The organism is Paenibacillus sp. UMB7766-LJ446, from assembly GCF_030226665.1.
GTDB lineage: Bacteria > Bacillota > Bacilli > Paenibacillales > Paenibacillaceae > Paenibacillus > Paenibacillus vandeheii.
Map to the genome: position 1 here is coordinate 288,358 of NZ_JASOYM010000001.1, position 57,007 is coordinate 345,364.

A 57,007-nucleotide genomic window follows, 5' to 3' on the forward strand; every position below is an offset into this window, starting at 1 on the left:
TGGCCGAACAGGTTACATCATTAGGAATAAGAGCGTGTCGCAGATTCATGGGCAAAGCCGAAAATACATCACTTGCAGGACAACCTCTTATTTAATTTTGACCGTTCCCTCGCCCAGCATTTGCTCCATTTCGGAGAACAAAGTGGGCGAAGGTTTAATGCGATAGGCATCACTCAATGCGAGCAGCTTCTGCTGCTGCTCATAGAAGAGCACCGTCGCCACCGGACCTGAATGCTGCTGAAGCAGCTGCTTGAGTCGGGCCAGAAGCTCTGGCTTCTCCGCCTGCGGGGTGATCTTCACGAACACCCGCTGCTCTACAACCCGAGGGCCACGGCTCTGCTCCGTGCCGCCAGCGGCCTCAGCGGGCCGACGAGCCACGGAAGCGGCCCCATTGGCATGGGCCGCCGCCCCTGGCCCAACCGCAGCGCTGTGCGTCGCTGCCGGGCCCTGGCTTCCGCTGCTGTGCGCAGCTCCAGCATTCACGCCTGCGCTGCTGCGCTGTGCTCCGGCCCCCGCGCCGGCCGCCTGCCGAGGCAAAGCCGCCGGGCGCGAAGCACTGCCGCTGCCGGGCTTACCGCGCCGTTCGCGGCTGCGCAGCTGCTGTTCCAGTGCCGCCGGTGACAGCGGCGCCACTTCCTCAGCCAGCAGCTTAAACCCTTCGTCCTGCTGCTGCACCTTGGCACGCACGACGAGCAGTTCACCTTTCCCGACATGCTGCTGGCTGCGCCGCCATACTTCGGGAAAGAGAACCACTTCACAGCGTTCGATCTGGTCTTCCAGCTCCATGAACGCCATAGCCTTGCCCTGTTTCGTCGTAATCGACTTCACAGACACAACCATCCCGGCTGCGACGGCCATCGTATCGTCAGCCGCTTCCGTCAGCTCCATAATGCGATCTGCGCCGCTGGATTCGAGCACATCTTCGTAGTCATCCAATGGGTGACCAGATAGATACAAACCTAACAACTCACGCTCCAGTTCCAACTGCTGACTCCCTGAATAAGGCGGGATTTCAGGATATTCAATCTCCCAGTTCGGCGTCTCGACAAAATCAAATAACTGAATTTGCAGATCCTCACGTTCCTTGCGCCATTTCAGAGCCGCTTCCACGGTCTCATCCAGCATCGCTAGTAACTGCGCACGGTGTCCGGGTAATGTGTCAAAGGCTCCAGCCTGAATAAGCGATTCAATCACACGTTTGTTGCATACACGCAAATCGACACGTCGACAAAAATCGAGCAAACTGTCGAACGGTCTTTCCTGCCGTACAATCATGATACTCTCCATCGCCTGGGTACCTACATTTTTTACCGCAGCCAGACCGAAACGTATCGCCCCGGTTGCTTTACCTGCATCCGAATTTTGATCCGTTGACCCATCTTGCGCCTGTACAGCAGACATTCCACGCTCTTCAGTGAGCGATGACTCCTCTTCCCCAGTCCCATGCAGACGTTCTGCTGTAGAAACCGTCATCACACCCGAACCTGTTCGATCCTCGGAATGCTCTGGCATAGCCGTCTCTGCCTGCCACCCATATGCACCACCGTCTTCATCGGGTACGGGACCCGGATCATCCGGCAAAGGTGCTTCACCGTATTCTGCATGTCCCGAATAATGATCATCATCATGTACGGCATGTTCGATAGTCGGACCTGCTGTACCGTCCTCACCATGTTCTTCTCCTACATGTTGGGTTTCCGCTGCTTGCCCAGCCTCCGTGCTGCTGGATGATGCAAGCACAGGTGTAAACAGAATGCCACTTTCATTCACATCCGGCGGAAGCACATTAATGTCCATACGCCGACATTCCACAACGTACTCTGCCACTTTGCGGTGACTGCCCATAACGGCTGTTAACATGGAGGCCATAAAATGAACAGGATAATGCGCCTTCAGATAAGCCGTCTGGAAAGCCAGCACCCCATACGCCGCGGCATGGGCACGAGGGAAACCATAATTGGCAAACTTGACGATCATGTCATAGACCAGATCTGCCTCCGCTTCGCTGTATCCTTGCTTGAGACTGCCCTGAACAAAATGTCCTCGTTCGAGATCCAGTACTTCCCGCTTCTTCTTGGAAACCGCTCTGCGGAGCAAATCCGCTTCACCGAGAGAGAAGCCCGCCATCCGGGAAGCAATCTGCATAATTTGTTCCTGATATACAATGATGCCGTACGTATCCTTAAGGATGGACTCCAGATCCGCATGGGGGTAATCCACTTCGATCTGTCCATGTTTGCCCTGAATATATTTGGATATGAATTCCATCGGGCCCGGGCGATACAAGGCCAGTACGGAAATAATATCTTCAAATACACTTGGCTTCAGCTCCTTCAGGACTCGACGCACCCCTGCGGATTCCAACTGGAATATCCCCATCGTGTCGCCTCGACCAAGCATCTCATACGTGAGTGCATCGTCGTCCGCAATATGACGAAAATCCGGAATCTCGCCATGTTCACCAATCCAGCGCAGACAGCGCTCAATAATTGAAAGGGTGCGTAGACCAAGGAAGTCCATTTTGAGCAGTCCAATGGACTCCAGGTTTTCCATGGAATACTGCGTTAAGGCCGTTCCCTCACTGCCCTCCTGAAGCGGAACGGCATCCGTCAGCGGATCACGGGAGATGACGACCCCCGCCGCATGCGTGGAGGCATGACGCGGCATGCCTTCCACCTTCATCGCCATATCGAGCAATTCACGTGTTTTGGGCTTGGTCTCATATAGAGCCTTCAGTTCAGGTGTGCCTTCCATGGCCCGCTGAATGTTAATGCCGAGCTGTGCAGGAATCAGCTTCGCTGCCTTGTCCACCTCGCCGTAAGGCACATTTAGTGCACGTCCGACGTCCCGAACGGCTGCACGGGCAGCCATCGTACCAAAAGTGATAATTTGGGCGACATGGGCTTTGCCGTATTTTTTTGCAACATATTCAATGACTTCATCCCGCCGTTCATCACTGAAGTCAATATCAATATCCGGCATGGATATCCGTTCCGGATTCAGAAACCGCTCGAAGAGCAGGTTATATTTCATCGGATCAACGTCTGTAATACGCAAAGTATAGGCAACCAGACTACCTGCAGAGGAGCCACGACCCGGCCCGGTGACAATTCCCTGCTGGTGAGAATAAGCGATAAAATCCCATACGATCAGGAAATAATCCGAGAATCCCATACTGTCTATAACCTGGAGCTCATAATCCAGCCGCTGTTCAAGTTCGGCTCTGAGCTCCGTGTCCGTCCAGCGCGATGTTTCAGTATAGCGCTTCTCCATTCCCTCTTCGCACAACTGGCGCAGATATGCAGAAGGGCTTTTCCCTTCTGGAAGCGGTCTGTACTCCGGCAAAATCGATTTGCCGAATTCCAGCTGCAATTCACACGACTCCGCGATGCGAACCGTATTCTCCAATGCTTCGGGCACATGGGGGAACAAACGCGCCATTTCTTGTTCACTCTTGAGATAAAGCTGATTGGTTCCGATGCGCAGTCGAGTCTCATCATCTACCGTTTTTCCTGTTCCGATACAGATCAACACATCCTGAAGCTCGGCGTCCTCTTCCGACAGATAGTGCGCATCATTGGTTGCCACCAATGGAATATCAAGCTCTGCTGCCAGACGAATCAGCTGGGGGTTGACTCTTTTTTGTTCAGATAGCCCGTGATCCTGCAGCTCCAGATAGAAATCGGCACCAAAAATGTTTTTGTAACGGAGAGCCGCACGTTTTGCCTCTTCCTCTCGGCCATGCAGCAGATGCTGGGGAACTTCTCCTCCCAGACAAGCACTTAGACAGATGATCCCCTCATGATGGGCGGCCAGACTCTCCATATCAATACGTGGCTTGTAATGGAAGCCTTCCAAATGTCCGATGGAGCATAGTTTCATCAGATTGCGATAACCCGTCATATTTTTGGCCAATAAAATCAGATGATGGATCGGCTGATCCTTGCGGCTTCCCCGCTCTTTGCGAGACCCGGCGGTCATATAAGCCTCACATCCAATGATCGGCTTAATTCCCCGCTCAATGCAGGCTTTATAGAAAGGGATGGCACCATACATTACACCGTGGTCGGTCAATGCCAGCGTAGTCATTCCGAGATCCGCGGCCTTATTCACGAGATCCGGTATACGCGCAGCGCCGTCCAGCAAACTATATTCACTGTGAACGTGCAAATGCACAAAAGAACTCATGTTTTTTCTTCCTTTCGCCATGGACAGTCGCAGCAAATGCCTTGCAACAGGTGGTTGCTGTACTATCTTCTTCTATCCGTATTTTTCATCCTTCGGGTTCAAACCGAAAGTCGATTTCTGTATTGATGCAAAATGCTGTTATAAATGAAATGAATGAAATATAAGTATTCATTCTAATGAAGAGTGTTTTATTATTCTATTTTATCATAACGTTCGGGGGCACGCCCATACAATAGAAGTACAAGCCGCTCCCCCTGTTCCGGACCGAAGACAGGAGGTGTGCTGCTGGGTCTGAAAGGGGTGTTGCCGGATGAGCACATTTTTGTCCAAAGCTATTCTTGATTTCTTCATTGCGTTTGGGATCGTGCTGGGCGGCGCGATGATTGGAGGTATAGGAGCGGTGGTCTCTCTCCAGCCTCCGACACAGACGATGCTTGATGTCGCCGGGAAAATTAAAATTTGGGCGCTCGCAGCGGCCGTCGGCGGTACAATCGATCCGATGCGGGTGATCGAAAGCAACGTGCTGGACGGCAATCTGTCTCCGGCAGTCAAACAAATTCTGTACTTGATATCCGCATTTATGGGCGCCCACATGGGTACTGAGCTGGTGAAATGGGTTTGCGGTGGAGGACGGGGTTAACATGACTCCAGGACAGCGCCCATGAGAATCCCGCCTTTTGAACGTTACCGCCCGCTTATGCGCATGACTGCTGTCTTTGTTCTGGGAATGATCGCCGGTTGTGTCGTGTACAACGGTGTATTTCACCTGAGTTACAACGAGTTGTGGCTCAACAATCAGGAGTTGCAGCTTCAGTTGCATCAGAATGAGGAGGATATTAAAACGCTGAAAAAATATAGTAAACGCCAAACCGTCATTAAGGAAATCAAGGTGCGCGCAGAAGATTCTGACAAGGGACCGGACGAGGCCTCCCTGAAAGTGATGCTGCAGAAACTGGGGGATGAACTTGAAGTTCTTCGCGGCCGCGACGTCTTCAACATCGACGAGTACAGTAAAATGACACGCATTATGCTGAACCAAAAAGTGTACGAGGTCAGAGAAAAAGAGTATACCGTTCAGGTGAAAACGATGCTGGTGATGGAAGGTGTGCTGCAAGTTTGGGTTCAGATTCGGATGCACGTTCCTGCATAGAAAGCAGATGACAGCTCCAGAAAAAAACTGCCCTTGCCCTCTGCCTGCATGGTACAATAAGGGCAGTAAATGCTTTCCAGAAAAGGAGCTGCGTCTTTGTGTTCATCGATGTACTCAAATATGCCCTGATCGCCATCTTTGCCCTTGCTATGGTCTGCTCAGCTCTGAACAGCATTCGTTCACGCAGGACCACAGATCCCATCGCTACAGGTCTTTATCGTTCATGGACCAACATCTGGATGGGCAGCATGCTGGTTATTCTTGCCCTGATCCTGATGTTTGTCTTTACCGGTTCTACGTTATCTGTCGTTGTGGAAGCGCTATTTCTGATTATGGGGGCGTACAATCTATTCGCTGGGTTACGCAACCGCAGTTACTACGCCCGCATGCAGCAACGTTCAGACAATGGAACTGGCAAAACATCCGGACAATCTGCCTAATACATTTAGCGGGATGTCGTCGCATCAAAAAGAGAGTATTCCTCATCAATCGAACAAGCCTGAGCCACATTCATTTCGGGGTTCAGTGCGCTGATTCGATCAGGGGATACTCTCTTTTTTCTGAACTCATGATATTTTCCGAACTCTGGATCACTCGCCTTACTATGCATGGTCAATGGATTGCAGCGTCATCACCGCTTTGCATACCACATTCCCATCACGGGTGATGACAATATCCATTTTACAAGTCCGACGACTCGTCTCCAAAATAATGGGACGAACGAGAATCTGATCTTCAATCTGTACCGGCCGAACAAAATACGTTGTTACATTATCCACCACATGATCATTTCCTGTGACATCCCAGGCTGCGCGCCGTCCCGCCTGTGTCATCACATTCAGCAGAACGCCTTCCGAGATGGTTCCGAGGTCTGTCGCCATCTGAGGAATGATAAATCCGTGGAAAAATAATTCGTTCTGCTCTCCGCGTTCCTCGGCGAACCCGTTCCAGATCAGATGATCAAACGTCTCTCCAAGCTGAGGCTGCTTCTGTGCATCACGCATCGCCTGCAGTACTTCCTTACGTGTGACGGATGCAATCAGTTTACGGTTCCGATCCACAATCGGCAGGAAGTCAATGCCCTCCCACGTCATGATCTGTGCTGCCGAAGCCAGTGAGGTTTGCAGCGAAGCTGTGATCGGGCGGCGTACAACACACTTCTCAATACTCTGATCCTCTCTTAACTCGCTTACATCTTTCAGGCTCACAATGCCGATTACCCGGTTCCATTCATCTACTACCGGGAAGCGATGTTCTCCCGTCTCAGAAACCAGCAGGTGAAAATCCGCGGCTGAACTGGTTACCTTAAGCACCTGAAGGCGGGGTTTCTGACCAATAATGTCCTCAACCAGCATGATTTTTTTCTTAATCAGTCGATCGAAGATCGCACGGTTAATCATTGAAGCCACCGTAAACGTATCATGTCTGGAGGAAATAATGGGCAGACCCAGCTCATCCGCCATCACTCTCACTTCACGGCTTGTACCAAAGCCGCCTGTAATTAACACACCGGCGCCCTGTTCAAGGGCAAGGGAATGTGCGTTGTCCCGGTTCCCGACAATCAACAGACTTCCCGCGTCAATGTACCGGGCCATGGCCTGCTCTTTCATTGCACCGATCACATACTTGTGAAGCGGCTTGGACAGACCGTCACTTCCACCCAGCACATGACCTTCGACAATGGTTACCACATCGGCAAAAGTCAGCTGCTCGGTCATGCCGCGAGGTCTTTTCTCGATCCGCACCGTTCCAATTCGTTCCTTGGTCACGACCAGGCCGAAGTTCTCTGCCTCTTTTACCGCACGATATGCCGTTCCTTCGCTTACACCCAGCTCCCGTGCCAGTCCGCGCACCGATATTTTACTGCCTACCTTCAGTTGTTCAATATGTTGAAGCAGCTGCTCGTGCTTCGTCACGTTTTCTTCCTGTCCGTCCATCTGTACCACCCCCGAAGATGCATCTGTACTATTCTGTATCTATTATAACACGACCTTAGGAAAATAACCCCACTCCTCGCGCCTTTCTCCTAAAGCACCACACTAAATAGATCACAATAATCGGAATATCGAATTAAAGGTATACAAAAAAAGACCGGCCCCTTCATACAAAAGGGAATCCGGCCTTACTTCAACAGATAAAACCATCTCTATCACCATGTCACATGTGATTCAAACCTTATACAGACTTGCTCTGCTCCTGCTTGTCCACCAATTTCATCTCCCACTGCCGCAGCTTTGCCCGTCGAACAGCTTCCAGTGCACGCTTCTTCTCTTCATCTACACCAAGAATAAAATGCAGATGTGCACCAACGATTAATAACGAGAACAGCACCCATACGATGCCAAAAATATTAACCCAGTCCATTCCACCAGCAAAGGAAATCCGCGGCAACGCAATGACCAGCATCGACAACGCGATAAGCAGATAGATCACATGTTTTGCTTTCTTCAACCTTTTCACCATTCACAGCTCCTTCGTTCTTGATCGACTCTATATGTCTAGTCTATGAACGATAAGGAGCCAATATGAAAGGTTCAGGCAAAAAAACGGGACAAGGTTTAAGTTTAGGCTTCAGCGCCACCGTAAAGATGACCCAGACTGTCTGCAATAATTTTGTTCACGTCTTCAATAATGACACTCAGGCGACGTTCAGCGTCAAACAGACGACGGATGTTCAGGTTCAGGCTTAGTACTTCAAACAGCTTCTCCATTTTCTCCATCTCGTCCGGAGCAGGCATATCCCCACTCATCATACGCTGTTGCAATTCCATCTGTTGATCACGGAAGTTATCCAGCATGGCCTTTGCTTCCGGGTCTACTTCAATCAGCTTCATCGCAGAAGTAATTTCTTCTACCTCGCTGCTTTCTCTCAGTGCTTTGGCCAAATCATTGGCTTTGTCATAAATGTTCACTATAATTCCTCCTCATATTTGGTTGTCCTTCTGTTGTTCATTCATATTCATTCACATTCTCATCGCATCGTTCACCCGTGTTCATACACGTATTTCACTTCCGTCAAACAAAGATTGCGGAAACATGCCATCCATTACTTGCGAGCATCAAATGCATTTAATCCAAATAGGTCAATCACCAAGGGTTATATGTCCTCATATGATGAAGCACATGCCATGTTTAGATGCCGTTCAACTTCGAGATCAGACATCAAGTTGCCGCCCGGAAGGAGATCCGTGATGTCCACTAAAAAAGTAACGATTCAGGTTACCGGCTCGGGCATCCTGCAGGACGACGTCATCATGCTGGGCGAAGGGGTGCTCAAGGCACTTAAAATCCCTTCTGGCCGACCGCTTCAGCTGCAATTCGGCTCTTTCCGCCGTGAAGTCACTGTCATTCCTGTTCCTAGATATGACGGTCTGCGCATCAATCAGACGGTAGCCAGCAAGACCGGCCTTGTTCCCCGTTCGGTCCTGAGGATATCCTATCGTTCAGCCAGCAGTACGCTGCGCATTGGACCCTACATCAGTGTATTGGTTAGCCGGGATTACCCTGATCAGCCCGATCGGCCCTTTGGCTCCATCACGATGTTCTGTCAGGAACTGGTGAACGCCTGCCGGAAGCAGGGCGCCTATGTATCCTTTTTCACACCGGAGGATATTAGAGCGGTAACGGGTTATATGAAAGGCTGGGTGTATGATGACGGCTGGAAAAAGACCGTTCTGCCTATAGCAGACGTCGTCAATAACCGGCTGACGTCCCGTAAGCTTGAGAACAAACCTAGCGTACAGCATTTTATGAAAGAAGTAAAATCGCTCTACGGCACACAAACTTTCAACGAAAAGTTTCTGGACAAAAATGAAGTATTCGATGCCTTGAAGTCCATTTCAACATTGAAGAGGGTGCTGCCCGAATCCCATTTACTTAAAACCTCAGCCATCCTCAAAACCATGTGCAACCGATATCCGGTTGTCTTTCTGAAGCCCGTTCGCGGGTCGCTTGGCAAAGGCATCATCCGGGTCTCTCGTCAAAGTGACGGCAGCTTTCTCACCCTTGCCACTGGCGTTGGAGGCACCCGAAAACAAACGTATACGTCTCTGGATAAACTGTATGCCAGTATTTCCGGGAAAATGAAAACAACGCGTTACCAGATTCAACAGGGTCTTACCCTTATTGATAACAGCGGCAGACCCGTAGATTTCCGTGCGCTTGTGCAAAAAAACCGTACGGGCAAATGGAGTGTCACTTCCATCGTCGCACGTATTGCAGGTGGCAGTCACTATGTATCCAACCTGGCACGGGGTGGAAGCCTCAGTACCGTCAAGGAAGCTGTAGCCAAAACCCAATTGTCCGGATCAGCCAAAGCTTCTGCTTATGCAGGATTGCATACGGCGGCGCTGGATATCGCCAAAGGCATTGAAGGTGCCATCCCCGCCCATTTTGGTGAACTCGGCATCGACCTTGCCTTGGACACCAGCGGGAGGGTCTGGCTACTCGAAGTGAATTCCAAACCGTCCAAGAACGATAATACACCACTTAGCGAGAGCAAAATCCGGCCTTCGGTCAAAGCGATGCTGGAATACTCCACCTATCTGGCCGGATTCTGAAGAGTCATCCATTAGAGGAGGTGCAGCGGAATGTTCCTGCAACAGCAGACCAACACAGTAGCCATCCTGGTTCGGGCAACAAAAGGCTCGCCTCCTTTCGTGGATGAACTCTTCTGCCGTCGTCTCAGTTTGGATAGTCACCGTTATGGCCTGAATATCATTGTGCTGGCCGTATCGAATAAACCCAGCGTATCCAGGCTCACACAGGGCTATGCATTCGACAGGGGCAAATGGAACATCGTGCCTCTCCCAGCAGTGGATTTGATCATGAATCGCTGTCTGCTCCCGCTCCCTGGAATATTCAAACAGCAGCTTCAGACACTTGTTTCCTCAAGCAACGGACACCATGTCCGTTACTGGTCTGCTTCCTTGCCTGGTAAATGGAAGGTACACCGCGCCATGTCTTCTGATCCAAAACTGCGTACCCTTCTGGCGCCTACGACGCTGTTTCAGTCGGATACTTTATGGGAGCAGTGGCTGGAGCGCTGGCCGAAAGGTATTTTCTTCAAACCTGTATCGGGCACCCATGGTAAAGATACGTTTCGCCTTTATCACGACGAGCATCACACCTCCTGGATCATGGAGGGAAGAAATACTCGCAATGAATTGATTCACCGTACATTTGAGCATCGCCAGGATGTCTCTGCCTGGCTGGATTCATACAAGGCCGGTAAAAAGATGATCTTACAGCCGTATCTGGAACTGAGTCATCACGGACGACCGTTCGACATTAGGGCCTTGGTGCAAAAAAATGGGCAAGGACGCTGGTCTCTAACCGGATGTATGGTACGGGAAGGACCGGCTGGCTCACTCACTTCCAACTTGCATGGAGGGGGAAAGGCGTACCCCGTGCATCCTTATCTGTTAGAACGATACGGGAGCAAGCAATCCGATACTCTGCTGGAGTCCATCAGGCAGGCCGCTGCCTGCATTCCCACCCTGTTAGAAAGCCGCTTTGGCAGACTGGCCGAACTGGGTCTTGATTTCGGAGCAGATGTTCAGGGTCGCCTCTGGCTGCTCGAAGTGAATTCGAGACCGGGACGTTCCTCATTCGCAGAGGCGAGTGACCAACGTATGCACAGTCTGACCTACACCCGGCCGCTTGCCTATGCCCGTTATTTGCTGCAACAACATGTTCTCACGGACGTGAAGCGTCTAATGAAAATGCCGAATACATCCAGCACAGCTGGCCTGAAACCCATCCCGATTCACGGCGGTTGAGGCACGCAGCGCCCTGCTTGCCATGGAGCCGAAGGATCTTTTCAGGATAGGAGGATAAATCATGAGTTTGACCTTTTGCAACCTGCATTTCACACAACAGCCGGATAAAGTGGTTTATGTATCCAACGCATTAATGAAAAGTCTAAATCTATCCGGCAAAAAAACGATTCATCTGCGGTTTGGTCGTGACCGGGTGCCCGCAACCATCAAACCGATCAAAAAGGCTGGCAAACATATTTATCTCGCTTCGGGCATACGCAACCTGATGAACGTTCCGAAACGGGGCAGCATCTACCTCCGCAACCTGCAGAACGATGAAGTTCAGTTGGGTCCACTGATCGGCGTGTTGTCTGACGGACCTTCGTCTGGCTCCAATCCGTTTGGTTCACGTACCGGCTTTATCAAACAACTGCTCCGCGAAGGCAGCCGTAAATCCTATATCTATGCGTTCACCCCAAGAGATATTAACTGGCAGAATGAAACGGTATCTGGTTTTTTCCTTAACGACAACGGAAGCTTTAGTCGCAAAACGGTACCTCTGCCAGACGTCGTGTATAACCGGTTACCCAGCCGCCGCTCTGACTTCTCACCAGCAATCAACCAGCTGCGGGAGCGATTTGTCCGGCGCAAGATCCCTTTCTTCAACTGGAGTTTCTTTAACAAGTCGGATATCTATAAGCTGCTGGAGAACGAACCGGCTGCCGGACGTTATATTCCAGAATCCATCACCAATCCGACGGTAGAACAGATGAAAGAAATGCTGGAACGCCATCAGTTTGTCTACTATAAACCAACAGCAGGAAGTCTGGGCAACGGGATCTATCGACTGACCTATTCGCCCAAACGTGGATATTTCGCCCGTTATCGCAAAAAAAGCGGCAATGCCCTGCTGCGTTTCGGTTCATTCAACAGCCTGATGCGCATGCTTCAGGGCAGACACGGCAAACAGCTCCGCGGTTATGTCGTTCAACAGGGTATCCGGCTCATTGAGATCGACGAATGTCCGATTGATTTCCGCTTTCACATGCATAAAAACGGAAACAATCATTGGGTGGTCGTCGGCATTGGCGCCAAAAAGGCTGGCCGAGGCAGCGTAACCACACATATCAAAAATGGTGGTTCCCTGATGACCCCTGAGCAGGCGCTCAGCCGCAATTTTGGCGACCGAGCAGGAGAAGTGCTCCAGCATGCCAAATCCGTCGCTATTACACTGGCCCAGGCGATTGAAACCCAGCACCAGCATCTGATTGGTGAGATTGGCTTTGATCTGGGCATTGATCAGGAGGAACATGTATGGATGTTCGAAGCGAACGCCAAACCCGGCCGCTCCATTTTCCGTCACCCTTCGCTCCGGCTGGAAGGAAAATCATCGGTGGAGCACATCCTGGAACATTGCCTGTATTTGAGCAAATTCCGGAAGAGAGACGGCATTTGATGAGCCTCCAGGATGATTTTAGACCCGTCATTGCCATCCTGACCATGCATGATGATCAACGGATGTTCAGAGGAAATCATCAAAACTTCCTGGATATTGTGCAGACGGGCGAAAGTATGGGATATGTGGTGTACGTCGTGACTGTGCGAGATTTGAACGTGAGCGACCCCACCGTGAAAGGATACACGTACAACAATGGAAGTGGGAGATGGACTTCACAGTCCTTTCCTCTTCCCCATGTACTATACAATCGGATACCCAACCGGGAAGATGAACGCAAACCTTCAGTACAGCGAAAAATTGAAGAATGCATGCATTCAGGCATCGAACTGTATAACCCGTTTTTCTTCAACAAATGGAATTTGTTCGAATGGCTTAAGAAATCCAAATCCACCCAGCACCTGATCCCATATACTCGCCGGATGCGAACCGCAATCGCTTTGGGGACCGTGCTGAGGTCACATCCCTACCTGTATCTGAAACCAGAGAGTGGTAAGGCAGGCAAAGGAATCATGATGCTCAAATTCCAGGAAAAAGAACGCCTTCCTTATCGGCTTAAAATACAGAGCACCCGAAAGAGCACCACGTACAAAGCAGCAACTCTTTCCAAGCTATGGGCAAGGATCCGCAAGGAAACCGGACACACGCCCTACATTATGCAACAGGGTATTGAGCTGGCGTTGTCCCGCAAGCGTCCATTCGATCTACGGGTACTTGTGCAGAAAAACGGAAAAGGACAGTGGAGTATAACGGGAATTGGGGCCCGGCTCGCTGGCTCTCGTAGTATAACCACCCATGTGCCGCGCGGAGGCACCGTGGAGGACCCGGAGAAGCTGCTCACCGATCTCTTTGGAGAAGAAATGTCGAATACACTGATGAGGCGGGTGAAGTCTACTTCATTGTTGATCGCCAGACAAGTGGAACGAGGCTCCGGGCATACGCTTGGTGAAATGTCCATGGATCTCGGCATTGACGATATGGGCGAGATCTGGTTTTTCGAAGCAAATGCAAAGCCGATGAAGTTCGATGAACCGCAGATTCGGCGGAAGTCATTGGAACGTATTTTTCAATACAGCGCCTACCTTGCCCGTCAGTCCAAACGATGATGAACAGGAATAACAGCTAAAGAAGGTGATTGTTTGTGTCCTCACCTGTTCTGGGCATTATGACGTTGTACTTAAATGAACATCGCGCTCTGGAAGAACGGAGCATATACCGCAGAATGATCCTTGAAGGGCGCAAGCGGGGACTCGATGTTTATGTGTTCACACCTGCCGATGTACATTCAGGGGGCAAACAGATTGAGGCAATGGTCTTTCATTCGGAAAAAGGCTGGTCCCGGGAATGGCGTTCATTCCCGGATATCATCTTCGACCGCTGCCGCATACAGCGTAATCGCAGATTTCAGCAATTGCTTGCCTTTCGGCAAAAGTATGGTCACTTGCTCTTTCTCAACCGTCCATTGCGTAACAAGTGGACCATTCATCAGACACTCTCCGCAAGGCCAGCCTTTCGCGAGCATTTGCCAGACACCCTTCTGTTCCAGGATATGTCCGATGTCAATCGAATGCTGAAAGCCTCCTCCCTCATCTATCTGAAGCCCATTAATGGAACGGGAGGACGGGGTATACTCCGCATCGAGCGGAGCGGCAGCGAGGCCAATACGGTTCTTGTGCAGGGACGGGATCAGAAGCGTCGGATCATCACCCCGCGCAAGGTCCATTTGTCACGCCTGGGCTCACTTCTTCAGAACTGGAATATGAAGGACAAATACCTGGTTCAACAGGGAATTCAGCTCCAGCTCCCGAATGGCCGTGTTCATGATTATCGAATGCTGGTTCAGAAGAACGGTGAAGGACAGTGGGAATTGACGGGATGCGCTGGGCGGATGGGTGCAGAGAAAAGTGTGACCTCCAATCTTCATGGCGGTGGTCAGGCTATATCGATGCACAAACTGATGAAACAATGGATTACGGATGAGCAGCAGCGAGCAGAAATTAACGCAACGGCCGAGAAATTCGGGATTGATGTAGCCACGTTTCTGGAAAACACCTATGGCAACTTGTGTGAATTGGCTCTGGATTTGGCGATTGACAAGAGTGGACACATCTATCTGCTTGAAGTGAATCCGAAACCAGCGCGTGAGGTGTTCGCCCGCATTAGAGAGAAAGACACCTATCTCAAAGCGATCACCCAACCATTGGAGTATGCCTTGTGGGTGTACCACAACCATCCAAATTCAAGCCCTCCCCCTCGTGGCGTGAAGGTAACCAAACCAGTCAAACGTCGCGTAAAAGGTAAATATCCCACACTCAAAAGGACCAGAAGATCCCAGTTATGACTCGTTAGACTTCATTTGGTAGTGAACCGAATTTTCTTCGAACAAAAAAACTGACCACACCAATATCCAAATGGATTTGGGTGGTCAGTTTTATTCTACTCGGCTTCCCGATACAAACGAAGCAGTTCCGTAAAATCAGAGATCAGTACATCTGATCCTGCAAGTTCTTCGTCCCGACCGAATCCTGCGTAGGCACAGCCGATGACGGTCTGATTGTTCATTTTGCCTGCCTCCACATCAGAAGAGCGGTCCCCTACCATCCATGCATCCTGAATGCGATGCTTCTCAAGCAGGATCTGAACCAGATTAACTTTGGAAGGGGTCTTGTACTGGCCTGCACTATACACGCCTTCAAAGAGCGGCATGATCTCATGAGCAAAAGCCACGCCTTTCACATAGTCCTCCAGCCCGTTACTGGCAACAAATAAGCGCACACCTTGCTCTTTCAATGCTTCAAGCGTCTCTTTTACTTGCGGGTACAGGACAGAGCTTCCTCCATCGAGTCCCTCAATCTCCAGCTGAAGCAGCAGTTCATCTGCACGACGATGCGCCGCAACGGAAGCTTCAGGCATAACCACTTTCCATATATCCTCTAGCAACATCCCCAGGCTCCCAAGCATTCGTTCTTCAGGAGGAGTCTCTCCCTCAAAATGCCCTTCTGCCCGCAATGTATCAAACAGCTGATGATAGGCTGGCAACAACAGGGTTTCCGTCTGAAATAACGTACCATCCATATCAAAAATCATCGCTTCCGGTTTACGCAATACCGTCTCTCTTGTCATGTCCAATGTTCCTTTCGGATTGGGATATGTATTCGGAATCGTTCCCCTTCCATGATAAACATAAACGTTTGGCAGTGTAAACCGCGCAATGTAAAACATCTGTGTCATCAACGTTATACAGCATCTACAAACATTATACTTGAATTAAACAAACTATATACAATCATACTTCATTAAAGTATAATACTGAAAATATAGTACTTTAGACACTCAACCTAAAGAACCATTACAGCTATCATCCAGGTTTTTTCGACAAATACATATACCCCAAGGAGAGGAATAACAAACATGAAAACGCACAGGACCTTCAAAATTTTTTATAAGATTGGTTTGGGCTATTTGCTCGTACTCGCTGTGTTGGCGGGCTGCATCCTTTTGATCCAGAACAGTACCAGCAAGCTTCAAAGCGAATTGGATTTTCTCGTAGATCATGATATGAAGGTACACGCTCTGACATATGAAATCGAAAAGAGCATGGTGGATATGGAAACAGGCCAGCGGGGCTACGTTATCACAGGGCAGGAAAATTATCTTGACCCGTACACAAACGGAAAAGAACAGCTGACCGTTCTCAAGGAGCAGCTGGCTACATTAATCTCGGACAACCCCTCACAGCTGAAGCTGCTTGAAGAAATACATAGTTATATGGAAAACTGGATTCAAGTCGCGGGAGAACCGGTTGTTGTGTGGCGACAGGCCAATGATCTGCCTTCCATCCGACAATTTTTCACGACAGATCCCGGTAAAAAAGACATGGATCAAATTCGGCAATCCCTGAATACGTTCCGAACCAATGAACTTGCGCTAACCGAAGCACGTACAGAAGCATTGAAACAGAAAAACAAAATACTGAATTGGGAGTTGTACGGTGCACTGATCCTTGTTGCCATAATCTCGGTCATCGCTGCCTTAGTTTTGTCACGTTCCATTGTAAGAAACATTCGCACAGTGACACATGCACTGAATGATATCGGCTCCTCCAATGGTGATCTGACCCTGCGAATCGCCACTCCGATGAAAGATGAAACACGAGAATTGGCTGAGGCTGCCAACACCATGCTCTTTGGATTGCAGCAAATGATGCTAGACATTCAAAGCAATGCCACTATTCTGAGCACAGCCTCCGATCGACTGGATAAAGGCGTGTCTGACAATCACATCGCAGGAAAAGAGGTCGCCACGGCCATGGAGCGTGTCGCTGAAGGTGCTGATGAACAGGTTGCCCTTACTCAAACCATGGTCGCTGCGATGGAACAATCGCTCATGGGGCTTAATCGGGTCGCCGCTTCAACAGCCGACGTGGCTGAACGTGCTGTACGCACTGAATCCATTGCCGTTGACGGACAACAGCGCATCGATAATGCCGTTGGGAAAATAACGTTCATTGAGCAATCATTCCTGTCTGTGCAGGAAGCCATTAACGAAATTTCCAAAATGTCTGATCAAGTGATCAACATTGCTGATTCCATGTCAGGGATCGCAAGGCAAACCAACCTGCTTGCACTCAATGCTGGAATTGAAGCTGCCCGTGCGGGGGAACATGGACGTGGTTTTGCCGTCGTTGCCTCAGAAATTCGCAATCTCGCAGATCAAAGTGCCACGTCAGCGAAGGAAATTACAAGCATATTGGAAACCGTTGTAACCGGAGTTCAAAACACGGCCCATGTTGTGGACGAGAGTACACTCCATGTCAACGAAGGATTACGGACGATTAAAGATGCAGGGCATGCCTTCACAAATATTACCCAGCACATTCATGATCTCAGCGGTGAGTTTCAGGACGTATCCGCGGTTGTGGAACAACTGACAACCGGCAGTGAAACGGTAATGAAGTCCATTAACGAAGTATCCGCCGTAGTTGAGGACACCGCATCAGCCACGGAAGAGGTATCGGCTATGACCGAAGAACAACTTGCTTCCCTGCAGGAAATGACCGACACCTCCAAGCAGTTAAACGAAATGTCAGATGCGCTTGATCAACTGGTTAACCGATTCAAGCTTTCTTGACCTTATGGATTATATCTAAACAAACCAAAGAAGCAGATCCTACTCCACTCAGGATCTGCTTCTTTGGTTTGTCAAAAGGATGGAAATTGAACACGATTCCGTTTCTAACCCGGCACCATTGTGGATTAGGATTGATCTGGATTTTCTGGATTACGCAGCGCTTCAAGGACAAGCTGTGCATGATAGCCATCGTTGAAATCGTATATTCTGGCAGGTTGACCCTGAATACGGGCAATAACGTGTTTTAATACAGGTAGCTGGCTTAAGGATTCTTCTACTTGGACGGGAACAAGTGACTTTCCGTTGCGTCCACTCCATAGTTGATCCCAATTCTCCAAAGCAATCGTTCCTTCTGTGCCGTAAACCACCATGGATACACGCTCTTCACCTGCAAAATGTGCAATCCCGTTTAACTGGATTCGTGTTCCATCCTCCAGCTCCATCGCGGCTTGAACTTCATGTTCACATTCCCCTGTATTTGGAGGAAATCGAACCTGACTGTTAATCACGCGTATAGAACCAAACACCTTTTGGATCATATGAATCCAATGAATTCCCACTTCAAGAATAAATCCGCCCTGCTCCCGACTCGTAATCCAGGCATTTTGCTGCCACGCTCGAGGCCACTGGGGGAATTGCAGGATCAGATCGATTTTGCGAATCTCACCAATTGTTTCCTGCTGAATCAACTCTTGCAGTTTCACTACTGACGGTTCATGCGGCATGGAGAAATGGATTGCGTGTACTACACCGGCCTTCTCGGCTGCCTCCATCATCCCTCTCGCTTCCTCCACACTGTTCGCCAGTGGTTTCTCACAGAACACATGAATCTTGCGCTCTAACGCGTCCATAACGACGGGATAATGATATTTAGGCGGAACTGCAATGTACAGCAGATCAACCGCATGTGTGTCGAGCAATTGCTTAAAATCCGTATACCTCTTCGTCTCAGGATGAGAGGAAGCAAGCGATGCCAAATTTTCCTCATTGGAATCGCACACCGCTACAATCTCTACTTTTCCGGATAGTTCTGTCTGTGTCGCCTGATGTATCATATGTAATCCCATTTTGCCCAAACCAATTACAGCCATTTTTATCGTTGTCATCCAACTCACTCCAATCGAATTTCAGTATAAACAGAAAGCGTAACATTGCCAATCCTTTACACGGATACGAAATGGGAAGTGCACGATTCTCAATGGATATACACAATTTGAATCTATCACATTTTATAGTATTTTACATTTTATTCTATATTCATCGTTTCTAGTTCATTTGTTGCAGGAATATATAACCAATTTATTTTTTCTTATAGGATATAGCATTAAGCGTTTCCAACCTAAGAATCAGGAACTTATACTCATAAAAGCAGTTGACAAAAAACCACAAAAAAAGCTACTCTTCCTATAAACAAGGATTGATTTCCTTTCACAACCTTAGACGACGACATACACTCCAAAAATGGAACTTGACCTGTGGGTCCAAAAACCTATTTTGTGAAGCGAGGTGTCCCGCATGAGAACAGTTGCGGACTATTTGGCAGAAGCTCTGCGTAATTTAGGCGTTACTCATGTCTTTGGTATTATCGGAAAATCCATATGCCCTGCTGTCCTGAAAATGGTTGATTACGGCTTGGAGTTCATTCCAGGTCGCCATGAATCCAGTTCAGGCTTTGCCGCTTCGGGCTATGCCCTCCAAACCGGGAAACTGGGTGTGGCCTTTGCCACTTCAGGTCCCGGCGGAACCAACTTGCTCACCGCCGCAGCACATGCCAAGGCCAATAACTTGCCTGTCCTGTTTATTACAGGTCATCAGTCCATCCAGGAACTGGGGCTTCCACAATGTCAGGACTCCTCTTCCTACTTGGCCGATCTGGCCGAGATGTTCCGTCCTGCCACGTTGTTCAGCAAGCTGGTAGAGCGTGGCGATCATTTCAGCACCATATTGAATCATGCCCTTTCCATTGCACTCGGTCCCAACAAAGGTCCGGTCCATCTCTGTCTTCCGTTTGATGTACAAACCGAACAGCTCGCTGACTTCCGGGTTGTAATCCCGGAGCCTGAACCCCTGATTAGCGTATCCAACCTGAATCATGTCCTCCCCTTGCTTCAACAGTCCAGTCATCCTTTAATTATTGCAGGTAAAGGCGTCAGTCGCGCCAGAGCCCATGATGAATTGCTCCATTTGGCCGAACATTTCAATATTCCTGTCATTACTTCTCCCGGAGGAAAAGGTGCCATTGCTTGGGATCATCCCCTTTACCACGGCCCTTGCGGTGTTGGCGGCTTCCCTCATGCAGATGAGCTGCTGAATCAAAGTGATCTCTATATCGTACTCGGTTCACGTCTGAGTGATATGACGATCTGTAATTTGAAGCCGGAAAACCACCCTGCACATTTAATCCAATTCGACACCGATCCTGCATTCGTTGGTAAAATACTTCATGCATCAACCTTACATATCACTGGCGACTTGAAGGACAACCTGCAGTTTTTGCTCAGTACACTGACAGAACAACCTGTTCTCCCAAAAGAAACGACAACGGTTAATTACACCGTACCTCTCCCGGATCTGCCGAACCTCTCTCTAGCTTCCGTACTGGAAGAAATGAGTGAATTGCTTCCCTATGATCATAAGCTGTTTGTGGATGATGGCAGTCATGGTTTTCATGCGGTTCAACGATATAAAGTCAAGAAACCTGGCAGCTTTGTGTTTGACGCCTATTTTGCCTGTATGGGCAATGCCATCGGCATGGCTATTGGAGCCAAAACCGCCGCACCGGAAGAAACCATTGTATGCATTACGGGTGACGGATGCTTCATGATGCTTGGAACCGAGATTAACACTGCTGTATGCAACAATCTGCCAGTCATCTTCATCGTAGTAAACAATAAACAGCTGGATATGGCACTAAAAGGCATGGAGAAAACAACAGGTCGAATCGATGGCACCTTATACGAGGTACCGTTGGATGCAGCAAAGTTTGCTAAGTCCCTCGGTGCTGTAGCTTATCGTGCGGAAACACGAGACGAATTTGCCTTTGCTCTCCAGGCGGCACAGCAGCTGAACCAGGTTACCGTAATTGAGCTTCTTACTGATCGCGACGAGATTCCACCCACGGCTCACCGTACCGTGACTTTGAATTAGGAGGAACATAGCATGAGTGAACAAGTGACTCAAGGATTGGAGCGTTTTGCAAAGCTTTCCGGTGAATATGGTGCAAAAGCACTGGCACCGATTAAAGATCAGTTCCCTGAGCTCGCTGAGTTTATTATGGGGACGGCTTACGGGGATATTTTTCAGCGCACAACCATTACCGATCAATGGAAGGAAGTCGCCATTATCTCTTCACTGATCTCCCAGGGACAGTATGAGCAGTTGGGGGTTCATTATACGATGGCACTAAGTGTCGGTGTAACCGTGGATCAGCTGAAAGGAATTCTGTTGCATCTGGCACCATGTGTTGGTGCTCCGCGGATCATCAGTGCTTTTAATATATTGCTGGCTACACTGGATGAAATCCAATAATTCACTCTTCTACATTTTTATACATGATTCGACTTTTTTATTGATCTTTTTACATCCCTACCTTTATAATATGGTTAAATTATCCTTCGAATCCGTCACATCTCAGAAGCAGTCAGCTCAGGCCTCTAGGCCTATGTCTTGGTTAGCAGGATAGCCTTAACTCATTTAAAGGAGAGAGAACAATCATGGGAAGTTTTATACTGAAAACTGACGTTCCGAACAAGGTGTTAAACATTGAACTGGAGGGATCTTTCTCTCAAGAAGACGGTTTACGTTCCATCTCGGCATACCAGGACACGATCGCTCCGATTAACCCCAAGGAATATGACCTGAATATCGATTGCAAAAAGTTGAATGTTACCGCTCCGGAAATTGTGCCTCTTCTTGAGGGCTGCCTGCAGTTGTTCAAAAAAGATGAATATAAAAAAGTGGTGCTGACGCTTGAGAATAATGCCATTCTGAAAATGCAGCTGGCCCGTCTTGGACGGTCTGTCGGACTGGACAACCTTGAGATCATCTCCACGGTTACGACCTAATAAACCAGGCGGACAAGCTGAGGGTTCACCCATCCGCTCAGGAGGAGAATGAAGATGGCTGGAATTCGTATTGTAGATATCGATATCTATCATCCAACCCATAAGGTGGGCAATGACTTTTACATTGAACATTTTGATGCAAGAGGTGTAGATATTCGGGGACTGTTAAAGGCACTTGGGCGTGATACACGTTACAAAATTGACAACGATGATGAAAACTCACTAAGCATGGCCTTTGAGGCCGCCAGTAATCTGCTCGAAAAGACCGGACTTACCGGTGCTGATATTGATCTGATTGCTTATGCAAGTCAAACGCCGGAATACATCTTTCCTACGAATTCCTTAATGATTCATCGCCTGATTAACGGGGCATCCCATACGATTTGTATTGACAGCAATGCCAACTGTGCTGGCATGACCGCAGCCTTTGAACAAGTTAGCCGTCAGATGCTGGGCAATCCCAGAATTCGCCGTGCTTTGATAATTGGCTCGGATTACGTCGCTCCTCACGCAAGTCCCGACGATCCTGTATACTTCGCGAACTTCGGGGATGCAGCAGCAGCTGTCATTGTTGAACGGGACGAGCAGGCTGTCGGTTTTATTGACTCGATCTATCAGACCGATACCTGCGTATACGGCAATTCACTCTTCCCGGCACAAGGTCTTGCAAAACTGGGCCAAACCGGTGTTGATGCAGGTGCCTTCCATGTAAAATTCATACCGTTTGATGATTCCATCTGTGTAGGGGCTGCCTCTGAATCGATTCGCACGCTGTTAAGTCGTAACGAGATCGGAGCAGACGAGATCAAAGCCGCTTGTTTCTCCCAATTATCCATTGGCAATATACGTGCTGTATCCGAGAACATTGGCATCGGTGAAGATATTGCCGTCTACATCGGAGACGAGTTCGGGTACACCTCAACCAGCAGTCCATTTATTGCATTTCATCGAGCCATTACATCCGGCCAAATTCAGCGTGGTGATAAAGTTCTGTTCTGGACGGTAGGCGCCGGGTGGCAAAATGTTGCCATGATCGTAGAATACTAAAGGCTTAGTTCGCAAAAATCGAAAGAAGGACATCCTTTTAGCTGAATAGGACAGTCCTTCTTTTCTTGTATTATACGGGTGTGATAACTTTGGTTGAATCGACCTTATGCATTTGTAGTGGCTGCACGATTTGCCATTAATCTTCACTACCCTAAGCTACGAAAGTGGAGTGAAATGATTAGGCCTTACTTGCTATATCTGCAATCTTTTTCAGCCATTTTTCTCGTGTTGCTTGGTCTGCTGTATCCACCGAATCAAAGAAAATATGGGACAAAACTTCAAACCCGCAATATTCAAATATTCCTTTATCGGACGTTAACCTCAACGCTTCCTGCATCCCGCTAGCTTCATACTCTCGCAAAGATTTACCTTGAGTATTAATTATTACAGCTTTCTTTCCTTTAAGTAGCCCCAATTGAATTCCATTTTCATACTTATAAGCAAACTCATATGAAAATACTCGTTCAATATAACCCTTCATCATAGCAGGCATACCGGTCCACCATATGGGATAAATAAAAGTAACAACATCAGCCCAAATCAAATACTCTTGTTCTTGAATGACTTTTTCATCATTTATTCCTAATAAATCGGCCATGTTTGCACCAAGCAAGGGTTGAAAGCCAATCTCGTACAGATCTCTCACTTCAACGTTATGTCCTCCTTTCTGAAGACCTTCTACTGCCGTTTGTAAAATAGAATGATTCAAACTTGTTTTCCTTGGATGAGAGATGATCAATAAATGATTCATGAATGGTTAACTCCTTTTTCTTATTAGTTTTTTTCAAATATTAGTATGGAAGCATCGTTCATGTTATAGATCGGGAAGGTTCCCTGATTTCGTTCCCACTCTGAATTGAGTTGTTATTCCCTCGTAATTCATCATCATACTCATTCCCATTGAGGCGTGTTGCAAATTGTGACAGTGCGCCATCCATAGTCCCGGATTGTCCGCCTCCAGGTATATTTCATAGGTTTCACCTTTTTTCGTTAGGAGTGTATCAAGGTAGACAGGACTACCCTTCAAAGACACACCGTTTTTGCTCCATACTCGAAAAATATGTCCGTGAATGTGGAACGGATGATCCCCGCCTGCTTTATTGGTGACGGTAATGAGCACACGATCCCCCTCCTTCACAATCATTGGAGGAATCTCGTGGAAGGAACTTCCATTGATTGAATTAACAAAAAGAGATCTGCCCAGTTCTAATTTGAAACTTTGATCAACTGTAAGGTTCGCAAGAGGGTCATTCGCCAGCGGGCTGCCGTAATCAACGAATGAGAATTTCTCTTTATTAGTTAATTGTTCAAGTTCAGCTCCACTGCCGATAGAAATGGGAAGCTCTTTAGCCAAATCACTTCTGATGACAACCTTTTTATACTCTAGAAGCTGTAATATTAGATCATAGCGTTGTCCAGCTCCGATCGGAATAGTTACATCTTTTAGTTTGCCAGGCTCATGTATATCATGACCGTCCATCGCTGTGACCTTAAAAGAAGCCCCATCTATCGCAAAGTTCATCGTTTCATTACTAGCATTAGTCAGTCTAACTTTAACGAAATCTCCCACTTCTCCCAGTGTAGTTAACCCCTTCGTACCACCGTTCAGCAGCATAGTGGAGTTCAATTGTTGGTAAATTGCAGAAACCTCTTTTATTGATGACGCCGACGGATCGGGTGAAATCTTGGGCTCAACAATAAAAGAACCTAGGAGTCCCTTCTCTACCTGAATTGAACTCATCTGATGAGAATGGTACCAATATGTGCCCACTTCGGAAGCGATAAAGGAATACGTAAAATCATCCCCAGGTAGAATGGCATCCTGGGTAACTCCAGAGACTCCATCTTGTGAACAAGGAACCTTGATTCCATGCCAATGAATGGTAACCCCTTCTTTGATATCCTTGTTGTACAATGTCACCACGACACGTTCACCTTCTTTAACGCGAATCTCAGGCCCAGGTGAGGTACCATTAAATGTCCAAGCCTCTGTCGTTTGTCCATTATCAAGATTCAATGTTGTCATAGCGGCTGTCAGTTCGAATTTCCGAATAGGCGCCGCCGTATCCTCATCCACGATCTTCTCACAGGAAATACCTTCTTCCGAATGATGGGATGTTGTCGTTACTGATCCTGTATTGTGGTGATGCTGAGCCATATTAATCTCCTCAGGTTGCTGTAATCGAATTTGCCAAAAGAATACACCGATTAGCACTCCTATTAGTAACAACGGGACCCCAAAAATGAAAAACCATATTTTACTTTTTTTCATGTAATCCTCCTTTATTTAAAATTAATTATTAATTGATCAATAACTAATGAAGAGGCAGTGCGATTGATTACTTAACATTCGTGGTAAGATAATATATTTAGTGATCAATCAATAACATGATATCAATAATATACATACGACTTATTTTCTTTTGCACGGTTAGAACATTTCCTATGCAATATTTAATAACTCCCATCTTCATCGCAGTAAGTAATCAATCAATTACTAACAAATCGATTATACAAGTCAGTAATTTATTAGTCAATAACATTCTGGCTCAATCCCTAACAGAGAAAATTCATTTCATTATATTTGTAGACACATCTGGTAGAACCAGATAACAAAGAAACAAATTTGCGACCTCCCCACGAATTGAATTCAGGGATAAGGTCGCAACTTTAAAAATCTTTTCTCTATGTCTAGTCGATGGAATTAGGACCTTAAGCTCTTTATAAGTTTAAAACGTTTAGAAAATCTTCTTTGTCTGCCGATCATCCTTCAGAATCTCTACCGCCTCCCGGAAACGCAAGGAATGCACAATCTCCCGCTCCCGCAGAAACTTCAGACTATCCTGCAGATCCACGTCATCCGTCAGATCGATCAACCATTGATATGTAGCCCGTGCCTTCTCTTCCGCAGCAATATCCTCGTACAAATCAGCAATGGGATCTCCCTTCGCTTGAATATAAGTTGCGGTGAAAGGTACACCTGCGGCATTGTTGTAAAAGAGGGCTTTGTCATGATTTACGTAATGAGCATCCAGACCCGCTTGCTCCAGTTGTTCGACTGTTGCATCTTTGGTCAACTTATAGATCATCGTTGCAATCATCTCTAAATGAGCAAACTCTTCTGTACCGATGTCATTCAGCAGACCGATAATTTTGTCCGGAATCGTATAACGCTGATTAAGATACCTGAGGGCTGCAGCCAATTCACCATCAGCTCCGCCATACTGTTCCATCAGCAATTTGGCCATATGAGGGTCACATTTCCCCACCCGCACAGGATATTGCAGCTTTTTCTCATATACCCACATGCCGCACTTCCTCCTCCAATTTTTGATTTAATCTTACAATCCGGATAAAAATTTCAGCTTAGCATTTCCGGGTGTCCCTGAACTAAACTATCGATCCATGGGACTCCCGGCAAGTCAACAAGCCACAATAGCTGAAAATTTCACTACACCTGCCAAGGCCAAGGTGTCTGAGACCATTCCCAAGGATATTTGGAAAATGAATGACCAAAGTTCATAAGTGGTCCATACAGCTGCTGGAACTCACGGGACACACGCATTCTCTCTTGGCTGAATTTGTTAAACTGTTCGATGCTTTGATAGTCTCCAGGGTGGGTATCCAAGTACAGGTTCAGCTCAACCAATACAAAATCCAGAGCCTGAAGTTCCTCCAGCAGCTCATAGTATTTTGCATCACAGGCTTTAGGTGCTTCAGGTTCCATCCACTTCCACCTCTCTCCCCTTTGATTTTTTAGAGGTATAAGGGCTGTACAATGCAGGCCACAATGTTCCCACTCTCAGTGCTTCTGCTGGACTGTATTGGGGCCAACCCATCGGCTGGAAAGGGATAAACAACTGCGGTGTGACGAGATACGTACGAATGGGCAGCGGCTTGCAAGGATCAAACGGCCCAATAAAAGGGACGTAAGCACGAAGCTGCGGATCTTTCACAGAACAGCGCCTCCTTTATCACGGATTTGGTGCATGTCATCACAATTACCCAAGCATTCTTTTTCCGTCTCTATATCCATATGTCGCTGTCCCCAAGTTAATCCCATATTTAGCGGATCGAAAAAAAAAAGACCTTCGAACGACTCACCCCACTGGTGGTCTCCGAAGGTCACTTCGATGGATATGGCGGCCATATCCATCGTTTATTTCATCAATACTCAGTCTCTGTTACGTTCACGATCATTATTCTGCATCGAATCTGGTTCCTGTTCTACCGTCTCCACCTTATCTTCTTCAGAATCAGGTCGCTTATATACTTTTACGCGGGTAATTCGGAGACGGGTGGATTCTTCGACTTCAAAGACATAACCGTTTTGCTCCCGTGTTTTACCTTTGACCGGACTACCTCCCAGTTCCTTGAACAGCCAACCGCCAATCGTATCGACTTCCTCATCCTCAATGACAGCTCCGGTCCATTCATGGACCTCTTCAATCAGGGAACGACCATCGATGGAAAAGGCTTCTCCACTGCGCTCCATATGCGGACGTTCGTCTTCAAACTCATCATACAGATCACCAACGATCTCTTCCAAAATCTCTTCGGCAGTCAGCAAGCCGGCTGTCCCGCCATATTCGTCGACAACCAGAGTCATCTGGGAATGTTTTTTCTGCATCAAACGAAGTACATGACTGATCTCCATCGATTCAGGCACATTCAGAATTGGACGAACAAGCGCTGCCAGATCATGCTGCTGGTCTGGTTCAGCGAGAAGTAGGTCCGTAATGTGGATGAATCCGATAATCTCATCCTTATCCTCAACAGCGACAGGGTAACGAGAATGCTTCGTTGCATTAATAATTTTCAGGTTTTCTTCCAGAGACATATGGGTATACAAACAATCCATATCCGTACGCGGCAGCATAATTTCACGCGCCAGCATATCGGAGAAATCAAAGATGTTATCCATCAGTTTGATTTCATCCTTATCAATGACACCACTCTTGGCGCTTTGCTTCATCAAAATGCGAAGCTCATCCTCCGAATGGGCCTCCCCTTCGCTGGCAGGTTCAATGCCTGCCAAACGCAGCAGTGCATTGGCTGAAGCGTTCAGCACCCAGATGAACGGGAAGAAGATTTTATAAAATAAAAGCAATGGTGCCGATAGCAGCAGAGCCACTCCGTCTGTTTTTTGAATCGCCAAAGATTTGGGCGCAAGCTCACCCAGCACAATGTGCAGAAACGTAATGATACAGAAACCGATGATGACGGATACTGTCGATATAAGTCCTGTATCCGCTACACCAAGCTTGAACATCAGAGGTTCAACCAACAATTCGGAAATGGCCGGTTCACCGAGCCAACCAAGCCCGAGCGATGTCAGCGTAATTCCGAACTGGGTAGCCGATAGGTAGGCATCCAATTTCCCATTCACCTTCAGTGCATAACCAGCCAACTTATTCCCTTCACTCTGTAATTGAGTGAGGCGTGTTTGTCTAACTTTAACCAGGGAAAATTCCGCTGCGACAAATACGCCATTCAAAAATACGAGCAGAAACACACAGACCAGATTAAATACCAACTGCCCGAGATGAAATTCGGTATGAATACCCAAGTCGAAACTCCCCTTTTTGATCTATTTCAGGAATACACCTGGAATATCAACGTGTAATTGCTTTTCTCGATTTGAAATCCACACCTTTATAATACATATCTGCCACGAGCAGATTCGGACCGCAGCAAGAAGCAGCATCACAATGACAGTTCACTGTCTGATTCAAAGGATGTTCTGCCGACCACTCATGGAATACGTCATCCAGCTTCCGGTCTCGAATGTTGCCAAACGCCGGGATGTCGGCAAAATCGGTAACATACACGTTTCCGGTAAACATGTTGACGTTAACGCGGTTACGACCGTCGGGATCGTTACGAACCGTTACTTTGGGCTCGCTATATAAGCGGTTGATGAGCTCCCGATCCTGGTCTGCTGCACTGCATGCGAAGAACGGAAGTGTACCAAACAGCATCCACATATCCTTGTCACGCACATCCAACAAACGATGAATAGCCGCTCTCATATGATCAAGGGAAAGCACCGGCAGCGCAGAAGCAAAATTCGAATTATACATCGGATGCACTTCATGACGGACACAGCCCATCTCACGGATCAATTGATGAATGCCCTCAAGCTTGTCATGGGTACGGAAATTAATCATGGACTCCGCAGAGATAAACATGCCCGCTTCACTGAGTTTACGGGAATTTTCCATCATTTTCTCATACATCTTCACCGCTACTTCACGCTTGACGGGTCTGCCACTGTTGGCAAAACCAACCTGGTGAAAGTCATCGGCATTCAGATAATTGAATGAGATATGCATAACGTCCAGATATGGCAACAGCTGCTCGTACCGACCAATATCCAGCGTCAGATTCGAGTTGATCTGGGAACGAATCCCCCGATCCTTGGCATATTTAAGCAGCGGAATGATCATCTCATCCACGGTCTTCTGACTGAAGCTCGGCTCACCACCTGTCAGACTGATCGTCTGAAGGTGCTCCACCTCATCCAGCCTTTTAAGCATCAAAGGCAACGGAAGCGCAGGTGCTTCGCGCATCGTTAACATATCTCCTACCGCACAATGCTCACAGCGCATATTGCACAGATGAGTTACGGTCATTTCTACACTGGTCAGCACATGGCGTCCATATGTACGCAAAGAGCCGATCGGATCCCAAGGATCATTAGTCGGCGATAAAGGCATCGGTTCTACCGATCCTGAGTTTAGCATGGTCATTGTTCTTCACCTTATTCCTTTTATTAACCTAAAAAGTTTTATTTACAACATACCCCGACTTCATCTTTTTGGAGTTATCTTTTATCATAGCACAATTTCCTGCGCTCTGGCATGAGCATGCTCTGTCCATTACATGACAAAAAACGCCCCCGTAACATCCGGGCCAAGCTGCCCCCGGACGTTACGATATGAGCGCTGACCCATTCTCCATTAGATGTCAGATATCAAAATATTTCATTACGTGCTGAAGCTGGCGTAGCGTCTTCCACCCCTTCAACACCTGTAATCATAACAGACAGCGCTGTGGACAGATCAATTTCATAGGGTGCGCTTAAGGTCTGTCCATCTGCGTCCTTGAGAACACGAATGCGTGGTCGTTGCGGAACGCGGGAATGGATGGCTGCAACAACCCCGATTTCTCCTGTACTCAACGTGACGGAAATACCTAAGGGGTAGATCGCAACACAATCACGAAATTTTTCCAACATACGCTGTTCATATAATGTCCCTGAACCCGTGTATAATACCTCAACCGCCTGATGAGGCAGAAAGGCTTGACGATACACCCGATTGGTCGTCATCGCGTCATAAGAGTCGGCAAGGGCCAACCACTTTGCATATTCATGGATTTCATTGTCTTTCAAACCAAATGGATACCCGCTGCCATCAATCCGTTCATGATGCTGTAAAGCGCAATGTGCAGCAAGGAGCGGTATACCCGGTTCATCTTTGAGAATACGATGTCCATATGTAGTATGCTGCTGTATGATTTTAAATTCCTCATCACTTAACTTGGAGGGCTTGTGCAGAATGTCTGGGGCAATCTGTGTTTTTCCAATATCATGTAACAAGGCCCCCAGACCAATCTCCATTAATTGCTGGCGTGTATAACCCGATGCCACTCCAAGAACCAAGGTGTATACACATACATTCAATGAGTGATTATACAGATCAAAATCACTGGAGTTCATATCCATCAGCATAATCATCGCTTCCTTCTGACTGCCAATGTCCTCCAGTATTGCATTCATTACCCCGCTAAGTGCTTTTCCGAAGTGCGGGATTCGACTTTTGGTTTTGAGGCCAGACATACTCTGAAACTGCTGTTTGATCTCGACCAGCGCTCTACGCCTGGTCTCTTCCTGCAGCATATCCGGAATGATGATATCCTCTGTTGCAGCATCCGAAATATACACGTATCCAATCCCCAGATCTTTCAGACGTCCAATCAACCGACTGGTCAGCTCCACTCCCTCACTGAGCAGAACCACACCCTCTTCACTATAAATTCGTTTCCCCAGCTTCATGCCAGGCTGCAATAGGTTTATATGTACTAAACGCACAGCCTATCCTCTCCCGCTCCGTAGATGTAATTTCCACTAGCCGCCGCTTCAGCAGAAGGCAAGTACTTGTTAGATTTCATGCCAACGGGATCGCAGGCTGTCATCCAGCGCCCCTGGCCTTTTCAATTCCGTTTCGAGCAGGTCACGTATAAATTCAGGAAGTCGATACGTTGTATCCGTTCCAAGAGAAAGGGACGGATACCCTACATTGAACGTAAACATGTCGAGTGTTCCCACCACATATTCATGTTCATCACGAATCGGTTCGCCCTCAATGTATATGGCACGGATCTTCTCGTATAGAGGCGCGTGTGGATCATATTCCACGTCCATCCCATCCATGCACAAGGTTCCTAAAATATGCCCGCGAAATCCAAAACCGATAATCGGTTTTCGTGAGAACTCTGACAACAGCGACTGCTCCAGTGCCTCCCGAATCTGAATTCCATTCAAGCATATTGTACAGGCATTAATGGGAGATGGACATAGGGAATGTAACATTCCCTTTGTAATATTGCCCTGCGGAAGATCTGCAAGAAGCTGCCCGGCGTTCACAAGTGACAACTGCGCTCCGGTGAACTGACGGACTGCCTGGGCAAGCAATGACGCAAACGGAGACTCATGATCGTAATCAATGGCGAGTGTTCTGTCCGTTATAACGGCTGTCTGGCCAAGCGCCCGTTCGGCTTCCGTCCGATGTGTGTCTATGGCCAGTGCTACCCTTTCTTCGAGCATCATGTTCTGGACCGGAACACAGCCACTGCTCACCAGTGCAAGTTCATTCGCTCCATATTCTCGCTCCAATACCACCTTACCGAGCCACTGTCCAAACTTGCCTGCCGCTCCAAGCACCGTCTGTCCAATGACTAATGGTTCTTCCAATACATGATGTGTGTGTCCGCCCAGAATGACATCGATGCCCGGGATCTGTTCGGCCAGTCTGCGATCTGTTGAAAGCCCCAGATGGGACAAAATAACGATCACATCCACCTGAGAACGCAAAGCTTCAACTTGCTCACGCAGTGCCTCTACCGGTTCCAATACATCCCATCCCAACAGTTCGTAAAAAGCGGTAAAGGGTGCTGTAGCACCAAGCAGACCGATGCGAAATGGCCCCTTCTCCAGAATGAGAGAGGATTTCATCCAGACTGGTGGCAGGCCCGTAGCCTGGTCCACAACATTTCCACATACGACTGGGCACAGAAGTCCAGAGTAAGACTGTGCCAATTGTTCGGGTGTAAAGGTTAGTCCTTCGTTGTTCCCGATTGTTATGGCATCGTAACCGGTCAGATTAAGGACATCGACGTTAGCCGCCCCCAGAGTACCCTCCGTCTCAACTGCCATCCGGTCCATATGATCTCCGATATCTACTACCAGAAACTCTCCGGCCTCTTCCTTCTCCTGTCCGATCATGGCGGCGATGGAGCTCATGGAGCCAAAATGACTATGGATGTCATTCGTGTGTAGAATCGTTAGTGTTTGCGTCTTCCTGGTGCTCATCACACCGCCTCCCTCTTATCGTATATAACGTACATTCCTCTAATGGATAAGCATAACATTTTCCGCGTCGTTATGATATATTTATAGGGTTTAGAGATTAAAAAGAGGTGAGTTATTCGCATGAAATTGACAATTCAACTATTTGCAGGCATCGCTGAACGTCTGGGCACATCCCTGCTCGAATATGAATACCCTGGAACGGATCCAACTCCTGTGCAATTAAAAGAAAAACTGGGCCTTGCTTACCCGGAAGCGACGGATCAAATACGCGCTTCTTTCCTGGCAGTAAACCAACAGTATGCTTCTGCCGATATTATAATCAAGGCCGAGGACGAGCTCGCCTTAATTCCCCCTGTGTCGGGAGGAGATGGGACCCATTTGACTGGTGACGAACAGCGTTCTCCCCATCCCGAGCATCGTACGGATGACGGATTATTCCTGATCACCCAGTCCCCACTGTCCGTGGAAGCTACAACGAAGCTAGTCATCACTGCAAACCATGGAGCAGCCCTTACCTTTGTTGGCACCACCCGTGAAATGACTGGACAACAACGAACGGTTCATCTCGAATACGAGGCCTATGTACCTATGGCACTTTCTCAGATGGCGGCTATCGGCAGTGAAATTAATGAACGCTGGCCAGGTGTGATATGTGCGATAAGTCACCGGATTGGGCAGGTAGATGTAGCAGAGATCAGCGTCGTCATTGCCGTTTCCTCCCCTCATCGCAGTGACTGTTACGATGCGAGCCGTTACGCGATCGAAAGACTCAAACAGAATGTCCCCATTTGGAAAAAAGAAATATGGGAAGATGGTTCCGAGTGGAAAGGTCATCAACTAGGACCCTGGAACCCCATGGACAATTAAATAACTAGTCATTCGACCCTTTGAACGGGCAATGAAATTAGTAAATAAGTCGTTGTCAACCCATTTTTTTCTTGTTATTATAATGATATATGTCGATATTAGTCGAGGAAAAGGTGGTTTATACGTGAGAGTGCATGTTACTGATCTTAAACCTGGCGACCTGCTAAAAAATGATGTGTACAACAGTTCGGGTCTCCACATGCTGATGAAAGGTTCCAGACTCAGCGACGATGATATTGCCAAGCTGCTGCAGCACGGAATCGATTACGCAGATGTAGAGCATACAACATCTGACCTCCACTCTGATGCACAAACCTTACCTTCCGATCAAACCCGTCTGTTAACTAACCTGTTTAACGATACGATCAAAGGTACAGAATCTCTGTTCGAACAAGCGATGGAGAAGGGTTTTATTGATGAGACTCAGGTCGATGAGATTTTGATAACCCTAACGGGACAGCTTGAAAAACAAAAGGATGTTGTCTCCTTGCTACTGATGCTTGACGGGGATAACGACTATACCTACAATCATTCTTTACAAGTCGGAATGCTCGCTTTTTATATCGCCAGCTGGATGGGCTACAACCCTGAGGAATGTTTGACTGTAGCCAAAGCAGGATATCTTCACGATATAGGCAAGTCCAAAATTCCATCTGAAATGTTACATAAGCCGGGCAAATTAACGCCCGAAGAATTTGAAGAAATGAAGAAACATACGTTATATGGTTATGAGATTGTCAAGGAATCCACTCAGGATGAGATTCTTGCAACCGTTGCCCTCCAGCATCATGAGCGTGAAGATGGAAGTGGCTATCCTTACGGACTGAAAGGCGACGAGATTCATCCATTTGCCCGTATAACGGCTGTAGCAGATGTGTACAGCGCGATGACGACCAATCGGGTGTATCAGACCAAGCAGGAACTTATCTCCGTGCTATGCGAATTGTACAGCCTCAGCTTTGGTCAGTTGAATGCTGAAGTCACACAGGAACTCATCAAACATATGCTGCCCAATTTTATTGGCAAAAGGGTTCTGCTCACAACCGGCGAAACCGGTCTGATTGTTTTAAATAACCCTGCGGATTACTTCCGACCACTCGTTCAGACCTCTACAGCCTTTATCGATTTAGCGAAGGAAAGAGATATAGCAATCGTTGAAATTTATATCCAGTAAGCCAGCAATAAGCGTTCAGGAATCCGCAGCAGCAGTTAGCGTACTTCAAATCCAAGAGAATATCCGATACAACGTTTACCTCGTATGCACGTGAATAAAGGGGAGCCACTAAGGCTCCCCTTTATTCGGATTAATTCATATCGGATTAAACGCAGAATGCTTTCGTGATGATAACCAACAGAATGAACAGTACCAAGATCGTTCCAGTGTTTGTGAACATATTGTATCCGCCTACGCCGCCTACGTTGCCCCCACAGCCATATCCTACTTCGCTCATGTGATTGCCTCCTCTTCATCAGGTATACCCTAACATATGACGTTTAGGTTTGGATGAACCGGGCGAACGGGCAACATTCCATAAATGGTTGTCTGCCTGCTTTCGACTGAAGATTAGGCTTCACGTTTACTCCTGATCCGTTTGTTGTTAACCTGAGGAACCGGAAGAGACCTTGATCCCCTTTTCCTTACGATACATGATAACCAGCAATCTCCAAAAATCATAACTGCCCGTCTCATTCATTATAAACGGTTGGTAATAACGATAAGCTTCCTCTGCCCAAGACGGACAAGCCATACTGGAAATGTCCTTTTGCTGCTGGACCCAGGCCGACTGAGATTCCAGCATCTTCTCCAATGCTGTTAACCGTTCTCTTTCCTCCATCGTCGTCATTGGCGTCTCCTCCGCTCCTTCCACAGTTGAATTATATTCAGATTGCAAATAGATTCCTGGATCCACAACACCATTCTCACTGGCCGTATATCCATACGAAGGGGCGCTGGATTTGCGTACCTCATAATGCACATGTGGCCCTGTACTTTCACCCGTACTCCCCTGGTTGCCGAGAAGCTGCCCTTGCTTTATTTGCTGTCCAACTTTTACTGCAATCCGGGAAAGGTGGGCATAACAATGCAAGTAACCCCTGTGATCCTGTACCGCAACGGTAAGCCCATAACCGCCGAATCCTGAGCCTGTAGCCCCTTCCGCAGCAAAACGTACAGTCCCGTCCATAAATGCATGTATGGGCCCATTCCATGGCTCTGTGACGAGATCAATTCCACGATGAAATGTCTGTCCGCCAGAAATAGGATGGATTCTGTAGCCAAATGAACTTGTAATCCGATATCCCTTAAACGGATTGTCGCTCATGTTTTCACATCCTTTTCTATCATTAGATGCTTGAATCTAGTAAATGGCTTGTGCTATTGATCTTATTTTATTACAAAAAAGAACCGCTCAGAATGTTATTGGTCCAAACCCTGCGGTCTTTTCCAATGCTTATTCCAAGCGGTGATATAGATTATTATCTGTTCTCTATCGTTCCAAGATTAAGGGGATTAAGGTTGGACAGGCTTATAAATAACTCCAAGCTGATCAATCTCTTGATCGGCTCTTCCATAAAACCCGGCGATATACCAACCCGCAGGCGCGTCCAGAATGATCTGCTCCGAAGTCTTCTGGCCCCCTGCAATTTTATTCCCCAGATTGGTCGTTAATTCAAGGTGAAAGATTCGTTTATCTCCATTTCGTGTCCCCTGACTAATCGTTGCCCGTGTTAGATATTCACCATTAGCGAGATTCAGTGTGGAAGTATTGGATTTCCCTCCATGTGTCAGACTCGTTCCATCTCGATACAACGTCGTAATACCATCCACACGGTTGCCCGTGTCCAGTACAATTGAGCCAGGCTGCGCATCAGGGATGCGCTCCAAATCATTAAAGCCAGTCCCGCCTGCTCCTCCAATGGTTGAACTGAGTCGATATGCAGGTGAAACACTGTATACAAAATTTGCTGTAATCGGAAAATGATCAGACAGTTGATTTCCAGACGGATCAACGAATTTCTGATCTTCCACACGATAACTTGCGGCATTCAATGTTAACGCTTTGCTTCCACGGTATAAGATTTTGTCCACAATTTCATAATTGGGGCCATTGACGTTGCCAGCATCCATAAGCGCTTCTCCGTCTGCCGGAATGCTTCCACCCCGGACGAGATCAATCCAGGGATCATGCAATTCATTTTCCGTCAGCAGCATCTCGATGTTGTCTGAAGCACGGGTATAACGAGTATTCGTATCGCCAAAAACAATGACCGCGTTGCCCTCAGATTGATTTTTTATGTATTCGGAAAGCTGTCTGATGTTATCACGTCTGGCTTCAAGCGATTTATCATCGTCGCCTGCGTCTGCGTGCAGATTATATACATCAATTTTCACGCCAGGTGCAATCTCGTAGGTTGCTGCGGTGAAACCTTTGGGCGTCAGCTCATCACTTCCATTATCAAACAGACCGGATCGCTTGTTCCAGGTTATCCTTTTCAAGTCACGGAACGGATACCGGGATAAACTGTTCAGCCCGCTTCCAAAGCCGGCTAGCCCGCTCGTTTGCGTCAAATAAGGCAGGGTTACTTGCGAAATCAACTGGTTGTGGTAATTAAAATCCTCCTGCACATTAATGATGTCATAGTCGTTCAGCTTGGGGGAAATCTGCACCGTATACTCTTGAGGCTTGGAACTGGAAACGAGACTGGGGAGGCCGCCTACATTATAACTTAGGATGTTGAACGAACCGGAGGCTGCTCCGTCCTCAGCAGCATGGGCAGCAGGGGAGTACAGAGGTAATATGCTGAATGTAACCAGCGCTGATAATAATAAAGCCTTTGTTCTTTTTGCTAATGGTTGTCTCATAAACTATCCCTCCTCATATTTGAATCCATTCAAATATATGTACTCAGTGTTACGGGGAAAATAAATCAATGTATATTTTTGTATTTTTAAACATTTCAAATCTGGTTCAGGCCTGCATACAGAGGCATATCCTCCACAAAACAAAAAAAGATCGAGGGAAAATCCCTCGATCTTTTTTTGCAGCTGTATTAACCGATGCTGCCTTCCATTTCGAACTTGATCAAAGGACATTTTCAAAATTATTCAAACGTTATGATGACAAGGCGTTTTATGGTTTTGGAGAACTATACCTCATCAAAGTTTATCAATATTTATTGTACTTTATCGGCACGAAATCGGCACGATCGGCATATCGTGCCGATTTTTTTCTTCATTAATATATATCAAATTAAGTTGGTTGATTATCATTGCTGTAAACATAATGGATTATCCCACTTCTATAGAATAAGTATGGGAAGGCATTACTACTGTAAATATCAAAGGTGCGTCTAAACGATATTCAAGAATAATTGCCATAATGTATAGTTCAGCGCTCCTCATTTCAATATCCCACGGAAATTCCACTCTTAATTTCTTCATTCCCTATCCCCCAATGATGTCATTAGTGCTAGTTTATTTAATTCCGCAACACATGGTATACTAATCTTCGAAATTTGATTGAAGGAGTCCTCTTGGTGGAAGTTATCCGAGGGAGATGCTTACTTCAGTACTGGCTTGATCACCGCCAAATGACCCAAGCCGAATTCTCACGTCGTACAGGTTGGTCCAAAAGAATGATCTCGTTTTTCGCGACAAGTCAACGCCCTATGAATGTAGAAGCTATGTACCTGGCGGCGATGATCTTGGATATTCAAATGGAACAACTGTATGAGTGGGAAGTACTTACGAAGTAAGTCGCGGAGTATTCCGCTCTCCCCGGCCGAATGAGTACTAGTATAGTACTCAAAATTCGCGATCCACACACCCCTCTCAAGCTACATATCTATTCAGCTTTGAATGTTACCCTATATTTATCCCCCTCCAATACTCAATTCTTGTTTTTTCCAATTTAATAATAACATGTCGCAGCCGTGTAACTTGTCGATGGTTGTCGAAACTTTCCCTTGTTACCTAGTATCGATTTATCTTGACAATGATTGTATTTAGTGATAAATAAAAACCCGGTTACCCCGGGCTTGATTAATTGATAAGTCCTTTTAGAGCTTTAAGTTTACTTCTCGCTACAGTAACTTTATAATCAGAATCTTTAAAGATTGCTGTAGAACCAAATATTTGCTCATCAATTCTCTCGATCCAATAAGGATTGACCAGGTTACCATTATGCGCAGGGTATAGATATGGCATAGCCTCAGCACAAGCTTTGTATGTAAGCCCAACCGTGAAGAGGCCTGTACTTGTGTGGAACCGAGGTACATAATAGTTGGCTTTCGGCTCCCACATATCTATATAGTAAATATCACAAACGTTAAAGAATCTACTTGTTGATAGCTGCCCGTTCTCCACTATTTCTACACCAAAAATCTGCCTGCTGTCCTTCTTTAACTGCTTCACTTCATCTACGATATCTTTCCAAACCTTGAGATTCTTCTGGTTGATTCCGGTATGTATATCGTCTTTAAAGTATGCAATTCCGCCATATGAACCGGTCAAAACACGCTCTATGTTATCGACGTTCACCAGGTTTGAACCATCAAGGAATTTAAAATTAGGGAAAGCCATTTCGCATGCACTCAACGTTGTAAGCACGGTAAAGTTCCCTGCTCTTGTATAAAAAAATGGGACATTATAGTTTTTCGAAGGCTTCCACATTTCGATGCCCATGATATCATTCTCGGAAAAGGAAAAGCGAGGCCCGTAAGAGCCATCGCTTTGGACTTGAACACCTATTATTAATCGATCATTCATTAAGGATCACTTCTTCTTCAATTCTTCTGGCATTTTCATCGCTCCAACAATGCTTTTGCGTTTCTTAGAAGACTTCTTTGCCCCTTTTGTTAGGTCAATAGAAAGCGCTCTTGCTATTTTTTTATTCAATTTAACCACCTCCTTCATGTTTTGTCCATACTGGAAGAATTAGAATTGCTTGAATAAAGAATGCCAATGTAATTTCAGGTGACTTCACTACAAAATTCATTGCTACCAGCGCAGCAGAAATCCATTTTAGCCATCGGTCCCAGGATGTAGGATTTACATACTCAAATTCATTCGGCGCATACAGTAATACAATAATGAGACTTATTGTATTCAAAAGTAGAATTGTTTCGAAATCTAAATTTATCAACGGAATAAGAGCTGCTACAAACCCCGTTACAATAGAGCATATCGTTATTGGCAAGTGCACTCCGCCTGAAAACTTCCTCAAAATTACGAATGAAAACAAAGTAATCAGAGATCCAAAAAAAGTACCAAATACCAAACTTAGAATCACTGTAAGTAACAAACCAGTATACCAATTAAGACGCAGCCCTAATTCATATTCCAATATCTCAACCGTTCCCGGACCATCTGAATCAGCCTTTTTTATGCTTATTGCGATACGCCTCGACAGCCGCTCTAATATCACCTCGCTCCCTCCTTATAGAAAAGAGATAGGAAACGCCAAATGTTAATATTGCTAGGACTAAAAGCCATGTCGGATCAGAGTTATACAACAAGACCAGAGTCATACAAATCGTAAATGCAGAAATTATTGTTCCTATTAAGTATGGTAGATTAACACTGGATAAGTAATTTTCCTTCGTCAAAAAGTCGTGAGGCGGTCTTATAATAAACGAGAATCCATAATCAAACATTGATAGAAAAAAGCAGATTACATAAGCGACAAGTATTGATGAAGATTGAAGAAGATAAACCAGGCTTCCTGCATTCTGTTGGATCACATTCACATGCATTACATCAAAGAAATTGAAGAGGTGATAAATCCCCATTTGAATGGCTGCATATGCTGATATTCCTGCGCCAGCAATGAAGGATGACAAATGTATTTTCAACTCCATCCCAAAGCGTAAGAACAGTACGAAGAAAATGTACTGTAAAGGTAAATCCAGTTTTGGAGACTCTAACGTAATGCGCATCATATAAGAAAATGTAGCAATAAAGAAAACAAAAAAGGTAATTTTCACTCCATACTCTCTGAATGGTAACATGTACAGTTTTAGTATTAATAACAACATTGCTAAGGCGTCAAAAATTCCAAGGGTAATATAAATAACCACGTCAACTTGGCACCATCCCTAATTAAAATAACTATTTTAGTTATTATAAAGGACGAAGTGGCAATTCCATAGCCAAATTCATACAAATCCATTGTTTACAGAATGACTACATAGATACTGACATGATATTAGCTAACTTGATATATTTCCAATCACCATCAGCAAACACCAGCTTGATCTCCTTGAGAAACGTATTTACCACCGATACAATCCCCTCATAGATCTCATCCTCAACAGGGTCAAAGACTGTGACTCGAACACGTATGCGCTGGTGAAAGGAGTCATTCAGCAGGCCGTAAATAAGCTGCAATTCCTGCTCATCCAAAATCGGCTTTTCCTTCTCTAACAACTGCTCTTGTTGTGTCATCCATGCCTCCCTGTGTTCAGGCATTATCATCCTGGATGACTCATACAATCCGTTATCTTTCAGTCTACTACGCATGACAAGTACCTCCCTTAATATTCAGTCCAATAGTCGATGTTCCCCGGAGGTGGCGTGTGCTCTATCTTAGGACGTTCACCCTCACGCTCCCAGCCTTCCAAAATGACTATGTTAGATGTATCTGACTTGTCATCCCAATGTATGTATTCCGCAGCCACAAGAGCGTCCAAAGCAGCCATGACATCTGGCTTATGCTTCCCTGTTTTGACCGTTAGCTCGTGAATTGTGGGAAACCTACGTCGCCCACCTTTGTAGTTGTACAAGATCCTCAGTACCTTGCGTTGAAAATCCGTCATTTTAAGTCCCCCTATGCTGTCGTTCTTATTGGACGGCATGCCAGTAAACCGGATTCCCTAAACGTACGTGGCTTTCCCGACAATAGATCGTCAGCTTTAATCATTCCCGACCGTATGCTCTTGACCTGGATACGTCGTTTGGTGATCTTTCCACTTTGATCCTCATAGATAATTTCAACCAACCAACCCAAGTATTTAACTGGCATGTTCATCCCTCCAATAAACAGAATACATGTTCGCTTTTTTTATTATATGCGAATATACGTTCGTTATTCAACATAAAAAAATACCCAGTCCGAAGACTGGGCATTTTCTTGTTTTCTTTAACTGATACAGTCCAATTAGAACACAGCCGTGATAGTTAACTCATCATTTTTAAATAGCTCTAAAAATGTTTTCCCGTTAAGTTTGCTCTCCTTAATCATTTCTTCATAAGTTGTAAAGATTGGACCTTGCGTTTTGTTTTCACATACAAAAGCAAAGCCATCTTTATGAGAAAGGAATGCATACTGTTTGTTATCAAAGACAAATTCTATTTCTCTATGCTCCCAAATAAACTGAAGAATTTCTTCGTAAGTAAACTTTTCACTCATATCATCACCACCTAGAATCTTTGACCATTGATCCATTTATGTCTATGCGGAAACGTATGTGATCCATCCGCATTTGAATGGTCGTAGTCGATATCTTCGTCTGCATTACCATTTTTATCATAGTATCTACGTTGTTTCAACCCCTTCGAATCGTACAGATCTTCGGTAGAACGTGGTTTGCCGGTTCTTTCAAGAGTATTTTTATATGGTGGGCGTCTATCCGTATGTGTACCTGCTTTAGTACCATTTTTCTTAGCGTCCTGATAAGCCTTTTCTGCTGCAATTTCTGCTTCGGCTGCATCCTTTTCCGCAAAATAAGCTTTAACTTTATTATATATCGTTGAACCCGCGTAGTATGTAACACCTCCTACAACAATAACTCCAGTAGCTAGCAACGCGACTTCACCAACTCCTGGTATGAAATAAACACCGGCTGCCAATCCAATATTTGATACCGCTAATTGGTCGGCTGGTAATTGACCTCCAGATAGATCATCAACAGGAACTACATAGAAATCTTGATATGCATCTGTTGTTGCTGTTTCCTGCTCGGAATTTGTGTCCACTATAACTGATTGTTCTACTTTAACACTTTCATCTGACGGATCAGCAAAAACTTGAACACCTGCTACACCTGCAAATAATGATAATGATAGCATTGCACCCATAAACTTTCTTAAAACCATTCTCTCATCTCCTATTTTTTTAAAATTGAAGTGTAATCTTACCATATTAATATTAGTTAAAACATAAACAATATGTCACAAATAATATAATAACAAAATACATAATGGCGTATTATCAATTTATCTATAATACAAAAGTAGTAATTATTCGACATTTTTTTTATTTTATAGTTTAATAAACACAAATATTTTCAATTGAATATTTTATCCCATAACTTACCGCCTCAATCCTTTATGGCAAACGATATAATTGGGTTGAGGTGTTTTTATGTTTATCAGTCCAATGTTACTTGCAACAGCACCGGGTCCATTTAGTCACTCCAATTTTATATATGAACCTAAAGTTGATGGGCACCGGTTGATATATTCGCAACAGTCCGCCAATGTCCGGTTATACACACGTCACAATAACGATTGTACTCGTCAGTACCCTGAATTACTTCTGCCGTTTGACTCTGATCTTATCCTGGACGGCGAGGTCGCTTGCACTGATCCAGAGACAGGACTTAACGACTTTGAAGCAGTTATGAGTAGATTCAGCACAAAGCAGGCCATCAAGATAACGCAACTCACCAAGACGCTGCCGGCCACGTTCGCCATATTTGATATTCTTTTCTACCAAGGACAAGATCTACGTAAGCTACCTCTTATGGAACGCAAGATGATCCTACACAGTCTATCTCTTCCTTCCTTTAACTTTGGAGTTGTGCCTCACATAGAAGGCGCTGGAGAGGATCTATATGCTCAGATTGAAGCCATGGGTATGGAAGGTGTAGTCGGCAAGCGTAAGGATAGTCAGTACGTCAGCAGGCGTTCCAAAGACTGGCAGAAGATCATCAACTGGTCATACGCCGATGTTTATATCACTGGGTATCGAAAAACTGAATTCGGATGGCTTGCTGCTGTGCCCGATCTGTCCGGCAGGCTTCGACCAGCAGGAATAATTGAGCATGGCCCAAATCAAAAGCATAAGCTGGCATTCCGCGGTGTATGCCAGCAACTCGTAACAGGCCAAGATAATGATTATGTATACCTGGAACCGAAGATACAAGCCAGGGTCAAGATGCGGAACTGGACCAAATCCGGCTTGCTACGTATACCCGTGTTTGATCAATTTATCGTGTGATTATATATTGTAAAGACAATACAGGAGGTGCTTTGTATGTGTGGTAGATTTACGATCACTGACCCCATAGACGCTATAATGGACAGGTACTATGCATCTATTGCAGACGGATTTGAGTATCGCCCCAACTATAATGCTGCACCTATGCAGAACATCCCTACCATTATAGGGAGCAAAGACGGCAATAGACTGGGCTCGCTCAGATGGGGACTGGTACCAGTTTGGGCCAAAGATGACAAGATCGGCAACAAGATGATTAACGCTCGGGCTGAGACGTTAGCCCAGAAGCCGGCCTTCAAACGTCTGATCAACTCCAAGCGCTGCATCATCCCAACAAACGGATTTTATGAGTGGCGTAAGGAAGGATCGAGTAAACAACCTATGCGAATTCTGATGAAGAACGATAGCATCTTTTCTTTGGCTGGGCTGTACGATACCTGGACAGATCCAGACGGCAATAAACTGAGTACGTGCACCATTATTACAACCGAACCAAATAGCCTTATGGAAGACATTCATAATCGCATGCCTGTTATTCTGCACCCCGAGGATGAGGCGGAATGGCTCGGAAGAGATAGTGAAGGTATTAAGTCTCTTCTTGGTCTGCTTAAGCCATATCAAGCGTCTGAGATGAGAGCATATGAGGTACCAAAGGAAGTTGGTAATGTGCGTAATAATAATAAAGAATTATTAAAAGAAATAGGTTAAAGAGTTATTAGCTTTATCGACTTATAAGGTCGGTAGAGCTTTTTTATTACTTCTAACACTTAATTGAATATATAGTTATTATTGTTTAGACCACCCTTGTTAAATTTTGTATTATTAAATTCGAATAAAAATTAGGAGGACAAGTTTAAATGAAAAGAAAGATTAATTTATTTTTAATTCTAACACTAATTGTATCAGTATTTATCCCCTTATCATCTGTGAGTGCCTATACGGGTGGGTATGCTAATGGAAAAGATTCCATAATTATGATCCCCGATAACTACTTCATTACAAAACCGCATGATTCGAAAGTTGTTACGACATTAATCACTGATAACAACGAAACAACAGGAACCTTACTTCCTAAAAGTAAAATGTTGATGATTGATTTAGGAACAGATAGAACAATCGATTCTTTTAAAATAAATAGTGATTTAAAAAGTATGAGAATTAGTTTTCAGGATCGATCTGTTGGTTACTTGCATGAGTTTACCCTTAATGGTGGTAGTGGGGCGCTCGAACCAATCCCAAACGGTAAAGTAATAAGTAAAGTAAGATACATCACTTTGTACACCATGTCTGGAGAAGATATCAACATAAATGAACTCGACTTTTTTTATAGTAAAGATCCAGATTCTGTACCCGATCCTACAAATCCTACAGACCCAACGAATCCTACAGACCCAACAGACCCAATTGAACCTACAGCAAATCATGCAATTCTAGTTGTAACAATGACAACTGGGCTAGAAAAAGAATATGATCTTCCAATTAGTGATGTAAATGCATTCCTCAACTGGTACGATGCTCGAGATGCAGGAACTGGCCCAGCTAAGTTCGCCATCAATAAATACAGCAACAATAAAGGTCCATTCAGCAAACGTACAGATTACGTGATATTCGATAAGATTTTAACGTTTGAAGTAAGTGAATATACAACCAAATAATAAGAAAAGAGCAGTGAGGTTATCCCTCCTGCTCTATTTTTGTACCCTAAACTCAAACGTATCACGGAAGTATCTCTTCCCTATGATCTTAATGGATACTGGGCTATACTCCTCCACCGGACCACCATAGTCAATGATATGTTCACGATCACCCAGGACATGCCAGACGGATACGCGGACCTGGGTTAGTGCTGCTACGAGGAAATCCATATCCGTAAATAATACTTTGTATGTATAATCCATGAATCCATCCATTTAATTAATTTAGCCCCTACTGGCGTAAAACCAGGCAGAGGCTTGGTCTATTTACAAAGTGACTCAATTATGAATTTTCTTCCAAAAAGTCATTTAGTTTTCTGATACAGTCATCAAATTGATATTTTAATCTTTGAATATTTTCTATTGAGACTTCTGCTGCTATATCTTCAATATCCATAGATTGAAATACTTGAATTTTTCTATAAATTGTATTCAAACTTATAAAAAGAGGCTCATCTAGTTTAGTTGCAACCCTAGAGGAGAATAAAATCCAAGTCTCTCTTGATAAATCAAATTTAATTAAAGATGCTTCCATTGTCTCAGTTACAATTATTGAATCAAGCGTTAGAGAATTGTTTTTTATTTCTTCCTTTAAAATGAAAGCTATATTAGCAACTTCTTGGAGTTCAGTTTTCTTTTGAGATTTTAATGATTCATCAATCTGAAACTTCGCCACAAAAAAGGCTATATATCCCCCAAGTATTCCCCCAATAATATTGCCTGAAAAACCAATCAATGCACTTACCCAATCTTGATTAGCCTTAAAATATGCAATAATAAGAGAAGAACTAACACTAATCGTAATTGTTAATATTATAATAGAAACTATAAGATAAATAACATACTTAATCTTCATTGAGCCGCCTCATACCTACCGTCTAAGTTACTTAATAATTGCCTTCGAGCTACACTTTTAGTTTTTAGTACATCGGATACTCGAAGGCTATCTACTTTTCCCCGGTTCCCCCCTGAAATTTGGAAAGTCTCACGTGTATCTCCAGAAGAGATAGGGGTCTCTGGATCTAAGCACCTTTCAAAAACAATTTCAATATAATCAGGACGTCTGAAAGGGACATATTCAAAGCTACAATGCTTACAACTGATAAGTTCATCCGGGACTTCGCCCATGCTTGCATATTGCCCATTTTGAGAATCACAACATGGGCAGATAGATTTAAATATCGGCTTAAGTACGCCAATTTCCGGTGATGACGATAGAGAGAACATATCAATAGCTAATTCAATATCAATATCACTTTGATTTGAAAATCGAACTGGCGATAAATTTCTTAAAACTGCCTTTCTCTGTATAGCAAGCCAAGAGTCCAATAAATTAATAGCAATTGCATTAATCTTGTACTCTCCTAAACGTCTCAATCTGGGATAATACATGATCCTTCTCACCTCCAGTAAGATATCTAAAAAAGTGAATAAGATAGTATTTCGAGTTAGCTTCTAACCTAACTTCTGTTTGTTTAGCTTCATAATCTTCAGGCAAAAAGAAAGTAACCCAAAGTTTATTGAATTTCCTTTGATCATCTATAGTGTCTCTGGTATCAAAATATATATCTGAGAGTTCAATACCATCACCTTCATTGGCCGACGCATTTACTCTAGCCCCAGTGTCATCAGCATAATGGAATTTTTCAATTGTTCCGATTTTACCCTCTGTGTATGCCTTAAAATTGAAAAAGTCATTTTGAATCAAAGCTCTTTCAAGTAATCTTTTAAACCTTGTAGGTAAATTTACAGGATCAGTGGAATTAGGCAATCCAACGATTTTTGCAAATTTGTTGCATATCGCTTCAATTTCTGGCAATAACGGTTCAACTTTTTTCACATATGGTTTTTCTGCCTTACTCGTTAATTCCCTAAACACATTATATAGCACACTTTTGAAATCGTCATTAGTGAGATATCGCAAGGAAAAAATATCAGTCAATAGAGTGGTGTACATTTCATATAAATAGTAAATTCTACCTGAAGATTCATTGGTATTCCCCCTCGGTCTAAATGACATTGTTAACAATTCACTCTCTGTATCTATTTCAACCCAAACATAATCCGTCTCGTCAACTTGTATAATTTCATTTTCGTCGAGAACCTTATTTGTCCAGAACAGTGAAGAGAAACCCATCTCAACTTTCAGCACATCATTCCCTGCACTAGTGTAATTGAAATAGACTAATTCAGGCTCTTCACTATCTGGAAATGAATTTACAATATTAGAAAATTTGGAGTTCGGATACCCTGCACTAGTTAGTGCATTCTTCAGCCTATCCACTGTACTTAGTTTTGTTAGCGAAGCTTTATTAAGTCTGACGCGATATATAGATCTGTTATGGCCGTTTTTTAACTCATGAGAAACGAATTCCTCCCATATACCATAAGGCAGTTTCCCTTCATTAAGGAATTGCTCGATACGATTTAGAATTTCTGTTTTAGCACCAGACGAAGGCACCCCCTGATTACGCAAAAACACTTTAATCGATTCGAAATTCAAGTAGCTTCTCAATCTGCTGTTTATTACATGTGGCATGCTGAAAGTCCCCCTCAATAGTTCTTGGGACTTATATTCTCTATATTGAAGCTTATCCCCTTCTTTTTTCGAAGAAATACAACAAATATTACTATATAACTACAAAAAATTCATTAATTAATTTAAAATTCCCTATTACACTTCTAAATCACTTTATTTTCGTTTTCTTTACGGTAGTTAATCACAAGTTGGCGCCAAAAGTCGTAACTCCCAGTTTTATCAGCAATGTAATCTTTATAAAACTCATAAGCTTTCTCTGCCCATTTAGGACATTCCATGTTCTCCTTGGCCTTCTGAGCAACGATCCACTTGGCCTGAGATTCAACTTTTGCCTTTAGTTCCTCCATTTGTTTCTTTTCTTCTGATGTCATTGGATCTCCATCCCCTTCCTTAATACGCTTGAGTTCAGCTTTGATAGCTGGAATGAATCCTCGCTCAGCAGCAGATCGTGTATTCCCCTCTCCAAAGAATTTTGTTCCTGGACAAGTCTTGCTGGACTTACCTTTCTCATAATCACCTAACCATGCACCAGAAGGCGTATACCAAGCGTGATACACAATATGGGATGTATCAATAAGTATGTTTAGCTTGAGTACGAGACAGGCGTACAGGTGGACTACAGATTGTTTCTGCACAGCAGTCATTGTGTCTCCACCTTGATCAAAGTTACCTATGATCTCAATACACAAAGCGCCAGTATTTGCTCCCTTGATTCCAGCCGGTGTTTTGTTTAGATCCCGATCCAAACTGATAGCGATACGTCCATCCTCAAGTACAGTTATGTTTTGTCCTGTACCAGACCATCCCTGTGATAGATGGTACGTCCTCATTCCCTCAAGACATTTCCATACATCTTGTTTAGCTACCCCATTGATCATCTGGCGAGTAGTGTAGTTAGGTGCAGCCGTATGATGAACTTGGATCTTGTCTATGCTTCTGGTTATTTTCTGTTTGTCGAGCCACCCTTTAAATTCGGATGGCTCAAGTAACAAGAAATTGCCTTTTGAGATCATGTCTGATCAGTTCCTTTCTTCGCTTGCTTGACCACCTGGTTACCGAACACCGCAAATGCACCAACCAATATTCCTTGGATAAGCGATTCGGGAGACCAGCCGACTGTCCAACAGGTAATCACAATAGCGAATGCAGTTACGATGAAAACAATGGTCCAGTCAGGAATTTTCGGTATGCGCTTGATTCCAATTCCAAGCACCCAGCATGCAGCCAATACAATAAATAACTTAGGATCGATTAACGAAAATACAGTGCTCCAATCCATTTTTTACACTCCTCCTGTTTTCAAAATTAGAACAATTGCTCCGATAGCTATACCAATCAGGGTTGTTGCAATGGTCCTCCACAACCAGGTCTGAGTATTCTCAATCTTATCGAGTCTGTGATGGGCCGATTTGGTGGATTGCATAGCTTCCTTTGCCAGATCCCGTGTAGCTTCCAATGTGGCAGCCATTGCCGGTACTCCTTCAAGCGTCTTTTCCATTCTGGCCAACTGTACTTGGATACCCATAAGGACTTTCGTAGTTTCTTCCACAACACTGTTCACCTCACTTATAGTTGTGTCGCTCAATTGAATCCCCCATCTCTCTGTTCAGGAAAAATTTCCTGCCCTATTCACTTGTCTCCGAACTCTCTTTCTGTTTCTGAACTTCAATCGCTGCCAGTGCATTCCCAATCTCCAAATCTAAAGCTGTCAGAATTTCTTTTTGATTAAGTGGATGCGAACTAAGAACCGCAGTAATCACCTGGGTCAATTCTTCAACAGGTTTGTTCAAATCCAGTTTAACTTGGAGTGTATGTGTCATCTTTGCCAAGACCTTTCCTCCTCTCTATACGAAAATAAGCCCTTTCCAATTAAGGAATAGGGCTTCATGTATTTATTATCTTTTATCTTTGATACGTAATGGCTACGGATTTATAATTGTAAAAATAATCAAAAAAAGAGCCCGTATGTAACGGACCCTCACAGCATTAATTTATTTAGCAGTAAGTAGTGCTTCATCGATCAGCTTCAATTCGGCTTGTGCATCATCCACTAATTTTTGGTACTCATCTACTTTTTGTTTTGCAAGTCTGGTAGATTCCTCATCGCCCGCTGCTTTGATACCCTCGTATTCTTTAGTCACCTTTTCCAATCCGGCCACTAAAGGTGGCAAAATCTCAGAAGTATATCCTTTCTTCATTGATTCCAAGTAAGCTTTTGATTTGCCTTCAAATGAATTATTTCCGTTCGGGATATTTGAGCTATTAGTCGTTTCGGTTGCGGTCGCAGATTCCTCGCCAGATGTAATTGTTATCGTTTTTCCACTCACTTTTACGTCAGCTCCTAAAGCGTCAGACAAGGACCGTGCTGGAACATTCGCTCGAGAGTCAATAACTGAACCCTTGTCTGACAGTTTCTTTCCATCTACAACGATCGTATATTCCCCAGTTACCTTTTTCCCAACCATACTCTTTACAGTATCGGCAAATGCTCCTGCTGATGTCGAAAAAACCACGCCGATAATGATACCACCAGCAATATACGCAACTTTATGTGCAAACTTCTTCATGACTCTACCTCCGTATTGGTGCTATTTTCCTATTATGATACATTACGGAGTTGAAGTTGTGAAGGTTCCGCCCCAATTTGCGGCATTAGCAAGTCCATGGTTGTGCGTAGGCAAAGTAACAGAGTGTGAGTGGGAATAAAACGCTGATTCCAAATTCAAAATTCTATTCCTCAAAGTAGTCAATTCGGCCTGCAATCCTGTTACATCGGATATAGCCAGACCATTAACCGCACCTCCAAAGGTGACTGCCCCTTGCATCCGTATAGGGTTAGAGGTGTTATTCGAACCAATTATGATGCTATTTCCGTACATTGTAAGGACACCACTATTAGAATAAGAATTAATCTCCCCTACAGATGTTCCGTTTGCATCTCTCCAAATAATAGCTGCTGCGGCAGCATCATCTGTTGTTGCGATTTGAATACGATTTCGATTAGCGGCGTCATACGAACGGAACCCCTGGGAGTCTTGCTCTATTCTCCTGCCACTTGCTGCTGTTCGGATCAAAGCACCAGTAATAGTACCACCATTGATATTAGTTCCTGTTACAGTGGAAGCTGTAATTGATCCAGAGAAGTTTGCTCCTACAGCCGACATGATCCCTCCAGATGTAACAGTAAACATGCCATTCCCAACATTAATGGATGAACCTACGATTGCCCCATTTTTGAAGTTTGAATATTCGATGTTTGCGTAATTTGCTGTTAAGCTATTCGCTATTAAGTCGCCTTTCATGTTTAATCTAAAAGGCGCGCTATTAAACGAAGATGCTCCCGCCGCAATGCCCTTAGTGTTGATTTGTACAATGTCCTCACCATTACCGATCAGCATAGATACAAAGTTACCAAGTTGTCCTATAACCTGTTCGGCTACAACACCTTTTGCTGTAATAGCAGCACGGATTGACTTCCAGCCATCTGTAGATATCCCAATTCCTTTTGATGTCAGCCTGACTTGTTCCAAAGGATTCGTCTTCTCCTGCGCCAATATCCCGCCTTCTGGTGGATAGATCAGTTCTGTTTTACTGTTGTTGATGTCAATGACAGCCTGCTTTGCAAATGATTCAAAGACATCAGTTCGGATCTTCCCGTTTGAAAATAAGTTGTTGGTGATATTCTTATTTCGTTCCAGGTCACTGATAATATCATCGTAATCTCTTAAATTGATATTGGAGATCGTCGGTTCAGCATGCTTGTCCAAACTGTATGGATACTCTGTCAGTTCAGTGATACGGGCTTTCAGCCGGTTCATGCCCATATCTGGATCGATACACATGACATCATCGCCCAAATGAGGCTCAGGCTCAGTGTGGTCGATTTTGAACAAGTCTGCTGTGGAAATGGTAGCTTCCAGTGAAACAACCTCTTGCTCAAGTAGTGCCTTACGTGTAGCCTTCAGCAAATCCTCTGCTTCTTCGATATCTTGTTCAATAATTTCTCCATCGTAAAATGGAACCGAATCACTCGCCCAATATTGAGCAAATGGTGATATGAGATAGTTGACCGCGAGTTTACCATTAACAATCGTTCCTGGTATGCTCGACAATAAACTTCTTTCCAGATCCGTCAGCAAGGATGCATCCATGCCGATAAACGTCCGACCATCTTTCATCTGAGCAAACATCCGGGTAACAAGAGATTCGCCTTTGTCTTTGAATGAGCTGGACACGATGTTCTTTTTAAGCCGGTACTGCAAGCCGTGATCCGATCCTATCCTCTTCTTGAGGTTAATAACGAAATTATCAGGTTCGACCTCACATTCATACATATCGACGATCTTATTCAAAGCTTCCAGGCATGTTCCGCGCCCAAAATCCTTAACGTCATGTAAATCAAACGTATCGTGGATAACGAATTTAAATCTCCGGCCAGTAGCTTTTGTAATTAAGTCAGTAAGCTCGTTGAGATGCACGCCATATGCTTCGTCGATGTATGAAGCATAAGGGAATTTGAAATCATTCAGTTTGAACATGACATGATTACAATAGATTGAAGCCATTAGCTTCCGACCTTCACGGGACCGGCTCCTGGACTGAATAACATAAAATTGACCACGCTCATCTTGAACGTGGCCTTTGATTGCTATTTTTTCACGGTAATCATCTGAAGTCATTGGGACCATAAATGTTACCTCGTAATCACTGTTAATTCTTCTCCTTCGTTGTATATCTAAACTATCAACCAACGTGCCTACACGCCGGATGTTTTTATCAAATACTTTCATTGTTGGGTTAGGCATATCACACCTCAATTAATACAGGAATTTGTCTCTATGTGTAACACGGATCAGAACTTTTCTACCTGTTTCAGGGTCCGTCCATGTGAGATTGTTTTCTCCAAGGTTTAAATCAAAAAAATCACCTTCAAGTAAATGTGAAGCATTAACTCCATTTTGAGTTATCTTGTACGAATTGGCATCGATAACAACTTGATCACCTGGTTTGAACGGTCCTGTGAATTCAAAGAATTCCACATGGTACCGACTCCCCTTGGCAACTGCTCCAAAACCGACATCCATTACAGCCCGTTTGGTAATCTCCCGAATGAAATCCGCCTTGGTTCCGACAGCTACATCCATAATCGCCGTAAATGATATTTCCCGGACAAAATCCCCTGCCGCTCCCACATTGACATCCATAACCGCCGAACCCGTCATTTCCATCGTTGCAGCAGCTAAAGCAGATCCTGATACGTCAGCAACTGCCCGGCCAAAGACGAATACGGATATTTGGCGGTTAAAGGCCATGCGGTTAAAAGCCCCTCTGTTAAACATGACCTTCACCCCTTCAATGTAAAAAGCCCCCCTGACCACTCCAGAGGGCTTGTATAGTACATATTGCTAAGTGAGCTTAATCCTAAATTAACTCCTGTCTCCCCTGACCCTTAAGGTACTGATACTATTCTCTCTTCTTGAAGGTCTGGTTCTTTTAGATATTACATACCTATATGTGAACGATGTCCTCCTTTATACTTGAGTCATGTAGGTGTCCGGGAAGTTGATCAGGGAGCGACTTAGGTATGAGTTTGTGCCTGAAACCACTGCAGTGTGTATCAGTTTTAACGTGTTCATGTCCTGACCCGCTTGCATGTTGGTCCACCCGCTGTTTCGAATGGTTCTATCGGTTTGGGTGTAATAGGAATACCGATAACGGCGGTTCGCTGGTTCAATCACTAAGGTCAAAATATAAGTCAGAACGGACTGACCAGAACCTGACGCATAGGCTTGACCTACGGCAACCGCGCTGTTAGCGGCATCCGCTATGGTAAGACCACTTAACGTTGTATTGTCCGATGATAGGGACGAGTTACCTGTCATTGCTTCTAAGACCATACCTGTGCTGGATGAAAAGATCGTTACTTTATCTGCAGGTATATCGGCTACCGTGTTTTTGACAGATGCGCCATTGGTTGTACCGTTTACACCTATACTAGAAGCGAACTGTTGAAGTAGACCAGGAACCAGCGTTCCAGCGACACCAAAAATATCAATACCTTTGAGGATATTCCCGGCGACCAGATCGGCGTCACCCATTACCGTGATGGCGCTACTGTAGTACCCGGCTGCCTTCGTTTGATTAGCAGTACCAGGCGTCACAGTTCCTCCTGCACCCCGGTTCGCCATTGTTCCAATCAATCCATTTGCTGAAGCGTTACTAAATGTTGCTCCTGACAGCACTTGTGCCCCAGTAGCGTTCCCTGTTGCTCGGATTACTGTTTTAATCTTGGGTATGAGCTGCGCCCATGTTTCGGATGTGGATGCCGTTACTCCTATGGAGTTGAGAGCGGCAACCACTTCCGCTTTCCGCTCAACTCCAGATTGAAAAGCCAGTCCTACCGCTTTCTCAGTAGCAGCAACCTCTTCCCTATCGCCGTCTGTTTTGCTCGATAACTGGACCTTCCCTTTCTGAGTTAATGACGCGTCTGGAATATCCATCTCGTTGACTAATTGGCGAAGCTCTTCTACATCTTCCCGCGTTGCAACACCCTCATCAATCTTCTCAAAGATGGCATTAATGCCTACTCGACTCACACTCTCGTTCCCCAAAGGCAAGGGCAGTTTTAAACGATTCGTTTCAATTGGCATGATTAACTCCTCCTTTTGTTGTTATTAGGTTTATACGATTTAGTTTAATTGTTGTTAAATGATCTGAAACAAGACGTAAAAATAGCGCTCCATAGTTGGAACGCCTGTTACAAAATTTCGTTAAATCCTTTGATATTATCGGGATCGCTATCGCGAATAGCCTGTTTGACTTCAGTGTTAGACTGCAACGCTTCTTCTATCGCTTCCCCGAACATTTCAATAAATTTATCTACTGGGGTAAGGATGCCGTAATAAATGATCCCGTTTCCCCAGTAAACAGATTCTCCTATATACGGGTCATTAACAACCATATAGTTTGATTTGATCCACTCTGTAGAATTCACATTTACCCTCTCCTTATCGTTTGAAATACGCTTCCACAGTGAGATTTGCTGCTACTCCAGTGTTATTATATATTTGGTACCTCGAACCATCCCAACCCTGATAAGTAAGATATGAATAGTAAGCATTTGGGTTCACAGTGTCTGTAAACAGGACTGTTCCGTTATGGTTAATTCTTGGAGTTGGCCCCAGTAGCATCAGTGCGTGCTGTTGAGCCATAGATGCACTTGTAGTAACAAATGCTATATTAGGTTGGGTTGCATAATTATATGCTCTACTCGAATTCGCTGGAATTGATTGGGTTTGAGTAACCAGATCTGCTGTTGCTGCGGGCACACCCGCTACCACAATGGGGTAGTCATATATACCAGGTTGTAGCGTTTGAGCGCTGGTTGTTGGCGTTACGTTGGTTTGCGATGTGTTGCGCACAGCTATATTTCCTGTTACATCCCCGTCCTCGTTTGTTGCTGTTTTCCCTGCTCTGATATCCCCAGCTACTGCTGTGCCAGAACCACCAGAGCTATCGGCCAAAAAATCCGTACCAACTTTTCGAAACATATACGGCTTGCCTGCGACCAGTTTGCCTGCCGCATATGCAATTCCCTTTTGATCTTTTAACGGAACAGCGCCAAGTCCGTTTACATTGAGTGTTGGACTTGCTCCGTTTGCAACGTGCGGCACAATCGTAATGCCAAATCCATCAGGTAGAGATGCAGGCGCCGGATCAAGCGTGGCTGTGTACGCCGTTGCCGTGCCAGTAGTAGCCGCATATCCGGGCTGTCGGATATAATCCTGCACGATTGCGCTATAGTCATCTGTATTGAGGATGCGCTTGAGAGTAGGCGTAAAAGATGCGCCTGCTGTTGTAGCGATTGCCCCCATGTCAAACATCCAAGCGCCTTGCAGGCCAGCACCAAGCCGAAACACAATCCCGCGTGCGCCCATATTGGCATGAGTGTTACGGTAACGATATACAACTCCTGCTGCATCCAGATAACAGTTATGCCCATACAGTACATACCCTCCACTGCTGGCACTGATCTCTCCCCAATTGTTTATGCGCAAGGGTCCTGTCAACGCTCCGCCTGCTTTTGGTAAACTCGCATCAGCTACTGTTTTAGCCTCAAGAATGTTATTTAAAAAAGCGTTATGGTCATATGCAGTAAAATACCTCGCCAACTTCGTTCCGACCGTCCATGATTTCGCTGTGCCTTCAAATCCCCTAATTACTCCCGATACTGTATTTCCAGATAACCCGGTATACAGGACTGTCTCGGCCGATTCATCCGTTCCCAATGTCAACACATTGGGCGCAGGAGGCAAGACGGTTCCATCCAAAACAGTAAAGGTCGTTTGTGTCTCGTTTATAGCCTGGGCTAGTTCAGTTTGCTTGCTATTTACAGATCCAGGATACATTTCTCGCATCGCCATCGTGATTGTCCCCTCCTTAGCTCACCCTTACCTCGACTTGGTTTGTCAAGAATTTGAAAATGTCATTATTTAAAATACTCCGTGGTGTTTCAAGCGTCCCGAAATAATAAAGGTTTCCCCCTGTAACGGTATCCCTCAGTCCGAAATGTGTAATTGTACCCCAATTCGCTGTAGCCGCCGCAAAAGGTACATCTGCTGCAGATTTGATGGCCATCTTTTGTATATTGCTCACGACACCAGTGATTGGATGAAACTCTTGAACTGTAATTTGAGCTGGTTCAGCAAAGGTCAGTATTTGCCTGCCATAACCTCCACCGGATACCTCTTGCCCCGTATCATTCCAAGTTGGATCGGAAGTGTAAAGAGCAACATAGAGTTTGTCTGGGAAAGTGAATTTCTCTCCCCTCGCTGAAACATTGAGTTGCTTGGTTGCTAGATACTTACTGATGTTCATTGGATCACCCCTCTAATAAATATTCATTCTGAATCCTAAAATTTTGAATCGTTGTGGAGCCTGTGTTGGTTAGGACGATTACAGGACTAGCTCGTTCATCACCCGATGACATTACCTTTATAGTTTCTGGTGAATTGACGATTGTCTCCTCCAGCATGTTCTCATCGCTTTCTGGAAAAGGATGTTCTCCCATCTTGATCGGGATTGTCAATTCCCCATCAAAAAGAATCTTTTCAATATCAAGCGTTCCAGCATATCGCCCGATGTATCTTCTTCCTGGCAAATCGTCGAAAGTGAATATGATATCCCCTTTTTTAGCATTAAAAAGAGCCGCCACTTGGGCGACTCTCCTATGATAGTCAAGGGTAGTATCATCAGCCATGATGATACACTCCAGGTTAATTACTCTTGGGCCATAGGT

At 45.3% G+C, this 57,007-nt stretch carries 65 protein-coding genes (1 of these 65 cut by a window edge); 19 read left to right on the forward strand and 46 right to left on the reverse strand.

What is annotated here, in order from left to right:
• Nucleotides 1-87 precede the first annotated feature (87 nt).
• Nucleotides 88-4,188 carry a DNA polymerase III subunit alpha gene (locus QP794_RS01265; RefSeq protein ID WP_285074568.1) on the reverse strand — a complete coding sequence of 1,367 codons (4,101 nt, stop codon included), beginning with the start codon at nucleotides 4,186-4,188 and terminating at the stop codon, nucleotides 88-90.
• Between the two features lie 310 nt (nucleotides 4,189-4,498).
• Here QP794_RS01265 and QP794_RS01270 point away from each other — a divergent pair, with 310 nt between their 5' ends.
• From QP794_RS01270 to QP794_RS01280, 3 genes are all read left to right on the forward strand, one after another.
• The gene (locus QP794_RS01270; RefSeq protein ID WP_024629128.1) at nucleotides 4,499-4,828 is read left to right on the forward strand and encodes a YtrH family sporulation protein; all 330 of its coding nucleotides are present in this window, start codon (nucleotides 4,499-4,501) and stop codon (nucleotides 4,826-4,828) included.
• A gap of 21 nt (nucleotides 4,829-4,849) precedes the next feature.
• Nucleotides 4,850-5,338 carry a sporulation membrane protein YtrI gene (locus QP794_RS01275; protein WP_024629127.1) on the forward strand — a complete coding sequence of 163 codons (489 nt, stop codon included), beginning with the start codon at nucleotides 4,850-4,852 and terminating at the stop codon, nucleotides 5,336-5,338.
• Nucleotides 5,339-5,436: 98 nt separating this feature from the next.
• On the forward strand, nucleotides 5,437-5,778 hold the full coding sequence (locus QP794_RS01280; RefSeq protein ID WP_024629126.1) for a YtpI family protein: 342 nt from the start codon (nucleotides 5,437-5,439) through the stop codon (nucleotides 5,776-5,778).
• A gap of 5 nt (nucleotides 5,779-5,783) precedes the next feature.
• Here QP794_RS01280 and QP794_RS01285 read toward each other — a convergent pair whose 3' ends face one another.
• The 4 genes from QP794_RS01285 to QP794_RS01300 form a co-directional block, all read right to left on the reverse strand.
• Nucleotides 5,784-5,948 carry a hypothetical protein gene (locus tag QP794_RS01285; protein WP_285074569.1) on the reverse strand — a complete coding sequence of 55 codons (165 nt, stop codon included), beginning with the start codon at nucleotides 5,946-5,948 and terminating at the stop codon, nucleotides 5,784-5,786.
• The gene (locus QP794_RS01290; protein ID WP_024629125.1) at nucleotides 5,941-7,275 is read right to left on the reverse strand and encodes a DRTGG domain-containing protein; all 1,335 of its coding nucleotides are present in this window, start codon (nucleotides 7,273-7,275) and stop codon (nucleotides 5,941-5,943) included. Before QP794_RS01290 ends, QP794_RS01285 begins: the two co-directional genes overlap by 8 nt.
• Nucleotides 7,276-7,513: 238 nt before the next feature.
• Complete coding sequence (locus QP794_RS01295; RefSeq protein WP_029880748.1) at nucleotides 7,514-7,801, reverse strand: hypothetical protein; 288 nt, start codon at nucleotides 7,799-7,801, stop codon at nucleotides 7,514-7,516.
• Between the two features lie 101 nt (nucleotides 7,802-7,902).
• A complete protein-coding gene (locus tag QP794_RS01300) occupies nucleotides 7,903-8,250 on the reverse strand; it encodes a YlbF/YmcA family competence regulator (protein ID WP_024629123.1) in 348 nt (115 codons plus the stop codon).
• A 279-nt stretch (nucleotides 8,251-8,529) separates the two neighbouring features.
• On the opposite strand from QP794_RS01300, the gene QP794_RS01305 reads away from it, so the two are divergent.
• From QP794_RS01305 to QP794_RS01325, 5 genes are all read left to right on the forward strand, one after another.
• A complete protein-coding gene (locus QP794_RS01305; protein WP_285074570.1) occupies nucleotides 8,530-9,897 on the forward strand; it encodes a YheC/YheD family endospore coat-associated protein in 1,368 nt (455 codons plus the stop codon).
• Between the two features lie 30 nt (nucleotides 9,898-9,927).
• Nucleotides 9,928-11,118, forward strand: coding sequence for a YheC/YheD family endospore coat-associated protein (locus QP794_RS01310; RefSeq protein ID WP_285074571.1), 1,191 nt, complete (start codon nucleotides 9,928-9,930; stop codon nucleotides 11,116-11,118).
• Between the two features lie 61 nt (nucleotides 11,119-11,179).
• Nucleotides 11,180-12,553 (forward strand): YheC/YheD family endospore coat-associated protein, encoded by a 1,374-nt coding sequence (locus tag QP794_RS01315; protein ID WP_024629120.1) that lies wholly within the window; start codon nucleotides 11,180-11,182, stop codon nucleotides 12,551-12,553.
• On the forward strand, nucleotides 12,553-13,659 hold the full coding sequence (locus QP794_RS01320) for a YheC/YheD family endospore coat-associated protein (protein WP_285075187.1): 1,107 nt from the start codon (nucleotides 12,553-12,555) through the stop codon (nucleotides 13,657-13,659). The genes QP794_RS01315 and QP794_RS01320 overlap by 1 nt, the downstream gene beginning before the upstream one ends.
• A gap of 35 nt (nucleotides 13,660-13,694) precedes the next feature.
• Entirely contained in the window at nucleotides 13,695-14,894 is a 1,200-nt protein-coding gene (locus QP794_RS01325) for a YheC/YheD family endospore coat-associated protein (RefSeq protein WP_285074572.1), read from the forward strand.
• Nucleotides 14,895-14,989: 95 nt separating this feature from the next.
• On the opposite strand, the gene QP794_RS01330 is transcribed toward QP794_RS01325, so the two are convergent.
• Nucleotides 14,990-15,676, reverse strand: coding sequence for an HAD hydrolase-like protein (locus tag QP794_RS01330; RefSeq protein WP_024629117.1), 687 nt, complete (start codon nucleotides 15,674-15,676; stop codon nucleotides 14,990-14,992).
• A 288-nt stretch (nucleotides 15,677-15,964) separates the two neighbouring features.
• On the opposite strand from QP794_RS01330, the gene QP794_RS01335 reads away from it, so the two are divergent.
• Entirely contained in the window at nucleotides 15,965-17,683 is a 1,719-nt protein-coding gene (locus tag QP794_RS01335) for a methyl-accepting chemotaxis protein (protein ID WP_285074573.1), read from the forward strand.
• Between the two features lie 125 nt (nucleotides 17,684-17,808).
• Here the strand turns inward: QP794_RS01335 and QP794_RS01340 are convergent, their stop codons facing one another.
• Nucleotides 17,809-18,789: a Gfo/Idh/MocA family protein gene (locus QP794_RS01340; protein ID WP_285074574.1), complete on the reverse strand. Its 981-nt coding sequence runs from the start codon at nucleotides 18,787-18,789 to the stop codon at nucleotides 17,809-17,811.
• Nucleotides 18,790-19,198: 409 nt separating this feature from the next.
• Here QP794_RS01340 and QP794_RS01345 point away from each other — a divergent pair, with 409 nt between their 5' ends.
• The 4 genes from QP794_RS01345 (at nucleotide 19,199) to QP794_RS01360 (ending at nucleotide 22,794) form a co-directional block, all read left to right on the forward strand.
• Nucleotides 19,199-20,830, forward strand: a complete 1,632-nt coding sequence (locus tag QP794_RS01345) for a thiamine pyrophosphate-binding protein (protein ID WP_285074575.1) — start codon at nucleotides 19,199-19,201, stop codon at nucleotides 20,828-20,830.
• Nucleotides 20,831-20,842: 12 nt separating this feature from the next.
• A complete protein-coding gene (locus tag QP794_RS01350) occupies nucleotides 20,843-21,211 on the forward strand; it encodes a carboxymuconolactone decarboxylase family protein (protein ID WP_024629113.1) in 369 nt (122 codons plus the stop codon).
• 185 nt (nucleotides 21,212-21,396) lie between these two features.
• Complete coding sequence (locus tag QP794_RS01355) at nucleotides 21,397-21,747, forward strand: hypothetical protein (protein ID WP_285074576.1); 351 nt, start codon at nucleotides 21,397-21,399, stop codon at nucleotides 21,745-21,747.
• Between the two features lie 54 nt (nucleotides 21,748-21,801).
• Nucleotides 21,802-22,794, forward strand: a complete 993-nt coding sequence (locus QP794_RS01360; protein ID WP_285074577.1) for a 3-oxoacyl-[acyl-carrier-protein] synthase III C-terminal domain-containing protein — start codon at nucleotides 21,802-21,804, stop codon at nucleotides 22,792-22,794.
• Nucleotides 22,795-22,972: 178 nt separating this feature from the next.
• Here QP794_RS01360 and QP794_RS01365 read toward each other — a convergent pair whose 3' ends face one another.
• The 10 genes from QP794_RS01365 to QP794_RS01410 all read right to left on the reverse strand — a co-directional run bounded on the left by QP794_RS01365 (nucleotide 22,973) and on the right by QP794_RS01410 (nucleotide 32,389).
• On the reverse strand, nucleotides 22,973-23,545 hold the full coding sequence (locus tag QP794_RS01365) for an NAD(P)H-dependent oxidoreductase (protein ID WP_285074578.1): 573 nt from the start codon (nucleotides 23,543-23,545) through the stop codon (nucleotides 22,973-22,975).
• A 63-nt stretch (nucleotides 23,546-23,608) separates the two neighbouring features.
• Complete coding sequence (locus QP794_RS01370; RefSeq protein WP_285074579.1) at nucleotides 23,609-25,066, reverse strand: multicopper oxidase family protein; 1,458 nt, start codon at nucleotides 25,064-25,066, stop codon at nucleotides 23,609-23,611.
• Between the two features lie 466 nt (nucleotides 25,067-25,532).
• Nucleotides 25,533-26,102 (reverse strand): manganese catalase family protein, encoded by a 570-nt coding sequence (locus QP794_RS01375; protein WP_024629108.1) that lies wholly within the window; start codon nucleotides 26,100-26,102, stop codon nucleotides 25,533-25,535.
• A 143-nt stretch (nucleotides 26,103-26,245) separates the two neighbouring features.
• Nucleotides 26,246-26,521 (reverse strand): spore coat protein CotJB, encoded by a 276-nt coding sequence (locus QP794_RS01380; RefSeq protein WP_285074580.1) that lies wholly within the window; start codon nucleotides 26,519-26,521, stop codon nucleotides 26,246-26,248.
• Nucleotides 26,511-26,750 carry a spore coat associated protein CotJA gene (locus QP794_RS01385; protein ID WP_285074581.1) on the reverse strand — a complete coding sequence of 80 codons (240 nt, stop codon included), beginning with the start codon at nucleotides 26,748-26,750 and terminating at the stop codon, nucleotides 26,511-26,513. The genes QP794_RS01380 and QP794_RS01385 overlap by 11 nt, the downstream gene beginning before the upstream one ends.
• Entirely contained in the window at nucleotides 26,747-26,950 is a 204-nt protein-coding gene (locus tag QP794_RS01390) for a hypothetical protein (RefSeq protein WP_285074582.1), read from the reverse strand. Before QP794_RS01390 ends, QP794_RS01385 begins: the two co-directional genes overlap by 4 nt.
• Before the next feature lie 18 nt (nucleotides 26,951-26,968).
• The gene (locus QP794_RS01395) at nucleotides 26,969-28,357 is read right to left on the reverse strand and encodes a hemolysin family protein (RefSeq protein ID WP_483311872.1); all 1,389 of its coding nucleotides are present in this window, start codon (nucleotides 28,355-28,357) and stop codon (nucleotides 26,969-26,971) included.
• Between the two features lie 52 nt (nucleotides 28,358-28,409).
• Entirely contained in the window at nucleotides 28,410-29,546 is a 1,137-nt protein-coding gene (gene yfkAB / locus QP794_RS01400; RefSeq protein ID WP_285074584.1) for a radical SAM/CxCxxxxC motif protein YfkAB, read from the reverse strand.
• 224 nt (nucleotides 29,547-29,770) lie between these two features.
• The gene (locus QP794_RS01405) at nucleotides 29,771-30,889 is read right to left on the reverse strand and encodes an HD-GYP domain-containing protein (protein WP_079345957.1); all 1,119 of its coding nucleotides are present in this window, start codon (nucleotides 30,887-30,889) and stop codon (nucleotides 29,771-29,773) included.
• A gap of 69 nt (nucleotides 30,890-30,958) precedes the next feature.
• Nucleotides 30,959-32,389 (reverse strand): bifunctional metallophosphatase/5'-nucleotidase, encoded by a 1,431-nt coding sequence (locus QP794_RS01410; RefSeq protein WP_285074585.1) that lies wholly within the window; start codon nucleotides 32,387-32,389, stop codon nucleotides 30,959-30,961.
• A 120-nt stretch (nucleotides 32,390-32,509) separates the two neighbouring features.
• On the opposite strand from QP794_RS01410, the gene QP794_RS01415 reads away from it, so the two are divergent.
• A complete protein-coding gene (locus QP794_RS01415) occupies nucleotides 32,510-33,256 on the forward strand; it encodes a molybdenum cofactor biosynthesis protein (RefSeq protein ID WP_285074586.1) in 747 nt (248 codons plus the stop codon).
• 124 nt (nucleotides 33,257-33,380) lie between these two features.
• On the forward strand, nucleotides 33,381-34,430 hold the full coding sequence (locus tag QP794_RS01420) for an HD-GYP domain-containing protein (protein ID WP_285074587.1): 1,050 nt from the start codon (nucleotides 33,381-33,383) through the stop codon (nucleotides 34,428-34,430).
• A 145-nt stretch (nucleotides 34,431-34,575) separates the two neighbouring features.
• Here the strand turns inward: QP794_RS01420 and QP794_RS01425 are convergent, their stop codons facing one another.
• From QP794_RS01425 to QP794_RS01440, 4 genes are all read right to left on the reverse strand, one after another.
• Nucleotides 34,576-34,707 carry a YjcZ family sporulation protein gene (locus tag QP794_RS01425; RefSeq protein WP_285074588.1) on the reverse strand — a complete coding sequence of 44 codons (132 nt, stop codon included), beginning with the start codon at nucleotides 34,705-34,707 and terminating at the stop codon, nucleotides 34,576-34,578.
• A gap of 147 nt (nucleotides 34,708-34,854) precedes the next feature.
• Complete coding sequence (locus QP794_RS01430) at nucleotides 34,855-35,577, reverse strand: M23 family metallopeptidase (protein ID WP_285074589.1); 723 nt, start codon at nucleotides 35,575-35,577, stop codon at nucleotides 34,855-34,857.
• A gap of 188 nt (nucleotides 35,578-35,765) precedes the next feature.
• A complete protein-coding gene (locus QP794_RS01435) occupies nucleotides 35,766-37,118 on the reverse strand; it encodes a jacalin-like lectin (protein ID WP_285074590.1) in 1,353 nt (450 codons plus the stop codon).
• Nucleotides 37,119-37,544: 426 nt separating this feature from the next.
• Entirely contained in the window at nucleotides 37,545-37,697 is a 153-nt protein-coding gene (locus QP794_RS01440; RefSeq protein WP_285074591.1) for a hypothetical protein, read from the reverse strand.
• 149 nt (nucleotides 37,698-37,846) lie between these two features.
• Between QP794_RS01440 and QP794_RS01445 the strand changes: the two genes are divergently transcribed.
• Entirely contained in the window at nucleotides 37,847-38,011 is a 165-nt protein-coding gene (locus tag QP794_RS01445; RefSeq protein ID WP_285074592.1) for a helix-turn-helix domain-containing protein, read from the forward strand.
• Nucleotides 38,012-38,297: 286 nt separating this feature from the next.
• On the opposite strand, the gene QP794_RS01450 is transcribed toward QP794_RS01445, so the two are convergent.
• The 9 genes from QP794_RS01450 to QP794_RS01490 form a co-directional block, all read right to left on the reverse strand.
• Entirely contained in the window at nucleotides 38,298-39,023 is a 726-nt protein-coding gene (locus QP794_RS01450; protein ID WP_285074593.1) for a LytTR family transcriptional regulator DNA-binding domain-containing protein, read from the reverse strand.
• 6 nt (nucleotides 39,024-39,029) lie between these two features.
• Nucleotides 39,030-39,152: a hypothetical protein gene (locus QP794_RS01455; protein WP_285074594.1), complete on the reverse strand. Its 123-nt coding sequence runs from the start codon at nucleotides 39,150-39,152 to the stop codon at nucleotides 39,030-39,032.
• 1 nt (nucleotide 39,153) lies between these two features.
• The gene (locus QP794_RS01460) at nucleotides 39,154-39,681 is read right to left on the reverse strand and encodes an accessory gene regulator B family protein (RefSeq protein WP_285074595.1); all 528 of its coding nucleotides are present in this window, start codon (nucleotides 39,679-39,681) and stop codon (nucleotides 39,154-39,156) included.
• Entirely contained in the window at nucleotides 39,629-40,333 is a 705-nt protein-coding gene (locus QP794_RS01465; RefSeq protein WP_285074596.1) for a hypothetical protein, read from the reverse strand. The genes QP794_RS01460 and QP794_RS01465 overlap by 53 nt, the downstream gene beginning before the upstream one ends.
• Nucleotides 40,334-40,439: 106 nt before the next feature.
• Nucleotides 40,440-40,775, reverse strand: coding sequence for a YolD-like family protein (locus QP794_RS01470; RefSeq protein ID WP_285074597.1), 336 nt, complete (start codon nucleotides 40,773-40,775; stop codon nucleotides 40,440-40,442).
• A gap of 14 nt (nucleotides 40,776-40,789) precedes the next feature.
• The gene (locus tag QP794_RS01475; protein WP_285074598.1) at nucleotides 40,790-41,071 is read right to left on the reverse strand and encodes a hypothetical protein; all 282 of its coding nucleotides are present in this window, start codon (nucleotides 41,069-41,071) and stop codon (nucleotides 40,790-40,792) included.
• Nucleotides 41,072-41,082: 11 nt separating this feature from the next.
• A complete protein-coding gene (locus QP794_RS01480; protein WP_285074599.1) occupies nucleotides 41,083-41,277 on the reverse strand; it encodes a hypothetical protein in 195 nt (64 codons plus the stop codon).
• Nucleotides 41,278-41,412: 135 nt separating this feature from the next.
• A complete protein-coding gene (locus tag QP794_RS01485; RefSeq protein WP_285074600.1) occupies nucleotides 41,413-41,700 on the reverse strand; it encodes a hypothetical protein in 288 nt (95 codons plus the stop codon).
• The gene (locus tag QP794_RS01490; protein WP_285074601.1) at nucleotides 41,676-42,350 is read right to left on the reverse strand and encodes a hypothetical protein; all 675 of its coding nucleotides are present in this window, start codon (nucleotides 42,348-42,350) and stop codon (nucleotides 41,676-41,678) included. The genes QP794_RS01485 and QP794_RS01490 overlap by 25 nt, the downstream gene beginning before the upstream one ends.
• A gap of 268 nt (nucleotides 42,351-42,618) precedes the next feature.
• On the opposite strand from QP794_RS01490, the gene QP794_RS01495 reads away from it, so the two are divergent.
• The 3 genes from QP794_RS01495 to QP794_RS01505 all read left to right on the forward strand — a co-directional run bounded on the left by QP794_RS01495 (nucleotide 42,619) and on the right by QP794_RS01505 (nucleotide 45,131).
• Nucleotides 42,619-43,476 (forward strand): ATP-dependent DNA ligase, encoded by an 858-nt coding sequence (locus tag QP794_RS01495; RefSeq protein ID WP_285074602.1) that lies wholly within the window; start codon nucleotides 42,619-42,621, stop codon nucleotides 43,474-43,476.
• A 36-nt stretch (nucleotides 43,477-43,512) separates the two neighbouring features.
• A complete protein-coding gene (locus tag QP794_RS01500; protein ID WP_285074603.1) occupies nucleotides 43,513-44,184 on the forward strand; it encodes an SOS response-associated peptidase in 672 nt (223 codons plus the stop codon).
• A gap of 149 nt (nucleotides 44,185-44,333) precedes the next feature.
• The gene (locus tag QP794_RS01505) at nucleotides 44,334-45,131 is read left to right on the forward strand and encodes a hypothetical protein (protein WP_285074604.1); all 798 of its coding nucleotides are present in this window, start codon (nucleotides 44,334-44,336) and stop codon (nucleotides 45,129-45,131) included.
• 33 nt (nucleotides 45,132-45,164) lie between these two features.
• Here QP794_RS01505 and QP794_RS01510 read toward each other — a convergent pair whose 3' ends face one another.
• The 16 genes from QP794_RS01510 to QP794_RS01585 all read right to left on the reverse strand — a co-directional run.
• The gene (locus tag QP794_RS01510) at nucleotides 45,165-45,374 is read right to left on the reverse strand and encodes a hypothetical protein (RefSeq protein ID WP_285074605.1); all 210 of its coding nucleotides are present in this window, start codon (nucleotides 45,372-45,374) and stop codon (nucleotides 45,165-45,167) included.
• A 79-nt stretch (nucleotides 45,375-45,453) separates the two neighbouring features.
• The gene (locus QP794_RS01515) at nucleotides 45,454-46,026 is read right to left on the reverse strand and encodes a hypothetical protein (protein ID WP_285074606.1); all 573 of its coding nucleotides are present in this window, start codon (nucleotides 46,024-46,026) and stop codon (nucleotides 45,454-45,456) included.
• On the reverse strand, nucleotides 46,023-46,547 hold the full coding sequence (locus tag QP794_RS01520; protein ID WP_285074607.1) for a hypothetical protein: 525 nt from the start codon (nucleotides 46,545-46,547) through the stop codon (nucleotides 46,023-46,025). The genes QP794_RS01515 and QP794_RS01520 overlap by 4 nt, the downstream gene beginning before the upstream one ends.
• Nucleotides 46,519-47,709 carry a hypothetical protein gene (locus QP794_RS01525; RefSeq protein ID WP_285074608.1) on the reverse strand — a complete coding sequence of 397 codons (1,191 nt, stop codon included), beginning with the start codon at nucleotides 47,707-47,709 and terminating at the stop codon, nucleotides 46,519-46,521. The genes QP794_RS01520 and QP794_RS01525 overlap by 29 nt, the downstream gene beginning before the upstream one ends.
• A gap of 143 nt (nucleotides 47,710-47,852) precedes the next feature.
• Nucleotides 47,853-48,722 carry a peptidoglycan recognition protein family protein gene (locus QP794_RS01530; RefSeq protein WP_285074609.1) on the reverse strand — a complete coding sequence of 290 codons (870 nt, stop codon included), beginning with the start codon at nucleotides 48,720-48,722 and terminating at the stop codon, nucleotides 47,853-47,855.
• Entirely contained in the window at nucleotides 48,719-48,988 is a 270-nt protein-coding gene (locus QP794_RS01535) for a phage holin family protein (RefSeq protein WP_285074610.1), read from the reverse strand. Before QP794_RS01535 ends, QP794_RS01530 begins: the two co-directional genes overlap by 4 nt.
• Nucleotides 48,989-48,991: 3 nt before the next feature.
• Nucleotides 48,992-49,294, reverse strand: a complete 303-nt coding sequence (locus tag QP794_RS01540; protein WP_285074611.1) for a hemolysin XhlA family protein — start codon at nucleotides 49,292-49,294, stop codon at nucleotides 48,992-48,994.
• Between the two features lie 40 nt (nucleotides 49,295-49,334).
• Nucleotides 49,335-49,529: a hypothetical protein gene (locus QP794_RS01545; RefSeq protein ID WP_285075188.1), complete on the reverse strand. Its 195-nt coding sequence runs from the start codon at nucleotides 49,527-49,529 to the stop codon at nucleotides 49,335-49,337.
• Between the two features lie 171 nt (nucleotides 49,530-49,700).
• Complete coding sequence (locus QP794_RS01550; RefSeq protein ID WP_285074612.1) at nucleotides 49,701-50,276, reverse strand: stalk domain-containing protein; 576 nt, start codon at nucleotides 50,274-50,276, stop codon at nucleotides 49,701-49,703.
• Nucleotides 50,277-50,318: 42 nt separating this feature from the next.
• On the reverse strand, nucleotides 50,319-52,514 hold the full coding sequence (locus QP794_RS01555) for a phage tail spike protein (protein WP_285074613.1): 2,196 nt from the start codon (nucleotides 52,512-52,514) through the stop codon (nucleotides 50,319-50,321).
• A gap of 12 nt (nucleotides 52,515-52,526) precedes the next feature.
• On the reverse strand, nucleotides 52,527-53,048 hold the full coding sequence (locus QP794_RS01560; protein WP_285074614.1) for a phage distal tail protein: 522 nt from the start codon (nucleotides 53,046-53,048) through the stop codon (nucleotides 52,527-52,529).
• 192 nt (nucleotides 53,049-53,240) lie between these two features.
• Nucleotides 53,241-54,359 carry a tail fiber protein gene (locus tag QP794_RS01565; RefSeq protein WP_285074615.1) on the reverse strand — a complete coding sequence of 373 codons (1,119 nt, stop codon included), beginning with the start codon at nucleotides 54,357-54,359 and terminating at the stop codon, nucleotides 53,241-53,243.
• A gap of 107 nt (nucleotides 54,360-54,466) precedes the next feature.
• Nucleotides 54,467-54,703: a hypothetical protein gene (locus QP794_RS01570; RefSeq protein WP_285074616.1), complete on the reverse strand. Its 237-nt coding sequence runs from the start codon at nucleotides 54,701-54,703 to the stop codon at nucleotides 54,467-54,469.
• A gap of 13 nt (nucleotides 54,704-54,716) precedes the next feature.
• Nucleotides 54,717-56,132 (reverse strand): hypothetical protein, encoded by a 1,416-nt coding sequence (locus QP794_RS01575; protein ID WP_285074617.1) that lies wholly within the window; start codon nucleotides 56,130-56,132, stop codon nucleotides 54,717-54,719.
• 16 nt (nucleotides 56,133-56,148) lie between these two features.
• Nucleotides 56,149-56,586 carry a phage tail fiber protein gene (locus QP794_RS01580; RefSeq protein WP_285074618.1) on the reverse strand — a complete coding sequence of 146 codons (438 nt, stop codon included), beginning with the start codon at nucleotides 56,584-56,586 and terminating at the stop codon, nucleotides 56,149-56,151.
• A gap of 4 nt (nucleotides 56,587-56,590) precedes the next feature.
• On the reverse strand, nucleotides 56,591-57,007 hold the 3' portion of the coding sequence (locus QP794_RS01585; RefSeq protein WP_285074619.1) for a phage tail domain-containing protein. The gene runs 141 nt beyond the window's last position; the window shows 417 of its 558 coding nt (coding positions 142-558); its start codon lies beyond the right edge, outside the window; its stop codon occupies nucleotides 56,591-56,593.

Bases quoted from the DNA above. Each gene is read 5' to 3' on its own strand.
- QP794_RS01265 (WP_285074568.1), bottom strand. From the start codon at position 4,188: ATGAGTTCTTTTGTGCATTTGCACGTTCACAGTGAATATAGTTTGCTG.
- QP794_RS01270 (WP_024629128.1), top strand. From the start codon at position 4,499: ATGAGCACATTTTTGTCCAAAGCTATTCTTGATTTCTTCATTGCGTTT.
- QP794_RS01275 (WP_024629127.1), top strand. From the start codon at position 4,850: ATGAGAATCCCGCCTTTTGAACGTTACCGCCCGCTTATGCGCATGACT.
- QP794_RS01285 (WP_285074569.1), bottom strand. From the start codon at position 5,948: ATGCATAGTAAGGCGAGTGATCCAGAGTTCGGAAAATATCATGAGTTC.
- QP794_RS01290 (WP_024629125.1), bottom strand. From the start codon at position 7,275: ATGGACGGACAGGAAGAAAACGTGACGAAGCACGAGCAGCTGCTTCAA.
- QP794_RS01295 (WP_029880748.1), bottom strand. From the start codon at position 7,801: ATGGTGAAAAGGTTGAAGAAAGCAAAACATGTGATCTATCTGCTTATC.
- QP794_RS01305 (WP_285074570.1), top strand. From the start codon at position 8,530: ATGTCCACTAAAAAAGTAACGATTCAGGTTACCGGCTCGGGCATCCTG.
- QP794_RS01310 (WP_285074571.1), top strand. From the start codon at position 9,928: ATGTTCCTGCAACAGCAGACCAACACAGTAGCCATCCTGGTTCGGGCA.
- QP794_RS01315 (WP_024629120.1), top strand. From the start codon at position 11,180: ATGAGTTTGACCTTTTGCAACCTGCATTTCACACAACAGCCGGATAAA.
- QP794_RS01320 (WP_285075187.1), top strand. From the start codon at position 12,553: ATGAGCCTCCAGGATGATTTTAGACCCGTCATTGCCATCCTGACCATG.
- QP794_RS01330 (WP_024629117.1), bottom strand. From the start codon at position 15,676: ATGACAAGAGAGACGGTATTGCGTAAACCGGAAGCGATGATTTTTGAT.
- QP794_RS01335 (WP_285074573.1), top strand. From the start codon at position 15,965: ATGAAAACGCACAGGACCTTCAAAATTTTTTATAAGATTGGTTTGGGC.
- QP794_RS01340 (WP_285074574.1), bottom strand. From the start codon at position 18,789: ATGACAACGATAAAAATGGCTGTAATTGGTTTGGGCAAAATGGGATTA.
- QP794_RS01345 (WP_285074575.1), top strand. From the start codon at position 19,199: ATGAGAACAGTTGCGGACTATTTGGCAGAAGCTCTGCGTAATTTAGGC.
- QP794_RS01350 (WP_024629113.1), top strand. From the start codon at position 20,843: ATGAGTGAACAAGTGACTCAAGGATTGGAGCGTTTTGCAAAGCTTTCC.
- QP794_RS01355 (WP_285074576.1), top strand. From the start codon at position 21,397: ATGGGAAGTTTTATACTGAAAACTGACGTTCCGAACAAGGTGTTAAAC.
- QP794_RS01360 (WP_285074577.1), top strand. From the start codon at position 21,802: ATGGCTGGAATTCGTATTGTAGATATCGATATCTATCATCCAACCCAT.
- QP794_RS01365 (WP_285074578.1), bottom strand. From the start codon at position 23,545: ATGAATCATTTATTGATCATCTCTCATCCAAGGAAAACAAGTTTGAAT.
- QP794_RS01370 (WP_285074579.1), bottom strand. From the start codon at position 25,066: ATGAAAAAAAGTAAAATATGGTTTTTCATTTTTGGGGTCCCGTTGTTA.
- QP794_RS01375 (WP_024629108.1), bottom strand. From the start codon at position 26,102: ATGTGGGTATATGAGAAAAAGCTGCAATATCCTGTGCGGGTGGGGAAA.
- QP794_RS01380 (WP_285074580.1), bottom strand. From the start codon at position 26,521: ATGGAACCTGAAGCACCTAAAGCCTGTGATGCAAAATACTATGAGCTG.
- QP794_RS01390 (WP_285074582.1), bottom strand. From the start codon at position 26,950: ATGGATATGGCCGCCATATCCATCGAAGTGACCTTCGGAGACCACCAG.
- yfkAB (WP_285074584.1), bottom strand. From the start codon at position 29,546: ATGACCATGCTAAACTCAGGATCGGTAGAACCGATGCCTTTATCGCCG.
- QP794_RS01410 (WP_285074585.1), bottom strand. From the start codon at position 32,389: ATGAGCACCAGGAAGACGCAAACACTAACGATTCTACACACGAATGAC.
- QP794_RS01415 (WP_285074586.1), top strand. From the start codon at position 32,510: ATGAAATTGACAATTCAACTATTTGCAGGCATCGCTGAACGTCTGGGC.
- QP794_RS01425 (WP_285074588.1), bottom strand. From the start codon at position 34,707: ATGAGCGAAGTAGGATATGGCTGTGGGGGCAACGTAGGCGGCGTAGGC.
- QP794_RS01430 (WP_285074589.1), bottom strand. From the start codon at position 35,577: ATGAGCGACAATCCGTTTAAGGGATATCGGATTACAAGTTCATTTGGC.
- QP794_RS01435 (WP_285074590.1), bottom strand. From the start codon at position 37,118: ATGAGACAACCATTAGCAAAAAGAACAAAGGCTTTATTATTATCAGCG.
- QP794_RS01440 (WP_285074591.1), bottom strand. From the start codon at position 37,697: ATGAAGAAATTAAGAGTGGAATTTCCGTGGGATATTGAAATGAGGAGC.
- QP794_RS01445 (WP_285074592.1), top strand. From the start codon at position 37,847: ATGACCCAAGCCGAATTCTCACGTCGTACAGGTTGGTCCAAAAGAATG.
- QP794_RS01450 (WP_285074593.1), bottom strand. From the start codon at position 39,023: ATGAATGATCGATTAATAATAGGTGTTCAAGTCCAAAGCGATGGCTCT.
- QP794_RS01470 (WP_285074597.1), bottom strand. From the start codon at position 40,775: ATGCGTAGTAGACTGAAAGATAACGGATTGTATGAGTCATCCAGGATG.
- QP794_RS01475 (WP_285074598.1), bottom strand. From the start codon at position 41,071: ATGACGGATTTTCAACGCAAGGTACTGAGGATCTTGTACAACTACAAA.
- QP794_RS01480 (WP_285074599.1), bottom strand. From the start codon at position 41,277: ATGCCAGTTAAATACTTGGGTTGGTTGGTTGAAATTATCTATGAGGAT.
- QP794_RS01485 (WP_285074600.1), bottom strand. From the start codon at position 41,700: ATGGATCAATGGTCAAAGATTCTAGGTGGTGATGATATGAGTGAAAAG.
- QP794_RS01490 (WP_285074601.1), bottom strand. From the start codon at position 42,350: ATGGTTTTAAGAAAGTTTATGGGTGCAATGCTATCATTATCATTATTT.
- QP794_RS01495 (WP_285074602.1), top strand. From the start codon at position 42,619: ATGTTTATCAGTCCAATGTTACTTGCAACAGCACCGGGTCCATTTAGT.
- QP794_RS01500 (WP_285074603.1), top strand. From the start codon at position 43,513: ATGTGTGGTAGATTTACGATCACTGACCCCATAGACGCTATAATGGAC.
- QP794_RS01505 (WP_285074604.1), top strand. From the start codon at position 44,334: ATGAAAAGAAAGATTAATTTATTTTTAATTCTAACACTAATTGTATCA.
- QP794_RS01510 (WP_285074605.1), bottom strand. From the start codon at position 45,374: ATGGATTATACATACAAAGTATTATTTACGGATATGGATTTCCTCGTA.
- QP794_RS01515 (WP_285074606.1), bottom strand. From the start codon at position 46,026: ATGAAGATTAAGTATGTTATTTATCTTATAGTTTCTATTATAATATTA.
- QP794_RS01525 (WP_285074608.1), bottom strand. From the start codon at position 47,709: ATGCCACATGTAATAAACAGCAGATTGAGAAGCTACTTGAATTTCGAA.
- QP794_RS01530 (WP_285074609.1), bottom strand. From the start codon at position 48,722: ATGATCTCAAAAGGCAATTTCTTGTTACTTGAGCCATCCGAATTTAAA.
- QP794_RS01535 (WP_285074610.1), bottom strand. From the start codon at position 48,988: ATGGATTGGAGCACTGTATTTTCGTTAATCGATCCTAAGTTATTTATT.
- QP794_RS01545 (WP_285075188.1), bottom strand. From the start codon at position 49,529: ATGACACATACACTCCAAGTTAAACTGGATTTGAACAAACCTGTTGAA.
- QP794_RS01550 (WP_285074612.1), bottom strand. From the start codon at position 50,276: ATGAAGAAGTTTGCACATAAAGTTGCGTATATTGCTGGTGGTATCATT.
- QP794_RS01555 (WP_285074613.1), bottom strand. From the start codon at position 52,514: ATGCCTAACCCAACAATGAAAGTATTTGATAAAAACATCCGGCGTGTA.
- QP794_RS01560 (WP_285074614.1), bottom strand. From the start codon at position 53,048: ATGTTTAACAGAGGGGCTTTTAACCGCATGGCCTTTAACCGCCAAATA.
- QP794_RS01565 (WP_285074615.1), bottom strand. From the start codon at position 54,359: ATGCCAATTGAAACGAATCGTTTAAAACTGCCCTTGCCTTTGGGGAAC.
- QP794_RS01575 (WP_285074617.1), bottom strand. From the start codon at position 56,132: ATGGCGATGCGAGAAATGTATCCTGGATCTGTAAATAGCAAGCAAACT.
- QP794_RS01580 (WP_285074618.1), bottom strand. From the start codon at position 56,586: ATGAACATCAGTAAGTATCTAGCAACCAAGCAACTCAATGTTTCAGCG.